This is a genomic window from Acinetobacter sp. ANC_7513 (genome assembly GCF_056779915.1).
In genome coordinates, this window is record NZ_JBWYIW010000003.1 from 173015 (window position 1) to 230685 (window position 57671).

General features: G+C 38.6%; 48 protein-coding genes and 1 pseudogene (2 of these 49 running past the window's edge). 23 read left to right on the forward strand and 26 right to left on the reverse strand.

Annotated elements, in window-relative coordinates; all coding sequences use genetic code 11:
* On the reverse strand, window positions 1-622 hold the 5' portion of the coding sequence (cysD, locus tag AC1M9B_RS05965; RefSeq protein WP_035266686.1) for a sulfate adenylyltransferase subunit CysD. Its footprint begins 293 nt before the window's first position; 622 of the gene's 915 nt are visible here — the first part of the coding sequence; it begins with the start codon at window positions 620-622; its stop codon lies beyond the left edge, outside the window.
* Between the two features lie 141 nt (window positions 623-763).
* Between cysD and AC1M9B_RS05970 the strand changes: the two genes are divergently transcribed.
* Together AC1M9B_RS05970 and AC1M9B_RS05975 are read left to right on the forward strand one after the other, a co-directional pair.
* Window positions 764-1207, forward strand: coding sequence for a GNAT family N-acetyltransferase (locus AC1M9B_RS05970; protein ID WP_179997707.1), 444 nt, complete (start codon window positions 764-766; stop codon window positions 1205-1207).
* Window positions 1208-1222: 15 nt separating this feature from the next.
* Complete coding sequence (locus AC1M9B_RS05975; RefSeq protein WP_092766877.1) at window positions 1223-1750, forward strand: hypothetical protein; 528 nt, start codon at window positions 1223-1225, stop codon at window positions 1748-1750.
* Between the two features lie 48 nt (window positions 1751-1798).
* Here AC1M9B_RS05975 and AC1M9B_RS05980 read toward each other — a convergent pair whose 3' ends face one another.
* Both AC1M9B_RS05980 and lysS read right to left on the reverse strand, forming a co-directional pair.
* Window positions 1799-3247: a capsule assembly Wzi family protein gene (locus AC1M9B_RS05980; protein WP_481608761.1), complete on the reverse strand. Its 1449-nt coding sequence runs from the start codon at window positions 3245-3247 to the stop codon at window positions 1799-1801.
* A gap of 301 nt (window positions 3248-3548) precedes the next feature.
* Window positions 3549-5078, reverse strand: a complete 1530-nt coding sequence (gene lysS / locus AC1M9B_RS05985; protein ID WP_481608762.1) for a lysine--tRNA ligase — start codon at window positions 5076-5078, stop codon at window positions 3549-3551.
* 249 nt (window positions 5079-5327) lie between these two features.
* Here lysS and AC1M9B_RS05990 point away from each other — a divergent pair, with 249 nt between their 5' ends.
* Complete coding sequence (locus AC1M9B_RS05990) at window positions 5328-5840, forward strand: YqiA/YcfP family alpha/beta fold hydrolase (RefSeq protein WP_179997703.1); 513 nt, start codon at window positions 5328-5330, stop codon at window positions 5838-5840.
* Window positions 5841-5871: 31 nt separating this feature from the next.
* Here AC1M9B_RS05990 and AC1M9B_RS05995 read toward each other — a convergent pair whose 3' ends face one another.
* Window positions 5872-6396, reverse strand: a complete 525-nt coding sequence (locus AC1M9B_RS05995; RefSeq protein WP_481608763.1) for an adenine phosphoribosyltransferase — start codon at window positions 6394-6396, stop codon at window positions 5872-5874.
* Window positions 6397-6888: 492 nt separating this feature from the next.
* On the opposite strand from AC1M9B_RS05995, the gene rubA reads away from it, so the two are divergent.
* From rubA to oxyR, 4 genes are all read left to right on the forward strand, one after another.
* Complete coding sequence (rubA, locus tag AC1M9B_RS06000) at window positions 6889-7053, forward strand: rubredoxin RubA (protein WP_000760495.1); 165 nt, start codon at window positions 6889-6891, stop codon at window positions 7051-7053.
* Between the two features lie 79 nt (window positions 7054-7132).
* Window positions 7133-8311, forward strand: a complete 1179-nt coding sequence (locus AC1M9B_RS06005; RefSeq protein ID WP_035266666.1) for an NAD(P)/FAD-dependent oxidoreductase — start codon at window positions 7133-7135, stop codon at window positions 8309-8311.
* A 61-nt stretch (window positions 8312-8372) separates the two neighbouring features.
* Entirely contained in the window at window positions 8373-9308 is a 936-nt protein-coding gene (locus tag AC1M9B_RS06010) for an alpha/beta fold hydrolase (RefSeq protein ID WP_092766881.1), read from the forward strand.
* A 16-nt stretch (window positions 9309-9324) separates the two neighbouring features.
* Window positions 9325-10230, forward strand: a complete 906-nt coding sequence (oxyR, locus tag AC1M9B_RS06015) for a LysR family transcriptional regulator OxyR (RefSeq protein WP_035266662.1) — start codon at window positions 9325-9327, stop codon at window positions 10228-10230.
* Window positions 10231-10281: 51 nt separating this feature from the next.
* Here oxyR and ppk1 read toward each other — a convergent pair whose 3' ends face one another.
* Both ppk1 and mtgA read right to left on the reverse strand, forming a co-directional pair.
* Entirely contained in the window at window positions 10282-12360 is a 2079-nt protein-coding gene (gene ppk1, locus AC1M9B_RS06020) for a polyphosphate kinase 1 (protein WP_035266707.1), read from the reverse strand.
* A gap of 124 nt (window positions 12361-12484) precedes the next feature.
* On the reverse strand, window positions 12485-13159 hold the full coding sequence (gene mtgA, locus AC1M9B_RS06025; protein WP_035266660.1) for a monofunctional biosynthetic peptidoglycan transglycosylase: 675 nt from the start codon (window positions 13157-13159) through the stop codon (window positions 12485-12487).
* Window positions 13160-13235: 76 nt separating this feature from the next.
* Here mtgA and AC1M9B_RS06030 point away from each other — a divergent pair, with 76 nt between their 5' ends.
* Window positions 13236-14048: a rhomboid family intramembrane serine protease gene (locus AC1M9B_RS06030; RefSeq protein WP_481608764.1), complete on the forward strand. Its 813-nt coding sequence runs from the start codon at window positions 13236-13238 to the stop codon at window positions 14046-14048.
* A 31-nt stretch (window positions 14049-14079) separates the two neighbouring features.
* Here the strand turns inward: AC1M9B_RS06030 and AC1M9B_RS06035 are convergent, their stop codons facing one another.
* Both AC1M9B_RS06035 and AC1M9B_RS06040 read right to left on the reverse strand, forming a co-directional pair.
* On the reverse strand, window positions 14080-16566 hold the full coding sequence (locus tag AC1M9B_RS06035; RefSeq protein ID WP_481608765.1) for an ABC transporter permease: 2487 nt from the start codon (window positions 16564-16566) through the stop codon (window positions 14080-14082).
* Complete coding sequence (locus tag AC1M9B_RS06040; protein WP_481597329.1) at window positions 16563-17276, reverse strand: ABC transporter ATP-binding protein; 714 nt, start codon at window positions 17274-17276, stop codon at window positions 16563-16565. Before AC1M9B_RS06040 ends, AC1M9B_RS06035 begins: the two co-directional genes overlap by 4 nt.
* A gap of 41 nt (window positions 17277-17317) precedes the next feature.
* Between AC1M9B_RS06040 and AC1M9B_RS06045 the strand changes: the two genes are divergently transcribed.
* Window positions 17318-17962 (forward strand): arylesterase, encoded by a 645-nt coding sequence (locus AC1M9B_RS06045; protein ID WP_481597298.1) that lies wholly within the window; start codon window positions 17318-17320, stop codon window positions 17960-17962.
* A gap of 76 nt (window positions 17963-18038) precedes the next feature.
* Here AC1M9B_RS06045 and AC1M9B_RS06050 read toward each other — a convergent pair whose 3' ends face one another.
* Entirely contained in the window at window positions 18039-18653 is a 615-nt protein-coding gene (locus AC1M9B_RS06050; protein ID WP_481597299.1) for a carbonic anhydrase, read from the reverse strand.
* A gap of 320 nt (window positions 18654-18973) precedes the next feature.
* Between AC1M9B_RS06050 and AC1M9B_RS06055 the strand changes: the two genes are divergently transcribed.
* Together AC1M9B_RS06055 and AC1M9B_RS06060 are read left to right on the forward strand one after the other, a co-directional pair.
* Window positions 18974-19984, forward strand: a complete 1011-nt coding sequence (locus AC1M9B_RS06055) for an alpha/beta fold hydrolase (RefSeq protein ID WP_481608766.1) — start codon at window positions 18974-18976, stop codon at window positions 19982-19984.
* Window positions 19985-20001: 17 nt separating this feature from the next.
* The gene (locus AC1M9B_RS06060) at window positions 20002-21003 is read left to right on the forward strand and encodes a hypothetical protein (RefSeq protein WP_481608767.1); all 1002 of its coding nucleotides are present in this window, start codon (window positions 20002-20004) and stop codon (window positions 21001-21003) included.
* A 28-nt stretch (window positions 21004-21031) separates the two neighbouring features.
* Here the strand turns inward: AC1M9B_RS06060 and AC1M9B_RS06065 are convergent, their stop codons facing one another.
* The 3 genes from AC1M9B_RS06065 to nfuA form a co-directional block, all read right to left on the reverse strand.
* On the reverse strand, window positions 21032-22303 hold the full coding sequence (locus AC1M9B_RS06065) for a class I SAM-dependent methyltransferase (protein ID WP_481608768.1): 1272 nt from the start codon (window positions 22301-22303) through the stop codon (window positions 21032-21034).
* 70 nt (window positions 22304-22373) lie between these two features.
* A complete protein-coding gene (locus AC1M9B_RS06070; RefSeq protein ID WP_481608769.1) occupies window positions 22374-24632 on the reverse strand; it encodes a TonB-dependent receptor domain-containing protein in 2259 nt (752 codons plus the stop codon).
* A gap of 223 nt (window positions 24633-24855) precedes the next feature.
* A complete protein-coding gene (gene nfuA / locus AC1M9B_RS06075) occupies window positions 24856-25494 on the reverse strand; it encodes a Fe-S biogenesis protein NfuA (protein WP_481608770.1) in 639 nt (212 codons plus the stop codon).
* Window positions 25495-25653: 159 nt separating this feature from the next.
* Between nfuA and AC1M9B_RS06080 the strand changes: the two genes are divergently transcribed.
* From AC1M9B_RS06080 to AC1M9B_RS06090, 3 genes are all read left to right on the forward strand, one after another.
* Entirely contained in the window at window positions 25654-26271 is a 618-nt protein-coding gene (locus tag AC1M9B_RS06080) for a rhomboid family intramembrane serine protease (RefSeq protein WP_035269610.1), read from the forward strand.
* Window positions 26272-26426: 155 nt separating this feature from the next.
* Window positions 26427-27380, forward strand: coding sequence for an ABC transporter substrate-binding protein (locus AC1M9B_RS06085; RefSeq protein ID WP_481608771.1), 954 nt, complete (start codon window positions 26427-26429; stop codon window positions 27378-27380).
* A 159-nt stretch (window positions 27381-27539) separates the two neighbouring features.
* Window positions 27540-29081: a hypothetical protein gene (locus AC1M9B_RS06090; RefSeq protein ID WP_481608772.1), complete on the forward strand. Its 1542-nt coding sequence runs from the start codon at window positions 27540-27542 to the stop codon at window positions 29079-29081.
* Window positions 29082-29155: 74 nt separating this feature from the next.
* Here the strand turns inward: AC1M9B_RS06090 and AC1M9B_RS06095 are convergent, their stop codons facing one another.
* Window positions 29156-30778, reverse strand: coding sequence for an inorganic phosphate transporter (locus AC1M9B_RS06095; RefSeq protein WP_092766893.1), 1623 nt, complete (start codon window positions 30776-30778; stop codon window positions 29156-29158).
* Window positions 30779-31236: 458 nt separating this feature from the next.
* Here AC1M9B_RS06095 and metH point away from each other — a divergent pair, with 458 nt between their 5' ends.
* A complete protein-coding gene (metH, locus tag AC1M9B_RS06100) occupies window positions 31237-34923 on the forward strand; it encodes a methionine synthase (protein WP_481608773.1) in 3687 nt (1228 codons plus the stop codon).
* A gap of 80 nt (window positions 34924-35003) precedes the next feature.
* On the opposite strand, the gene AC1M9B_RS06105 is transcribed toward metH, so the two are convergent.
* On the reverse strand, window positions 35004-38174 hold the full coding sequence (locus tag AC1M9B_RS06105; protein ID WP_481608774.1) for an N-6 DNA methylase: 3171 nt from the start codon (window positions 38172-38174) through the stop codon (window positions 35004-35006).
* Between the two features lie 206 nt (window positions 38175-38380).
* Between AC1M9B_RS06105 and dhaK the strand changes: the two are divergent.
* Window positions 38381-40113 (forward strand): annotated as a pseudogene (dhaK, locus tag AC1M9B_RS06110) (dihydroxyacetone kinase subunit DhaK).
* Window positions 40114-40185: 72 nt separating this feature from the next.
* Here the strand turns inward: dhaK and AC1M9B_RS06115 are convergent.
* The 8 genes from AC1M9B_RS06115 to pnuC form a co-directional block, all read right to left on the reverse strand.
* A complete protein-coding gene (locus tag AC1M9B_RS06115) occupies window positions 40186-40479 on the reverse strand; it encodes a cold shock domain-containing protein (protein WP_481586536.1) in 294 nt (97 codons plus the stop codon).
* Window positions 40480-40550: 71 nt separating this feature from the next.
* Window positions 40551-41810 (reverse strand): glutaminase, encoded by a 1260-nt coding sequence (locus tag AC1M9B_RS06120; protein WP_481608775.1) that lies wholly within the window; start codon window positions 41808-41810, stop codon window positions 40551-40553.
* 41 nt (window positions 41811-41851) lie between these two features.
* Window positions 41852-43072: a GGDEF domain-containing protein gene (locus AC1M9B_RS06125; RefSeq protein ID WP_481608776.1), complete on the reverse strand. Its 1221-nt coding sequence runs from the start codon at window positions 43070-43072 to the stop codon at window positions 41852-41854.
* A gap of 225 nt (window positions 43073-43297) precedes the next feature.
* Entirely contained in the window at window positions 43298-44458 is a 1161-nt protein-coding gene (locus AC1M9B_RS06130) for a GGDEF domain-containing protein (protein ID WP_481608777.1), read from the reverse strand.
* Between the two features lie 56 nt (window positions 44459-44514).
* Window positions 44515-45003, reverse strand: a complete 489-nt coding sequence (def, locus tag AC1M9B_RS06135) for a peptide deformylase (RefSeq protein WP_481608789.1) — start codon at window positions 45001-45003, stop codon at window positions 44515-44517.
* Window positions 45004-45154: 151 nt separating this feature from the next.
* Window positions 45155-46288, reverse strand: a complete 1134-nt coding sequence (locus tag AC1M9B_RS06140) for a GGDEF domain-containing protein (RefSeq protein ID WP_481608778.1) — start codon at window positions 46286-46288, stop codon at window positions 45155-45157.
* A gap of 357 nt (window positions 46289-46645) precedes the next feature.
* Window positions 46646-46912, reverse strand: coding sequence for a hypothetical protein (locus AC1M9B_RS06145; RefSeq protein WP_481588870.1), 267 nt, complete (start codon window positions 46910-46912; stop codon window positions 46646-46648).
* Window positions 46913-47013: 101 nt separating this feature from the next.
* Window positions 47014-47595, reverse strand: a complete 582-nt coding sequence (pnuC, locus tag AC1M9B_RS06150) for a nicotinamide riboside transporter PnuC (protein WP_481608779.1) — start codon at window positions 47593-47595, stop codon at window positions 47014-47016.
* A 173-nt stretch (window positions 47596-47768) separates the two neighbouring features.
* On the opposite strand from pnuC, the gene AC1M9B_RS06155 reads away from it, so the two are divergent.
* Window positions 47769-48560, forward strand: coding sequence for a crotonase/enoyl-CoA hydratase family protein (locus AC1M9B_RS06155; protein ID WP_481586541.1), 792 nt, complete (start codon window positions 47769-47771; stop codon window positions 48558-48560).
* Between the two features lie 22 nt (window positions 48561-48582).
* Window positions 48583-49482, forward strand: coding sequence for an alpha/beta hydrolase family protein (locus AC1M9B_RS06160; RefSeq protein ID WP_481608780.1), 900 nt, complete (start codon window positions 48583-48585; stop codon window positions 49480-49482).
* 8 nt (window positions 49483-49490) lie between these two features.
* Here AC1M9B_RS06160 and AC1M9B_RS06165 read toward each other — a convergent pair whose 3' ends face one another.
* The gene (locus AC1M9B_RS06165; RefSeq protein WP_180028001.1) at window positions 49491-49940 is read right to left on the reverse strand and encodes a hypothetical protein; all 450 of its coding nucleotides are present in this window, start codon (window positions 49938-49940) and stop codon (window positions 49491-49493) included.
* A 353-nt stretch (window positions 49941-50293) separates the two neighbouring features.
* Between AC1M9B_RS06165 and AC1M9B_RS06170 the strand changes: the two genes are divergently transcribed.
* The 3 genes from AC1M9B_RS06170 to AC1M9B_RS06180 all read left to right on the forward strand — a co-directional run bounded on the left by AC1M9B_RS06170 (window position 50294) and on the right by AC1M9B_RS06180 (window position 52819).
* On the forward strand, window positions 50294-50494 hold the full coding sequence (locus AC1M9B_RS06170; RefSeq protein ID WP_035269110.1) for a hypothetical protein: 201 nt from the start codon (window positions 50294-50296) through the stop codon (window positions 50492-50494).
* A 267-nt stretch (window positions 50495-50761) separates the two neighbouring features.
* Entirely contained in the window at window positions 50762-51826 is a 1065-nt protein-coding gene (locus AC1M9B_RS06175) for an aromatic ring-hydroxylating dioxygenase subunit alpha (RefSeq protein ID WP_481608781.1), read from the forward strand.
* A gap of 51 nt (window positions 51827-51877) precedes the next feature.
* Complete coding sequence (locus AC1M9B_RS06180) at window positions 51878-52819, forward strand: PDR/VanB family oxidoreductase (protein WP_481608782.1); 942 nt, start codon at window positions 51878-51880, stop codon at window positions 52817-52819.
* Window positions 52820-52869: 50 nt separating this feature from the next.
* Here the strand turns inward: AC1M9B_RS06180 and AC1M9B_RS06185 are convergent, their stop codons facing one another.
* The 3 genes from AC1M9B_RS06185 to mhpT all read right to left on the reverse strand — a co-directional run bounded on the left by AC1M9B_RS06185 (window position 52870) and on the right by mhpT (window position 55441).
* On the reverse strand, window positions 52870-53559 hold the full coding sequence (locus AC1M9B_RS06185; RefSeq protein ID WP_035269117.1) for a GntR family transcriptional regulator: 690 nt from the start codon (window positions 53557-53559) through the stop codon (window positions 52870-52872).
* Between the two features lie 126 nt (window positions 53560-53685).
* The gene (locus AC1M9B_RS06190; protein ID WP_092766907.1) at window positions 53686-54144 is read right to left on the reverse strand and encodes a MarR family winged helix-turn-helix transcriptional regulator; all 459 of its coding nucleotides are present in this window, start codon (window positions 54142-54144) and stop codon (window positions 53686-53688) included.
* A gap of 64 nt (window positions 54145-54208) precedes the next feature.
* Window positions 54209-55441 carry a 3-(3-hydroxy-phenyl)propionate transporter MhpT gene (gene mhpT, locus AC1M9B_RS06195; RefSeq protein ID WP_481608783.1) on the reverse strand — a complete coding sequence of 411 codons (1233 nt, stop codon included), beginning with the start codon at window positions 55439-55441 and terminating at the stop codon, window positions 54209-54211.
* A 271-nt stretch (window positions 55442-55712) separates the two neighbouring features.
* Between mhpT and AC1M9B_RS06200 the strand changes: the two genes are divergently transcribed.
* A complete protein-coding gene (locus AC1M9B_RS06200; RefSeq protein ID WP_035270071.1) occupies window positions 55713-56546 on the forward strand; it encodes a p-hydroxycinnamoyl CoA hydratase/lyase in 834 nt (277 codons plus the stop codon).
* A gap of 49 nt (window positions 56547-56595) precedes the next feature.
* A protein-coding gene (locus tag AC1M9B_RS06205; protein WP_481588861.1) for an aldehyde dehydrogenase crosses the window boundary here: on the forward strand, window positions 56596-57671 show its 5' portion. It continues 376 nt past the right edge of the window; 1076 of the gene's 1452 nt are visible here — the first part of the coding sequence; its start codon is at window positions 56596-56598; the stop codon falls past the right edge of the window.

Here is a 57671-nt window from a genome sequence, read left to right on the forward strand (position 1 = left end):
CAAGTGGAATACTTTCTAAGTAAATATATTGCCAAATATCAAGCTCAGTCCAGTTCGACAATGGGAACACACGGATACTTTCGCCTTTATTCACTTTACCATTGTAAAGATTCCAAAGTTCTGGACGTTGGTTTTTAGGATCCCAACGATGTTTATCATCACGGAATGAATACACACGTTCTTTGGCACGTGATTTTTCTTCATCACGGCGAGCACCACCAAATGCAGCATCGAACTTGTATTTATCTAATGCCTGTTTTAAACCCTGAGTTTTCATGATATCAGTATATTTCGAACTACCATGATCAAATGGGTTAATCCCAGCATCCTTACCTTCTTTATTTTGGTGGACGATAAGATCGAAACCGTGTTGCTTAGCCATATTGTCGCGGAAAGCAATCATGTCCTTAAATTTCCAACCTGTATCTACATGTAACAGTGGAAAAGGGAGTTTTGCAGGATAGAATGCTTTAAGCGCTAAATGCAGCATAACTGCCGAGTCCTTACCAATCGAATAAAGCATGACTGGATTTTCGAATTCTGCAGCAACTTCGCGAATGATATGAATACTCTCAGCTTCAAGCTGTTTAAGATGAGTAAGTCTTTCCTCATTTAATGACATGGACAACACCAGCTAGAATATGTGTACTTATGACACTTTTGAAAATTTATATTCATTATAGTGATTTAGACAACGGAGCTTTATCTCGTTTTTTTATATTAATATACTCAAATAGAATATAAGCAAAGAGACAATCTAATTATGATAACAATTACAGGCCTTTCTAATATAAAATACCAAGAATGGTTAGCCCTTTGGTCAGCTTACCTTGAATTCTACAAGACCGAATTGAATCCTCAACAAGCGGCTCTGACTTTCAAACGATTATCTGATGCGTCGCAAACCGATATGTTTGGCTACGCCATTATAAAAAATCAAAATGTCGTCGGAATTGTACATCTCATTTCTCACGCAAGCACTTGGACTAAACTCCCTTATTGTTATCTCCAAGATTTGTTTATTGATGCAAATTACAGGAATCAGGGCTTAGCCAGGAAATTAATAGAATTTAGCTATGATGAATGTAAAAATAATTATGATAGAGTGTACTGGCTAACCCATAAAAGCAATGATAACGCTAGACTTTTGTATAATCGTGTTGCAACCGAGACAGGATTCATTCAATATAAAAAATCTCTAAATTAGTTATTTTTATCTCCCATGCTTAGCCTTGAATCTCTTAAACAACATTTAGAGCGAGCTCAAATTGCTGGTCATATTTATCAGCATCATCAAATTCTAGTGTTACAAGAACCGTTTACTGAAAATGGTTCTGCTTTAAATATTTTTGTTCAGCACGAGTTAACTGCTGATCAAATTGGCTTACAGTTTGCTGTTGAACATACTGATCAAAAACTAAAGTTTTTGATTGGCGTTACACATAGCAATCAAGATCATAGAAGTGAAATTAGTATTGGTCATTTAAAAGGCAATCAAAAAGCTTTTAATTTGTGCTACGCCTTTTACAATTATCCAAAACATTTTTTTGTAGTTGAAACAGATTTATATGCGAACGCTGAGCAATTTAAAGACTGCTTAGAAAAGCAATTATTCATTCAGCCTGAGCTTAGTTTTTTAGACACAGCCACTAAAGTAAATCCAATGGGACAGAATTACCCATGGATGAAGGATTATATCGCGCAACTTAGCTTAGAAATGAAAGTTCGGATACAAACAAGTCTCATGTAAAAAAAGCCACCTTTTTAGGTGGCTTTTTCAAATACTAATCTAAGAATATTAACGTCCCAGTTTTTTGACATCTAAAGGTATTTCAATACCAACAGAAGCACCTGCATCATTACCATGACGATCTGAATCTGCAATCCAACCATTAATCTTTAATGGCAAATTCGGCTTCACAAAATGCGTCCAATTTAAATCTAATGCTTGGATATCATCTTCCTCAGAAAATGCAGCATTGGTATCTCGATTTGATTGATTTACTTTTGCAAATAATACGCGACCTGAAAGTCTATTCATGGCATCAAAACGAATATTTCCACCCAAAGAAATCATCTCACCATCTCCTCCAATCGCATGTGCAAGAGGATAGCCATGTTGATAATATCCATCTGTATAAACACTGTGATTATAAGATATTCCTTGGGCCTTCCCATTTGTAGTGGTGTCTACCCACTCAGCATAAACCTGATAAGGCATTTTTTTTAAAGATGAAGAATAATCCACCCCAGCCTGATACATTTTCTTAGCAGGTAAGCCACCTGCTTCATCTTCCCCCACGTATTGAGCATAGACGCCGATTGGCTGGTTCAATAAATAGCTTAGATTCAAACGCGCATCAAATCCAGCAATCTGGTTAGATGGATTAACAGTATCCCCGTAAACATTATCTTTACCAATCCAAGCATCCCAGAGAGTTCCTAAATCCTCAGGGCGACCTTCACCACCCCATTGAATAATGCGTGATGCACCGAACTCTAAATAAGGTAGTGGTTGTGCGGTCAAACGTAAACCAATAATTTTAGCATCAGGAACTGCTTTATAATCATCTAACTGGCCGCCAAAAGCTTGGTATTGCCAAGGCCCGATCCATGATAGCCATTTATGATCAAAAGCAGACTGTTCAGCACGCTGTAGAGTGAAACCATATACTGGTCGACTTGCATCTCCACGTATCAAACTACCATCGTGTCCAGGTCCCCAGTAGGTTGGAATCTGACCAGCAATGAGCCATTGATTCCAAAGTTTACCCGCAAGATATGAGCCTTCTAGGTTAACGTCTTGCCCATTGTCTATCTGAGTGTCTTTTTCACCTCTAACTTTGAGCTTCGCATCCCAATTTTGCCCCCCAAGATTTAACTCTGCACCAAGCGCATATTGTGCTTTTTGATGATCGGCAAAAGATTGTGGGATTTTCTTTTGATCACTCTCCGCGAAAGCATCCACTTTTAATGTTTCATTTTGCTGCTTAATCGCTCTTTCGACTTCCTGAATAACCTTTTGTTGTTCAATGGAGTTAATTTTAGCATTGTTGAGGGCACGTTGGACTTCATCACCACTTAGCGGCCATGTCGAGGTGCTTATTTGAATCACACCTTGTTGATTCAGCCAATTTAAATCATCTCTCAGGTTTTCATCGTTGAGGAGAATACCATTGGCAAACACCAGTGGACTAGAAAATAGTAAGCTCGATGATAGGATTTTTATAAGTCTATTCGGGTTCATCACAAATCAATTTAGGATTATATCTTATTGATTATTTGAATTTTTAATTTATAAATCCATTAACTTTACATTAAGTATTTAATTAGATACATTTAATAACATTGTATAAATATTTTGATAAACATACAGCTGGTTAAACAGATTAGCCTTAATGAGAATTTTCTATATTTTTTATCACCTTAATCAAATATTTTGTGATTAAAACCTCAAAATAAACTCACACTAAAAAACATTTAAATTTAATTTTATGTTAAGAAAAATTAAAAAAGCCCTTCAAAGAAGGGCTTTTTTAATTTCACTATTACGCATTTTTGTGACGCATATGTGGGAATAAGATCACATCGCGAATACTTGGCGCATTGGCAAATAGCATTACCAGACGATCAATACCAATCCCTTCACCTGCTGTAGGAGGTAAACCATATTCAAGCGCCTCAACGAAGTCGGCATCATAGTGCATTGCTTCATCATCACCCGCATCTTTTTCAGCTACCTGTGCTTGGAAACGCTCAGCCTGGTCAATTGGGTCATTTAACTCTGAGAAGCCATTTGCAAGCTCACGACCACCAATAAAGAATTCAAAACGGTCAGTAATGTGCGGGTTGTCATCGTTACGACGTGCCAATGGAGAGGTTTCCGCAGGATATTCAGTAATGAAGGTCGGTTGACGAAGTTTCGTTTCAACAGTTTCCTCAAATACAATCGTTTGAAGCTTACCTAGACCAAAACCTGGCTTCACTTGCTCTTTAAGTTCATTCTTAACAAACTCAGCTAAGAACTCGCGATCATTTACATTTTCAGGTGTAAATTGTGGGTTATGTTCAAGAATTGCATCAAACATTGAGATTTTCTTGAATGGACCCTTGAAGCTATACACTTCTTCGCCATAAGGTACATCTGTCGAACCTAAGATATCAATTGCTAGTTTTTCTAGCATTTGCTCTGTCAGTTCCATCAAGTCTTTGTAGTCTGCATAAGCTTGGTAGAATTCGATCATGGTGAATTCTGGGTTGTGACGTGTAGACACACCTTCATTACGGAAGTTACGGTTAATCTCAAACACACGTTCAAAACCACCTACAACCAAACGCTTTAAGTAAAGTTCTGGTGCAATACGTAAGAATAATGGCATGTCTAAGGCATTGTGATGCGTTTCAAATGGACGCGCAGAAGCACCACCTGGAATCACATGCATCATTGGCGTTTCAACTTCCATATAACGTTTTTCAGTCAAGAAGTTACGAATACCAGCAACTACTTTTGCTCGAATTTCAAAAGTCTTACGCGTTTCTTCGTTAACGATCAGATCAAGATAACGTTTACGGTATTTAACTTCTGTATCTGTTAGACCGTGGAACTTATCTGGAAGAGGACGGAGTGATTTAGTGAGGAGTTCAAAATGTTCAATATGCACATAAAGATCACCTTTGCCAGAACGTCCAATGTAACCTTCAACGGCAATAATATCACCTAGATCAAGACCTTTAATGGTGTCTAAAGTCTCTGCAGATAATTCTTTACGTGCAACATAAAGCTGAATACGGCCGGTCATGTCTTGGATCACCATGAACGAACCGCGGTTCAACATCACCCGCCCCGCAACTTTGACATAAACTTTTTCACTGTCTTCAATTTCTTCTTTTGATTTATCAGCAAACTGATCCTGAAGGTCTTGTGCATAATGTTCACGCTTAAACGTGTTTGGCCAAGGGCTAGTGCCCTGCTCTTGAGCCTTATCTTGAATCTGTTTTAACTTGGCATGACGCTGTGCGATTAAATCGTTTTCGGAAATGGCTTGTTCAGAAGTCGATTGAGCGTTTTGTTGCGTCATCTCTGCCTCGTAATTTTATTTAAAAAAGAAGTTGCATAGCATAGCAGAATTCAAAGTACTTGAGCATTAGAAAAAATAATCAGCCATTTGAAAAACGCTTAATTTCATCCACTAAAGTCTAGGTCTGAACATTTCTTAGACCAAAAGCTAAGTTGTACTTTGAATACAGCACTCTACAATCATCCTATAAATTGTGGAAAAGTATACTTTCAACAATCATAAAAAATAGAATGGATTTAATGATGACTTATGAACACTCAAGAGCCTAAAGTATTGTTTATGCATGGATTAGATTCTTCAAGAGAATCTACCAAGTTTCAGGCAATTCTTTCTAAAAATAAATATTGCATTAATGTTGATTATCGAAATTTAAAATACGCTGCTGTTGAACGTTTTTATATCGATATGATCGAGAAAATTAAACCAGACATTTTAGTAGGACATAGTCTAGGTGGTTACTGGGCATTAAAGATGTCAAATCGATTTCAACTTCCTGCTGTGATTGCAAATCCGAGCCTAATGCCATCTTTCGATCCAGATTATCCAGCGATTACAATTGAGGAGCTTCAATCCAAAACCTCATCTCAAATCGCTTATATCGAACTTGGTGATGAACTGATTGATATGCATAGTACCTCTGACTTATTAGAGCCATACATGTACGTTGAAAGTATTATTGGTGGCCGTCATCAACTGGAAAACCCTGATCGCCTGAATTACCTGATCGGATTAGTCAGCCACTCAAATCATCAATCACATTAAAAAAGCCTTGTGAATCACAAGGCTTTTCGACTTAAATTTGAGGTTTTGATTTATCGTCCAAAACTGACCAAATATTCATTCCTAAATCCGCGTGTAAGTCTGGTAAATCAAGGAAAATACTCGCCCCTAAAACAGTGTGCTGACATTTATCCATCAATTGCTTAACTGCTTTTAATGTACCACCTGTGGCCAATACATCATCAACAATAATCACTTTTTGAGCCTGTACATCCGCAGACATTTCTAAACGGTCCATGCCATACTCAAGGCTATAGCCCACACCAATTACTGGTGGTGGTAATTTTCCAGCTTTACGAACCAACAACAACCCCTTACCAGTACGTTGCGCCAACAAACTCGCCAAAACAAACCCACGTGCTTCAACCGCAACGAAACTCTCTACCTCTGCCAATTGCTCCGCAGGAATACTTTCGATTAAGGCGTCAGTTAAAGGTGCAATGCTCTGCATGAACAAAGGAGTTAAATCAAAGAAACAAATTCCTGGTTTTGGAAAATCTTGGACCGTACGAATGTGTGACCACAATGATGTAGACATAGGAGATAAAAATTAGACAAAAGAATGCGTGAATTTTAACGAATTATTGACAAAAAATATAGCAAACATGAGCTAAGAAAAAATACCAACCAATATAACTTATTGATTTTTAATAACCCATTTTTTAATTAAATAACAAGTATAAAACACAAACAGTATAAATTTTATATGAATAGCTGGTAAATCAATACGCGACAAAAGTCTGACAATTTTTTTTAAATCATAATACATATAATTTTGGCAAATATTTCAAAGATTTAATGCTCAGTCCTATCATGCATTAGCATAATTAGCATGCGTTTTGTCCTAATCTGCCATTCAGCTTCTCTTTTAGTCAGCTAAACTCCGTTATTTACTTTACTTTCCACCTCGAACTGCGTAAAAATTTGCTTGAATATGAACGATAAAAATTCATATCACTCGAGTCTAGGTGTGAGAAAGATTTTGGCTGACACCAATAAATGGAATTGTCAGTATTTTTTGGAGAATCAAATGAAAAAATATCAATGCATCGTTTGTGGATGGATTTATGACGAAGCAGAAGGCTGGCCACAAGATGGCATTGCTGCAGGCACTAAATGGGAAGATATTCCAGATGATTGGACTTGCCCAGATTGCGGCGTATCAAAAGCAGATTTTGAAATGATTGAAATCTAATACAGATTTCCTTTAAAGACCATTTTGATATGGTCTTTTTTCTTATTTACTAAAAAAATTATCAGTATTGGAGAGTACTATGCAACCGATCATCATTGTTGGCTCTGGCATGGCAGGTTACACATTAGCGCGAGAGTTTCGCAAACTGAATGCTGAACAAGCACTTGTTATGATTTGCTCAGATGATGCGGTGAACTATGCAAAACCAACTTTATCTAATGCACTTGTAGGTAAAAAAGCGCCAGAGCAAATTGCCTTAGGTGATGCTGAGAAAATGTCTGCGCAATTGAATATGCAAATTATTCATCATGCGACTGTAACTTCAATTTCTGCAGATCAACATCAATTGACCTACACAAAAGATGGACAAGCTGAAAACCTTATATACAGCAAATTAATATTAGCTGTAGGTGCTAACCCTATTCGTTTAGCCATTTCAGGTGATGGCGCTGATGATATTCATGTAGTTAACTCACTGATTGATTATCGTGAATTTCGCTCTAAGCTCGACCTTAAACAAGACAAGCGTGTTGTCATTTTAGGTGCAGGCCTCATTGGGTGTGAGTTTGCCAACGATTTACAGAACACTGGTCATCAAGCGACTGTGATTGATCTTGCCCCACAACCTTTGGGTCGCCTTCTACCAGAACACGTTGCACATGCTTTCCAGCAAAATCTTGAAGAAACAGGTATTCAGTTTGCATTAAGTACCACCGTAGATCGGGTAAGTAAAAACTCAGACGAAAGCTATACCGTAACGCTTGCAAATGGACAGAGCTTTACAGCTGACGTTGTTCTTTCTGCTGTTGGCCTGCAACCCAATACATCAGTTGCACAAGAAGCAGGAATCCATACCAGCCGTGGGATTGTGACTAACACTTTAATGGAAACCAATAAAACCGATATTTATGCATTAGGTGATTGTGCAGAAGTAAATGGTTTACTGCTTCCGTATGTCATGCCAATTATGCAACAAGCACGTGCTTTAGCTAAAACATTGTCTGGTGAAAATACACAAGTTCATTATCCAGCGATGCCAGTTGCAGTGAAAACTCCTGCTGCACCACTGACTGTATTACCTGTACCTCAAGGTGTAGAGGCAACTTGGGAAACTGAAGAGCTCGATGACGGAATGATTGCTAAAGCACTTGACCAAGAATCAACGCTTCGTGGATTTGTGCTACTTGGACCAACAGCAGCGAAGCAACGTTTAACATTGACCAAACTGGTCCCAGATTTAATTCCAGCTGCCGTTTAATTATTCAAAGATTTAGGGTATTTTCAAATGAAAGTACCCTTTTAGTTTGGACACAATAAAAATGAATAACGCACTAGAATATCAAGTTTCACCTTATGCTCCATTCATGCAAGAAAGTAAAGTGAGTCTAGGCAATGGGATCGACCTTCATATTGAAGTTGGAGGCAAGGCTGAACATCCTACGATTATTCTCATCATGGGACTGGGTGCGCAGATGCTTTTTTGGCCAGATTTTTTTTGCAAATCTTTAATAGACCAAGGTTTCAGAGTCATTCGTTTCGATAACCGAGATATTGGCCTCTCAACAAAAATTAAGCACAAGGGACCTCGCCTCAATACATTTAAACTTATGGGTCGATTTGCTTTTGGTCTAGGAAATCAAGGCTCTCCTTACAATTTATATGATATGGCTGAAGATGTAGCGTTACTCATTGAACGATTAGGTCTTGAAAAAGCGCATATTATTGGTGCATCAATGGGGGGAATGATCGCTCAGATATTGGCAGCAAAATATCCAGAAAAAGTGGATAAACTAGGATTATTATTTACCAGTAATAATCAGCCATTTCTTCCGCCGCCATTTCCAAAACAATTATTTAGTCTTATTGGTCGCCCTGCATCGAATGATGAAGATGGTATTGTAAATCATAGTATTAAAGTCATTCAGACGATTGGTTCACCTGGTTACGTCAATCAATTGGAAGTTATTCAAAACGCGCGTAAATTATATAAGCGTAGTTATCATCCAGCGGGTGTACTTCAACAGTTTTTAGCAATATTATGTACAGGCTCATTAGTTTCTATCGATAAGCAAATTCAAAAGCCAACACTGGTTGTACATGGCTCAAAGGATCGTCTACTCCCTTTTAGCCACGGCAAGGCAGTATCAAAAGCAATATCAGGCGCAAAGTTTGAATTAATCGAAGGAATGGGGCATGATATTCCTGCGCATTTCATCCCACAACTGAGTGGTTTGTTTGCAAAACATTTTAAATGATAAACACTAGGACACTATGGCTGCATTACCATCCCTAAGACAGCTGTCATATCTCGTGACTCTGTCTGAGACGTTGCATTTTACAGAAGCAGCACGTCGCTCATTCGTTACTCAGTCTACGCTTTCTGGCGGGATTATGGAGCTCGAGCGTTTATTGGGTGGCGTTCTCGTTGAACGTGATCGCCAAAATGTACGTTTAACCCCTCTCGGTGAGCAAGTGGTTGCACGAGCACGTGTCCTTCTTGCTGATGCTCAAGATCTCATGCGACTGAGCCGTGAGATGAGCGAACCACTTACTGGTGATCTTCATTTAGGAATTATTCCAACGATTGCACCATTTATTTTGTCGCAATTGTTAGAAGAAGTTCATAAAGAGCTGCCTAAAATTCAACTACATCTTCATGAAGCACAGAGTGAACATTTGGTTGAAAAGCTAGAACATGGCAATTTAGACATGATCATGTTAGCGCTCCCATTCGACACACGTGGCTTAAAAGTCGCTGAAGTTGCGAAAGAGAGTTTGTACTTAGTTGCAAACAAAGCTGACCACAAAACGGCGCAAGCTAAATCTCTAGAAGACCTTGATTTGACACACCTCATGTTGCTTGAAGAAGGTCATTGCTTAAGAGACCATACTTTAAGTGTATGCCCTATCGGTGAACGCAAGAATGATCATCGCCTTAAAGCGAGCTCATTACCAACCTTGGTTGAAATGGTGAGTTCTAATCTGGGCTTTACATTACTACCTCAGATTGCGGTAAATACACATATGCTGAAAAATAATGATCAATTGGTGATCCGACCAATTGAGAATGCCCCTTCACGCATTCTGTCATTAGTGACGCGTAAAAGTACGCCATTGCAAAGCGAATTTGATGTCCTTTTACAAATTCTACAGCGCATTACTGCTGATATTTGCTAATAAGTCATCACAAAAAAGGAGCCATTTGGCTCCTTTTTTTATAAAAATCATTTAAGATTTAAAGAGTTCAAGCAATTTATGTTGCGCATTATGAGGAGTCTCACCTTCATCGCATTGCGCACGTGACCAAGTTCCATCACCATTTAACAACCAAGCTTGTTGATTATCTTTCATATAATTCAATAAACCATGTTGATAAATGTGCTTTCTCAAAGTTGGATCCTCAACAGGGAAACAAACTTCAACACGATTAAATAAATTACGATCCATCCAGTCTGCGCTTGAACAATACAGTCGTGGTTGCCCTGCATTTCCAAAATAATACACACGTGTGTGCTCTAAGAATCGTCCAACGATAGAGCGCACACGGATATTCTCAGAAAGCCCTGGCAAACCTGGTCTTAAACAACAAATTGAACGTATGATTAAATCAATCTGCACACCAGCTTGTGATGCTTCATAAAGTTTATTAATCAGTTGCACTTCAGTCAGCGCATTCACTTTCACAATAATCTGAGCTGGCTTACCCGCTTTGGCGTGAGCAATCTCTTCATCAATATAACTAATTAACTGTGTATGCAACGTAAATGGCGCATGAAGTAATTTCTTCAATTTTGCCATTTTGCCCATTCCAGTCAACTCTTGGAATATACGATGCACATCTTCACAAAGCTCTTTGTCCGTTGTCATCAATCCGTAATCGGTATAGATCCGGGCATTGGTTGCATGATAATTCCCTGTACCTAAGTGCACATAACGAACCAATTTATTATTTTCACGGCGCACAACGAGAATCATTTTTGCATGTGTTTTATAGCCTACGATGCCATAAACCACCACAGCACCAGCCTCTTGCAAAACATTTGCTACCGCAATATTTGACTCTTCATCGAATCGCGCTCGAAGTTCAATGACAGCTGTGACTTCTTTACCATTACGTGCAGCTTCAGCCAACACTTGAACAATCTCAGAATCAGGCCCACTTCGATATAATGTTTGCTTAATCGCTAAAACTTGTGGATCTCGTGCTGCCTCACGTAATAAATTAATAACTGGAGCAAATGATTCGAATGGATGATGTAAAAGAATGTCCTGTTTCTTCATCGCAGAAAAAACATTTTCAGACTTCTTTAATACTTTAGGAATGACCGGCGTATGTGAGTCATATCTCAAATGCGGACGTTTAAAATTAGACACTAAACGTGCCAAGTTCACAGGTCCATCAACTTTATATAATTGTTCTTCATGCAAGTCGAATTCGTTGAGAAGGTAATCATAAATATGTTTTGGGCAATTTTCTGTCACTTCTAAACGGACAGCACGTCCAAATCGACGAGAGTTTAACTCCCCTTTTAATGCTTTTGCCAAATCTTCGACATCTTCATTAAGGGCTAAATCCGCATTTCGCGTCACACGGAATTGATAGCAACCTGTCGCAGTCATTCCTGGGAATAAATCAGAGACATGCTCATGAATAATCGCTGACAGCATCACGTGGTGTTCTTTACCATCGGTTAACTCGTCAGGTAAACGAACCACACGTGGTAAAGAACGTGGCGCAGGGACAACGGCTAAATCAATCTGTCGTCCAAAAGCATCTTTGCCTTCTAGCGTGACGATAAAGTTGAGTGATTTGTTGACTAAACGCGGGAATGGATGTGCTGGATCTAAACTAATTGGAGTAAGTACTGGCGCAACTTGTTCCTGAAAATATTTTTTAATCCATTGGGATTGAGCAGGTGTCAACTCTCCACGACGTAAGAAGCAGATATCTTCTTCACGTAATTTTGGAAAAATTTCATCATTCAAAATACGATATTGACGCTCTATTGCAGCATGCGCAGTCTGTGAAATTTTCTCAAGAACTTGCTTTGGTGTTAACCCATCTGGACTACGGCTTTCATTACCGAGCTCCAATTGCTCCATAACACCCGCAACACGAATTTCAAAGAATTCGTCCATATTTCTTGAAAAAATCAATAAGAAATTCATTCGCTCAAGCAATGGATGCAATGGATCAACCGCTTGTTCTAAAACACGAAGATGAAAATCTAAAATTGAAAGTTCACGATTGATATATCGTTCATTATAAGTATATTCAGTTGGAGTATTTGTCATCGCGGTATTCATACCACAAAACCTGCATGCTAAAGATCTGTCTTAAGTATGCTTCAAATTTATGACAATTTCATAAAAAATGCACATGATCACTGTGCATTTTTGATCTCACGAAAGTTTTTTAGACAATTACATTTCACGGAATTCTTGAAGCATTCATGTAACGCAAAATAATTCGCTGTTTATTTTTGAGTTTACGATCTTGACGGTGGTGTTGATAATAACGCGGATTCGGCAAGATCGCTGCCAAAAATGCGGCTTGCTCACGTGTTAGACTGCTTGCCGATTTTCCAAAATAATGACGTGCTGCAGCTTCCACACCAAAAATATGATCTCCAAATTCAATGGAGTTCATGTATACCTCAAGAATGCGTTGTTTTGACCACATACGCTCCATCATGACAGTAGCGACCGCCTCTTGTCCTTTACGTAAAAAAGAACGCTTATTAAATAAAAATAGATTTTTGGATAATTGTTGGGAAATGGTAGATCCACCCGCAACCACTTGTTCTTTTTCTTTATTTCTTTCCAAAGCATGTTTTATGCCGTCAAAATCAAAGCCATGATGTTGCATAAATTTAGCATCTTCAGCTGCAATAATCGCACGTTTCAGATGATCACTGATATTCTCATAATCACGCCATTGATGCTGAATAGGCTTCGAACTGTCGGTCCAGTATGTCCAACGCATGAGCATCGTTGTATCAACAGCATTGGTTCTCCACCATGCAAGACTTGAAAAAATCCATAGTTGAATTACAAGGATGATACTGACAATGACCAATAAAGTTCGAACAATAAATGCTTTCATGTCAGTGTGTTGCTCCTTTTGTTAGCGTAGTACATGCTTGACCTTAATCCATATCATTATCACAGAATACAATGACATGACTGAAATGCAACCACCCCAATTTCAAAGCCAATCACGTCTACCCTTAAGTCAGATTACGTTTTTAATCATTACACTAAATGTTGTACTTTTTATCTGGCAAATCTTTAGCGGGGTGGATATATCAAACCCAGCAACAATAGATGCTTTGCGCTGGGGTGCTGATTATGCACCGCTGACTTATTTAGAGGAACCCCTCCGAATCTTCAGCAGTACATTTTTTCATTTTGGTCTTATTCATTTAATGCTCAATATGTGGGCATTGTATATCTTTGGCAATGTCGCTGAGAAAACACTTGGACACGTTTATTTTTTAGGCTTGTATCTATTAGCAGGCATTATGGGAAGCTTGATCAGTGGACTGATTGATATTCGGAATAGTTACGAGTTATTGGAGCATGTCAACCATGATTTATTTCCACGTGTATCCGCAGGTGCATCAGGTGCCGTTATGGGTTTAGGTGGTGCTTTAACGCTCTTATCTCTTTTTCCCCCTTTACCACAACAACAATTTCTCTTTGATCGTAAATCGCTGCTGATCATCTTGGCATTAAATATTGGTATGGGATTCATGATCCCTGGAATAAATAATGCAGCGCATATTGGTGGAATGTTGATGGGTGCAGTCATGGCTTTATGTTGGTACATCGGTCAACGATTTAGACTAGGCTTCACCACTACCATCGTGGTACTTCCTCTAGGCATCTTCTTATGTTGGCTCATGTATCAATATAACTTAGGCTTAGTGAGCGGAATACAACCCATTTGGGCTGAAATGTTGCAGCAAATGAAAATGCAATTGGCGTATTAATTCCAATTGCATTTTTTAGACCTCATAAATTTTATGATTGATTGAGTTCGCGCAAGCTTTTTAATGGAGGAATCTCAGTTAAGTAGCTTAAACGATAACGACCAATCAGCGCACATAAAATCATCATGCTCATGGGTAGAATCACCCAGATTTCCCAATGCGGTTGTATAGCGAGATCCATTTTATAACTGGCGATCGCACTGATGACCTCAGCAAAAAAACACGATACTAAGCCAGCCATAAAGCCGCTAAATCCAATTTCTAAACTCAGCATATTTTTCAAATTGGATTTTGAGCTGCCAAATGATCTTAAAATCGCGACTTCTCGCTTTCGCTCATCCAGCAATAAATTAATGCAAGCAATCAACACCAAAAAACCTGAAACACTGACGAGAAGCGCAAGAATGGTAATAATTTGAACTAGAACAGATACTAAATTCTTAATTTCATCTAAAATTAAGGAAACATCGATAAATACAGTATTTGAGAACTGCTGAATCAGATTGACCAACTTGGATTTTTCATCTTGAGGTACAAAAAAACTTCCTAAATAACTTCCAGCATTTTCATCCATCGTATTCGGTGCAAAAATGAAGAAAAAATTTGGACTGAAGCTTTCCCACTCGACTGTTCTTAAATTTACAACATTGGCTTGAAGTTCGCCTTCTGGCAAGCTAAAACTGAGTTGATCACCCACTTTTATCCCTAACTCTTCAGCAAGATTTGCTTCAACAGAAACATCTCCCACCTGCTGCAATTGTGGCTGCCCACTGACAATGACATTATCTTCTGGATAGCCTTGAGCTTGAGTCAAATTCAACTCTCGTCTGAGTGAGTTATTTTGCGCTCTTAATGATTCCGAAAATGGCTGACCATTATGTTTAATTAGGCGTCCGCGGATATTCGGATACAAGGGTGTACTTGGCCAACCTTCTTTTTCGATCTGAGCTTTAAATTGCTCAACTTCAAATGGAGGAAGACCATAAATAAATTGATTTGGCGTACCTTCAGGTAACTGTTGCTGCCAACGATCTAATAGATCCGTCCTTAATACTACAAGAACTGTAATCAGGCTCAGACCTAATGCAAGTGCAGTAATTTGAAATGCTGTTTGATTAGGTACACGTACATAGGCTGACCATCTATTTTTCAAAGATTTGATCATCTTTAATAGCAACCAAACTATGCTGAACATACTTGCACACAATGCGAGGATCGTACCGATAACGAGCAATGAGAGCTGTATATTTTGAGTGAGCAAAATACAAAATAAAATAAGACTTACAGCTCCCGCTCCCAATAAGGTCAAGAGAGAACGCGTAGATTTAACATCCTCACGGATAACACGAATTGGAGGCGTATTTAAGAGCTGCATCAAACTTGGGACAATAAATCCAAACATCACAATGACACTGGTGAATATTGCAATCGGCAAAGGACCCAAAACCAAATCAAACAAGCTAAATTGGATGTCTAAATGCGGAATTAGTTGCAACATAAACTGCAATAAAATATAGCCTAGACCAATCCCTAACCCAGTACCGATGAACATCGCAATTGCGACGGCAATCATAAGCAATGCAATATAGTTCTTAAGAATTTGGAACTTTGCAGCCCCCATACATCTCATTAAAGCAACATGATCTTGATTTTGTTGAACGTACCGTTGACTGGTCAACGCAATTGCAATACCGCACAGTAAAATTGTAAGAATGTTTGCAAGCTGTAAAAAAGTATCTAGATTTTCAATTGGACGCATCAAGCGGGTATTCGCCTCATCCGCAGTTCTCAAGCGAATTGAGCTTTGGGTTTCCATTGCTTGCTGATCATCTGCATTTGGTTCAATCATTTTTTTAGGATAGAGCTGATCAAAATAAGCCGTAAACTCATTAAGTCTATTTGGCTCACCAGACATAAGCAGACGATATTCGATACGACTTCCAGGCTGAATCGCATTGGTTGCCGCAACATCAGATTGTGAAATGATCACTGTAGGTGAAAAGGCTGAAAATCCGAGTTCTTGGTTAGAATCCTTTTCAATGACTCCTGTGACTGTAAAACTCGCATCTGCGATTTGAACCCTCTCCCCTATTTTGACATTTAATAAATCTAAAGCACGTTGACTCAGCCATACCTCTTCTGACCGAATAGCAGTCTGATCAGGTTGAATAATGAGTTCACCACGTAGCGGAAAATTGGACTCAATCGCTTTGACATTCACCATGACAAATTGTTCATCAGTATGTGCCATTGAACCAAAAACCGTCACTTGGGACTGTTGTAGATTGAGTTGGTTCGCCTTCTGTTTAAATTTTTCATTGAGCGGATATTGATCACTCAACACTAGATCAGCAGCTTGAAGCTTAGCAGCCTGCAATGAAACAGCTTGTTGAATCTGATCATTACTGAACTTTAAAGCGGTTGTCGCACTAATCGCGAGACTCAATGCAAAAATGAGCAAATAAATCCCTGTGCTAGCAAAACTTTGCTTCAACAAAGGTTTGAATAGCGCACTCATACACGCGCTCCAGAAGCTGAAGCGCCTTGCACTTTTTCTAATTGACCATCGATCAATTCATAATGCGTCTCACATTTTTGTGCTAGCTTTTGATCATGGGTGACTAAAACCAATGTAGTGCCCAGCTCCCGATTCAAATCAAATAAAAGCTGTTCAATCTCCTGGGCTGTCGTCCCATCTAAATTTCCCGTTGGTTCATCCGCAAATACAATTTTGGGCTCAGCAATTAAAGCGCGTGCAATTGCTACGCGTTGTTGTTCTCCCCCAGACAGTACTTTAGGTGTTTGAGTACTTTGACGATCTAAACCCACTTTGTTCAACCAATAAAGGGCTTGTTGTTCTGCTTTGGCATAATCAAAATTCTTTTGAATTCTCAGCGGTAACATGACATTTTCAAGCGCAGATAAAGAAGGTAAAAGCTGAAAGGATTGAAATACAAAACCAATATTTTCAAGTCTAATTTGAGCGCGTTGCTCTTCGCTTAATTGCTCAACTGCTATACCATTAATCGACAATGTTCCTGAACTTGGCTGATCTAATGTCGCCAGAATTCCCAAGAGTGTAGATTTTCCAGAACCCGATCTGCCTGTGATTGCGACTTGCTCGCCAGGATAAATTTGTAGATTTAGTTTCTCAAAAATCGTCAACTTTTTTTGTTGGATCTGTATCGTTTGTGTCAATTGCTGTGCAGAAATTAACGCTTGTGGCATGATTGAAGAAGTTGAGTCATTACGAACCATAGAAAGCCTTTATGCAAATCAGTCAAAGTTTAAATATTGTTACGTTGAGAAAAACTGCCTTTTTATTTATCTGCAGTTGTCTGTTTCTTTTACCGATCAATAGCTTTGCAAAAACTATCCTTATTCTTGGTGATAGTTTAAGTGCTGGTTACGGCGTACCCACCGAGAAAGGTTGGGTCAATCTTTTGCAAAAACGTCTTGATCAACAGTATCCGAAACAACATCGAGTGGTCAATGCAAGTGTCAGTGGTGAAACAAGCAGTGGTGCATTAGCACGTTTGCCCAAATTGCTACAAACACACAAACCAGATATTGTCGTAATTGAATTGGGAGGTAATGACGGTTTACGAGGTCAACCTCCAAAAATGATTCAACAAAACCTAACTCGATTAGTTCAATTGAGCCAAAAATCTAATGCCAAAGTACTCATATTTGGCATGAAGATTCCTCCAAACTATGGCTCAGCGTATAGCAAAGCCTTTGAAAATAATTATAAAGTTGTGAGCCAGCAATTTAATGTGAAGTTGCTCCCTTTTTTTCTAGAAGGTGTTGCTGGAAATAATAAACTCATGCAAAAAGATCTGATTCATCCTAATGAACAAGCTCAACCTAAACTCTTAAATAATGCATATTCTTATATTAAAGGCGCTCTATAAAGTTATAGACATATAGATCCATAAATCCCAATCAATAAAAAAGCCAGCTTAAGCTGGCTTTTTTAAAATGCTGATATTAGAAGTCAAAGAATGTAACTTCACCTGTTTCAAGTGAGTATTCTGCACCTACAACTTTTAATTTACCTTGTGCAATCAAGTTTTCCAACACCGCAGAACCATGGCGCAACTGGTTAACTGAAGCAAAAACATTTGAGCGAACCGCGTGTACTGAAAGCTTTTTCAAATCATCTTTTAACTCAGTTTGCATTAAAATTTCGACTGATGGACGTACGCGATTGACAATAGACATCAAATTAACAGATGGCGGTTGTTGAGGATTACGTAATGCTTCAATCGTTGAGTCGATTGCGCCGCAATGTGTATGACCTAATACAATCACTAAAGGACAATTAAAACTTTCGGCTGCAAACTCCACACTTCCAACTTGAGATGGAGCTACGATATTGCCTGCTACACGAATAACAAATAAATCACCTAAGCCCTGATCAAAAACCATTTCAGCTGGAACACGTGAATCAGAACATCCTAATACAATCGCAAATGGCTCTTGAGTTTCAGCCATCTGAGCACGCTCTTGATGCGTCAATAATCGCTGATGCTTGGTTTGACCTTCAACAAAACGTTGATTACCAATTTTTAAACGTTCTAAAGCTTCTTGTGCAGTTAGCATCTTGTATCCATGGTTTATCAAGGTTTGAGGTAATTTTAATACTGTGCTTTTTGATTGTCACTGACAAAATTTAAACTCTGTTACAATTTTTGTTAATTGCTAAAAATATCTTCAATTTCTTCAAATCTGATGATTATGATCATTCCTTACTAAACACTTTAGCAGCTGATTCAGCGCTTAAATTTATGTTTATGAAGTAAAACTTATTTAAATCGAGAACCAATTATCACAAAAATAGGATTTATTTTTTTACTTTTAACTACTACTTTATAAAAGTCACTTGATTATAATGTCGCCCTGTTTTAAGGGATTTCACCTGCATGTTTGTTCATCTTCCTTTACCCATATTAAAGCATCAACATTTATTTTCCATTTTACTCGCGTTAATGCTCAGCCTCGGTATCTCATCTACCCGAGCAGATACTGTTGAATTTATCGACTATCAAAAAGTTTTAAATGAAGAACGTGCTTGGGCAGGACTATCCAATAAAACGATTCGCGTCGGAGATGTTGTGTGGTCTTATAGCGAAGGTGGTCCTGCTGATCGACCTGCCTTATTGCTCATTCATGGTATAGGCATGAATCGAGACAGTTGGAATCATGTCGCTCGGAATCTCACACAGCAATATCGCGTCATTATCGTTGACTTGCCTGGAAGTGGACAAACGCTAACACCGAAGGGATTTGACTTATCACTTCCTCATCTGACTGAACAGTTACGTCGTTTTGCAGAAGCATTACGCATTGAAAACCAGCTTAATCTAGCGGGTCACTCTGTCGGTGGATCAATCGGACTGATGTATGCTGCTAAATATCCTCAAGAAATGAAAAGTTTATTTCTGATCAGTGCCGGTGGATTATTCAGAAGTAACAAAACATTCTTCCTCAATAACCCAATTTATTTAAAGCAGCTTTTAATCTCACAACCTGGAGACTTGAATTATGTTTCTAGGAGAGTTATGCATAAAGCTCCCTTCGTACCCAGTTTAATCAAGAAACAACAAGAGCAAGCACTTATTCAACGCGCGGCGGATACATCTGAGTTGATTCATCAGCTTGTTAAACTCAATCAACAGTACACCGTTGAATCATTTGCTCAATTGTTAAAAAATATTGAGGTTGAAACATTGATTTTGTGGGGAAAACAAGATCAGATAGTAAATGTTGAAGTTGCACATGAATTAGGGACCGCCTTAAAAAAAGCACATCCCCCTATTCTATTAGATCAAATTGGTCATACACCTATCGTAGAAACACCTGATCTTGTGGTGCAACATTACTTAAGTTTTTTAAATAAGATGAATACCGTTAAAACGTCATCGTCAAATTAAGGATATTGAGAATTTTCATGGAAAAAAATCCTAAAATCGAACAGTTGATTGAGGCACATTTGGCATTTCTTGATCATGAATTTTCTCAAGATGACACCATTGAAAATGAATTTTTATATTTTTATCAATGGTTTCGAAAACAACCTTTAAAGCAAATTTGGTCTTTCGAGGCGATTAGTGCACTGCTTCAAAAACAAATTCTAAATACACCTACAACTGATTCTCTCGTTCAACAGATTGCGGAGCATATTCGATTTGCGTTGGTTCATCCGCTTAATGAAACGACTCAAATCGAAGATATTATCTCGGTTCACACCATTGATCGAATTGCACTTTATATTTCATCTAAAAGTGCTCACCGCCAAGCCCTGATTAAACGTATCGTGAACAATCCCGCATTTTCGAGTATGCTCACCGAGTTAATCCATCATTCTATTCAGGATTATATTGATAATTCAGTGATGAATAAAAAAGTACCCGGTGTCGGCCGCTTTATGAAAATGGGGAAATCAGTTCTTGAAAGTGTCACCGATTCCAATCTTGATGATACGGTCAAACATTATCTTCAAAAAAATATTATCAAGATCAGTCAAATTAGCGAACAAGTCATTAACCAACACTTTGATGACAATAAGCTATATCATTTCCAAGCCAATCTTTGGCACAAAATAAAGCAAGTCCCACTCTCTGCTGTTAAAAACTATTTTGAGATCAATGATCTACCAAATACTGTGGCAATGGGACATGATATTTGGGATCACCTCCGTCAAACTGAATATCTAAAGCAACAAGTACACGATGGTATTTACACGTGGTATTGTCATAATCAAGACCGCTCTTTCGATCTGATCTTGCAAGATATCAATATCAACGAAAGCCTTGTTCAAAATGAATTAAGTGCTCTGCTCTGCCCCGTAATTAAGCATATGATTTCTAGTGAACACCTTAAACAACGTGCACGTGTATATCTTGAAAAATTCTACTATTCTGAACCAGCACTAAGTATTCTCACATCTTAATTAGAAAACCGCTCCTTAGAGCGGTTTATTAGAAATATGTCGTCGGTATTTGAATCTCAATTTGATGCTCACTCAGCCATGAATTGAGACGTTCTATTTTACGTAGGTCCTTTGATTCTCTATGCTCGCTTATAGGATAGATATAATGGCAATTCATCAATAAAAATATACTCTCAACAAGTAGTTTTAAATTTTGCTGAAAACAAGGAAGGTGATGTAACTGTTGAAAAGTTTTAGAACCAGTTCTTAAACTTTCAATAATGGCACTGATCACCTCCTTCGGAGCTTGAATTGGGCCAATTGATGTTTTTAAATTAATATTATCCAATCGCTGATTGTTAAGAATAAGATCTAATCTAATCTTATGTAAAATTCCTAAATGGTCTTCAAAACGGTAATTCACTGATTTTTTTTGAAACAAATCCATACGTTGCTTTGAATCCCGAGCAATATCTTTTAGATACTCTTTTGTATTCGAAATATTCACATCTGATATCAACTGTTGCAAGTCGATTGGAATGCTAAGCGAATCTAAGTTTTCAGTTGGAACTGCACTCCCAATATATGATAGATCAGCTTCGATCTTTAAAATCTCATGTACATCTACACTATAAAGGGGTTGCCAATAATCAGTTAAAAGTTCGTGAGCGAGATAATTGGTATCATTTTTTAATGTATTCACAATTCCTTGTATTTTGTCATATCCAATAAAAGCGCCTCTCCGATTTAATTCACTCACTAGTGCTGTAGACAATTCAATACTTTGAGCAGATTGCTGAGACGTATTTTTATCAACCAAGTTAAAGATTTTTTGAATAGGCTGTAAAGTAGCGGATCCAGGAAAGCACATATAGTGTAAATAGAATAGTCCTTGGTCCTTTAAAGATTTATCTAGAATCTGCCTAATAAAATATTGATTGTGTTCAGAAACCCAAGAATACACTCCATGACAGACAATGAAATCAAACACTTCATTATTATTTTTGTTAAATTCTTCAAAGTCTATATTTAAGAATCTTATATTGCTTAACTGTAAGAATTGAGCAAGCTCTGTAGCTCGTTGTATGTGTTTGTCATTAAAATCCACTCCGACAAACTCAGCGTACGGATTTGCAATTGCTGCCACAATCAAGTTAAGACCACAACCACAACCTAACTCTAAATATCGAAAATTTTGAGATATATCTGGCGCTATATAACCTTGAAATTGGCTGATTGTACTCAACCAAATTGGCTGCATCTCTGGATAAAAAAACATAGGATAGATAGTGTCAACCACATAGCCATCGACGCGCTTCATTATTTTCCTTCTAAACTCGACTATTCAAAGCTTGGAGTGAGATTCTCGCTCTCACTCCAAGCACAAGACATTAAAACTTATAATTCAAGGCAAAGCTGTAACGTCGACCATCAAGCACCCAATCATTTCCATCTTTCAGTACATTTTTGTTTGCAACATTATATACACCAGTAGATAGCTGGAATTGGTCACTATACTTATACACAGCTCCAACATCTACAAATGTATAAGCTGGTGTTTTATCTCCATCGGTATCACCCACTGTTTTGCCACGATAATTCAATTGAGTCCATAAATACAATTGATCATTAAAGTCCCAATCTAAGCCTGCATTAAACATATGTTTAGGCAAATTATTCAATGGTTTACCTTCATACTGTCCAGATTTTTGCTCACTATCTGTGAATGTATAAGAGTGTCTATATTTTAAGTAATCTGTAATGTTGTAATCTGTGGTCAGTTCAAGCCCTCTAATTTCGGCCTTATCAATGTTATAGTTGAGTGTATAACCATTTGCGTTATATGGCAGATTAGGGTTGGACTGATAGAAAGCACTGCTATTAACGAAATCATTAATTTCAGATTGAGTGTAAGGCGGCTCACCGTCATTTTTTGGGGGAAGTCGACTACCATCTAAACGACCAGATCGAGTAATTTTATCGTTAAAGTCAGTTTGATAGACCATAAGACTTGCAGATAAACCCAATTCAGGATGAGTGAATGCAAAACCTGTTTCATACGTTAAACTGGTTTCTGGCTTTAAATTTGGGTTTGGCATAATTGCCCCGCCCATTGAGTTCAGCATGTAATCTGGAGAAGAATTACGTAAGCTCGGCGCTTTATAGCCTGAAATTACACCTCCTTTTAAAGTCACGTTGTCTGTAGCTTTATAAACTGCATATGCCTTTGGACTGAAATTATCACCAAAAAACTCATTTTCATCGAAACGACCACTTAAGGTTAGTGCTAACTTATCACTGACATTCCAAGTATCTTCTGCAAAAATAGACCATTGATATCGATCCATTTTAGTGACTTTACCAGCCATCGCTGCATTTTGGTTACTTGTACCATCCTCAAGATTTTCTTTTAAATATCGCCCGCCAATGGTCAGACTATGATCTTCGAAAAAGTACGTTCCTTGGGTATTGGCTGTGATAGTCTCAAATAAAATCCCCCCTGGATTTTGAACTTTACCCACAGTACGCCCTGTAATTGCATTATTTTTATCTTTATCATATTGCAAGTAAGAAGTGAGTTTTAGATTGTCGTACTCACCATCATGAGTAAGGCTAAAATTATTTTTTTCTAATTCTGAGTAAGTCCCTGTATTCGGTACGACATCTGAACGATAGATTAGCTCACCATCATCATTACGATTATTCGTATTATATGCTGGATAATAATTTCCATTAGATAGAACGAAATCTTTACCATCAATATCAACTTTAGGACCCGTTACTGAAACATACTGGGTATAACTTTTACCTGGGTTGTGTGTACGCTCTTGTTGAGTTCTTACATATTCAGCAGTGAGTGTGTTTTTTTCATCTGGTGTAAAAACAAACTTTGTACCTAGATTTGTTTTTTGAAAATCTGGTTCACTCTCACCTGTTTCGGCTGTATTTTTTTGTAATGAACTTTCTTCAATCGTTTGAAGACCAGCTGTAACTTGAACCGAAAGAAGCTTATCAATTAATGGTGCATTTACATACAAGCTGGTATTGGTTGCGTCGTTGTTAACGTCATTCGATTTACCAGCTTTGATATATTCTGTTCGAATACTTGCAGTCAAACGATCTTGATGCTTTTTAGTAATGATGTTAATTACACCACCCATTGCATCAGAACCATATAGAGAGGATGACGGGCCTCGAATCACTTCAATACGTTCAATCGATTCTATTGGCGGTAAGAAGTTTACTGATGCTCCTTGAACCCCCCCATTTGTTGTTAAAAGACTACCATCATTCATTGGACGTCCATCTACTAAAAATAGGGTATAAGCTGATCCCATACCCCGAATGGAGATCGTCTGGTTCGTTCCACCGCCTTGTACAAATACACCTGGAACATTTTTCAATGCATCAGTTACATCACTATAAGATTTTTTTTCTAATTCTTCGGCAGTAATCACTGAAATAGTAGCAGCAGCATCCGCTATATTTTGCTCATAACCACTCGCTGAAGTTACGACAATTGTTTTTAACTTAGTTGTATCTTGTTTTGCATTAGTATCTTGACCAATTTGCTCTTGTGCAAAACTTGAAACCGACATGGTGGTTAAGACAGCAAACGCTAACTTAGATTTTAAAAATGTCTTTTGCATTGTGTAATTACCAAAGAATGTGTGGAGAGATCTTGTTCGAATTGTGTCGCATTGTAACAAATGATAATCACTTTGCAATAGATTATGATAACTATTCTCATTTATAGTTTTGTTTTTTACATTTCAATTTTATTGATATTACTCATTTTGTTCAGTTTTCATAAAAAAAAGCCCCCTTTTAATGGGAGCTTTTCAAATCAACTTTTGTAAATTTAAAGGCAACTTATTTCATATAAGCGCCTTCTGATTGGCTGTGGTCTGTCTGGTCCACAACACGTTGTAACTCTGGGATATGCTGTTTTAGCGTAACTTCAACACCTTGTTTAAGTGTCACATCAATTGCTGAACACCCTTGACAGCCACCACCAAATTTCAAGACCGCTGTTAAACCATGCTCAGCATCTTCAACCACTTCAACCAATTCACAGCTTCCACCATGCCCTGCTAAACCAGGGTTAATTTCTGACTGTAATACATAGGTTATACGTTCTTCAATCGATGCATCTGGACCTACACGTGGCACTTTCGAGTTAGGTGCACGGAAAGTCAACTGACCACCAAAGCGATCTTTGTTGTAATCAATCACTGCATCCAATAAGTATGGGATTGATGGTGTATCAATATATGCAGCAAATTTTGGATATTCTTGTTTATAGTCGGTTGGAACGACTTCATCTGGTGCACTATACGCCATGCAGCATTCAGCACGTGGTGTACCCGGATGTTCTACGAAAACACGTACCGCGATACCAGGAGTATTTTGCTTCTCTAAAAGTTCAAACAAATACTCTTGCGCAGTTGGTGTAATTAATAAATTTGGAATTTCTTCAGCAACTGCAGTGCTGGTGTTCTCAGTCGACATAACAATTTTTCCTCAAGCTGAAGACTCTATTTTAACTGAAGATCGGGGATAATATTTAAAATTCAACTAAATTTGTCAGAATTATTATATTAATAACAATTAAATTTAAAAAAATGGCATGATGAATAGAATTAAAGCAATTTATTCAATCTTATCCATATGCTTGATTTACCTTTTAATCATACTGTCACCATCGTTTTAATTACGGTTGCCATTTCACTGGTTGCATTTTCCAATCAAAATATTATGAATCGTTTGATTTTTTGGCCTCCAGCCATGCAGAAAGGTCAATACGATCGATTTATCACGCATGGTTTTATACATGCAGATGGAACACATCTACTGTTCAATATGATCACACTCTTTTTCTTTGGAAGTGTAATTGAGAGTTTTTATCGACAATACTTATATGAACTCGGATTTGTTCTGTTCTATTTAGGCGGTTTAATCGCGGCAATTATTCCAAGCTATTTAAAACATAAAAATGATCACCGCTGGGCAAGTCTAGGTGCCTCTGGAGCAGTATCAGCAGTCTTGTTTGCTTATATTTTATTTCAACCATGGAAACTGATATTTGTCTTCTTTATTCCAGTTCCAGCCATTATTTTTGCCGTGCTTTATGTTGCTTATAGTATTTGGTCAGGTAAACGTGGAAACAGTAACATCAACCACAGTGCACATTTATGGGGCGCAGCCTACGGTGTCGTGGTTACGATATTGATTGAACCTCAAATTATTCCACATTTCTTCAGCAAGTTGCTTCAACTACCGCTCTAATTCTTTGATCATTGCGGGGGCTTAAAACACTCCGCATAAATACCCTTCAATTCAAAGTAGATACTAGTAAGAAGATAAAAACACAAATTCAACAATGATAATGATTATCATTTATATATTCGTGTTAAGCTTTTATCAAACCTCGAGGTATTGATATGACTTACATTAAACTTCCATTGGCACTCATTCTTTCATTCAGCGCCTTTGTTTCATATGCTCAACCTGTTCAATTCACTTATCAAGATCAAACTATTCAACTTCAAAATACGCCACAGAAGCTGGCTGTTTACGAACTATCCGCGTTGGATACACTGAATACTTTAGGTATTCAAGCATCAATCGTACCCGAAACTACTTTTGTTGGTGCTTTGAAAAAATTTAATGACAAACAATATGTAAAAGCTGGATCTTTATTTGAACCCAACCAAACCTTATTAAAAGAACAAAAGCCAGATCTCATCATTGTCGGCGGGCGTTCTGCTGCAAAATTAAATGAGGTCAAAAAAATTGCACCTGCAATCAACCTCTGGCCTGATACTCAAAACTTCAATCAAGACCTGAAAAATCGCACACTTTTTTTAGCAAAAATGTTTAATAAGGAACAACTCGCACAATCTAAATTAGATCATGTCTATGCCCTTCAAGCACAACTTAAACAACTCACTAAAGGCAAATCCGGCCTGATGCTTTTTGCCATCGGTAATAATTTTATACCGCATGCAAAGAATGAAAGATTTGGATTTACCTATGATATTTCTGGCTTAAAGTCAGTGGTGCCGCCTGCAGCACCTCAAGCCTCAAGTGCTCGACCTGCTCCAAACTCACCAGAAGCTCTTGCTACCGCGCAACGCAATTTAGAGCGTCTAGCACAAGCAATAAAACAAAATCCTGATTTCATCATTGTGTTAGACCGTGGTGCTGTAAACACGCAAAACTATGCTGCGAAACAACATATTCAATCACATCCATTACTCAAGAATAGTCAGGCAGTCAAAGAGAATCGTGTCATCTTTGTTGATGCCGATGCCTGGTATTTAACGGGCGCTGGCTTAGATAACACTGCATTTATGTTAGAAGAATTGATCAATGGTATAAAAAATACTAAATAATTGATTTTATTTATAAAGGAAGTCTTCGGCTTCCTTTTTTTAGAAATATCTCGTAATAATTCAATCAATATCTGGTAATTAATGCCACCTAGATCATTAATTTTGTCAGGATAATGTAGGCATCCGCGAATTTATTCATTTTTTTTTGAGATTTTTTGCATGTCTAATCAACCTGATGGTTTACAATTTTCCTCTAACACGTCCTCTAAACCCAGCAGTTCAAAATCAGGCCAACGCATCGTCAGTGCGGCATTACAACAGATTCAGCCAGAATACGCTGATGCAGTTATCAATGAAAAGAATTGGCGCAAATCCTATCCGATTCATTTTAAACGGTTGGTAGAATGTGGGCTCTCATCACCTGAAGCTGCGCTGCGCATCGCTCAAGATGGACTTCAACAAGCTTATGAAGAGTTTAGTTTTCAACGTGATCAACATACACACGCATTGAATGAAGTGATGAATCTTAAATCAAAAGATTTAAATACCTACACACTTCAAGGAAATTCTACTGCTGAGCCACAATGGTTTGTACCTTATCAGGGTAAAAATTTAGAAGGTCAAGCCCTACTCGACCAAATTCAACTTTGGTTAGACCGAGGTATTATAGAAGCATCACATGCTCAGGCACTACAAGCGTGTGTGCAGCATCCAGAGTGGTTTGACCTTTCGGATCGAACAATGGTGCTGTTTGGTGCAGCTTCTGAAGCAGGACCTTTACCTTGGCTGGCGAAATGGAAAGCCAATATCGTGGCGCTTGATTTAAATCATGAGCGAGTATGGACAAAGATTTTGAATACTGTTCTGCAAGGCAATGCGACCTTATACGCTCCAAGTGTCGAATCAATAGATTCATCTGCATCTATACGTGAAGCTGCAGAGCGTTTAGGCGTTAACTTATTAACAGATACCCCTGAGATTGCACATTGGCTCACCCAGTTTGATCAAGACTTAGATCTTGCCGCGATTGCGTATTTAGATGGCGAAAAGCACGTTCGTGTTTCTATGGCGATGGACGCCATTATGCAACATGTCAGCCAACAAAAATCCAATACCAGTTTAATGTATATGTGTACGCCCACTGACGTCTACGCTGTACCACAGGAAGTTATTCAAGGTGGATTAGATAAGTTTAAATCACGCTCTAAACTTGAAAATATTCTGTCCAAGAGTATTTCGACTGTCTCTCGTGATTATTTTTTCAAACAAAATGAAGAACGCTTATTCCAATGTCATGATAAACAGTATGGGATCTGCGACTGTCTTGTGGTTGAACAAGGTCCAAATTATGCGTTGGCAAAAAGGATTCAACAATGGCGCGCTACGTTAGCACGGTCACAAGGTCAACGTGTCAGCATTAATATTGCTCCATCGACCACTACACATTCGGTAACCAAAAACCCATTATTAAAAGCTGCTTTCAATGGTGCCAATTTGTTTGATGTTGAAGCATTTGAACCCGCGACGACCAATGCGATTATGGCTGCGTTGTGGATTCATGATTTGAGAAACCCACAGTCGGTTGCCAATCCTGACATCGCCCTCAATCATCCATTAGACTTAATCATGCATGGTGCTAATCATGGTGGATTATGGCGTGTAGCATATCTCGCACGCACCGCCCTACCATTTGCCGCATTATATGGTTTTGCTGAGGAAAAACTCCCCTTGAAAAAACTTTGGTCTAAATTCCAAAAATAAGCGTCATAAACAATTGATCATAAAAAAAGCGCTGATTGTTCAGCGCTTTTTTAGTCTTTAAGTATTGATTTCAATCAGGTGAACTGAAGGAACAACCAGAATAAACCACCTGACAAACAGATTGTTGCTGGCAGTGTGAAAATCCACGCTGATAAGATTGTGCGAACCATTTGGAAGTTTAAGCCCGACTTATTCGCAACCATCGTACCTGCTACAGCAGAGTTTAAAACGTGTGTTGTTGACACTGGCATACCAAAGCCATCAGCAGCAGCAATCGTTGACATTGCAACTAGCTCTGCAGACATCCCCTGACCATAAGTCATGTGTTGTTTACCAATACGCTCACCAACGGTAACAACAATACGTTTCCAGCCTACCATCGTCCCTAGACCTAATGCCAATGCAGTCGCAACTTTCACCCATGTTGGAATGTATTGAAGGAATGAATCTAAGTTATCACGGTAGTTGTCCACTGTTTTTTCTTGCGCTTCAGTCATGGCAGGTAAAGCTTCTGCTTTATCTAAACGCTTGAATGCAGTCGTGCTGAGGTACATATCATTACGGAATTCAGCCACTTGATCTTCAGGAACATCTTTAATGGATGTGTAGCTTCCTACTTTTTCACCTAAATGATCCGTCAAGCTTGCCAAAGCTGGCACAACTTCAGGTGTGATTTCTTTGGTTTGGATATATGACGTGATAATTTGACGTGCTTTTTCATCTGGAATATCTTGGTGATTTGGATAAATCAAATCAGCAGTTTCAGCAGATAACTGACCAAACGTTTGGATATGTTGTTGATCTAGACTCTTGTTTAAAGAGTATGCCAATGGCACGATCCCGATCAGAATCAACATAATCAGACCCATACCTTTTTGACCATCATTTGAGCCGTGTGCAAAACTTACACCGGTACACGTGAAAATCAAAATGGCACGAATAAGTGGCGGCGGCGGTTTATTCCCTTCTGGTGGTTGGAATAATTCCACTTGTTTCTTAAAGATTTTTTTAACCAATAAGAACAATACAGCCGCAAATGCAAAACCGATTAATGGTGAGAATAAAAGTGCTTTACCCACTTTCATCACCTGTTCCATGTCTACACCTGACGCACCATTACCTGCGTTTAAGATGTAGTTCATGATGCCCACACCTAAAATCGAACCGATCAGTGTATGAGAGCTAGAAGCAGGGATACCGAGGAACCATGTTCCTAAGTTCCATACGATTGCGGCAATCAACATGGCAAAGACCATGGCAAAACCAGCACCTGAACCGACGTTCATAATCAATTCAACAGGCAATAGCGCGATAATACCGTAGGCAACTGCACCACTTGCGACCATTACGCCAAGGAAGTTACAGAAGCCTGCCCACATTACAGCGACAGGTGCAGATAAAGCGTTGGTATAAATGACCGTTGCCACAGCATTGGCCGTGTCATGGAAACCGTTAACGAACTCGAAACCCAATGCGATAAACAATGCCGTGGCCAACATGATCACAGCATAAAGATTTAAAGCAGGCACATGAGATAAATCAGCAGCCAACTGAAAACCAATGTAAATCAAGGTTGAAACAATCAGTGTAAGGAACACTGGCATAAAGAATTTCGGCGTTGGCACGTGAACATTCGTCGACTGCATAGGCGTTGACGATTGTGCTGAATCTGAAACTGGAGTTTGATTAGAATTCATGCAAGCAGAGAAAGAGGATAAATATCCCCTCTATTGTTCAATTTAATTATTACAATTATATGACAAAGAGCTGTCATATAAGTCATCCAAATGACACTTATTTAAGAAAATTAAACTTTAAAAACTAATAATATTCAAAATTTAACAATAATAATCAGATAGTTAATACAAAAACCTCGTCTTTAATCTTTATTTCAATCGGTAATTAAATAGATGAAATAAAGATGACATCACTGTCACATTTGTTACAACGGCAGTTATTATTACATTAGATTATGACAACATGATGAAATATAGACAGTTTCAGTTTTGATAGGTTGATCATCGTAGTTGATGGATGAAATTCATCCTTAATTTTTTGGGAATAGGTTCATAAATTTTTATTTATCAGAAAAGTGGACGTAACTCTGCTAAAATATTGCACCATTATTTGTGCAGATTTTTGTGAGAGTCATTTGATGTCTACCCTCGCCACCTTAAAAGCGCTTCTTGCCAAACGTATCCTGATTATTGATGGTGCAATGGGTACCATGATCCAACGCCACAAATTGGAAGAAGCTGATTACCGTGGTGAACGTTTTGAGGATTGGGCCTACGACCTTAAGGGTAATAACGACTTATTGGTTCTAACTCAGCCACAGATTATTCAAGGCATTCATGAAGCTTATCTTGAAGCTGGTGCAGATATTATTGAAACCAACTCGTTCAATGGAACGCGTGTTTCAATGTCTGACTACCATATGGAAGATTTGGTTCCTGAGATTAACCGTGAAGCAGCTCGAATTGCCAAAGAAGCATGTAAAAAATACTCAACACCTGAAAAGCCACGTTTTGTCGCAGGCGTATTAGGACCAACGTCACGTACCACTTCAATTTCACCAAATGTAAATGATCCGGCATTCCGTAACATCACCTTTGATGAGTTAAAAGTTAACTACATTGAAGCGACTAAGGCATTGATTGAAGGTGGTGCAGACATCATCTTGATTGAAACGGTCTTCGATACCCTAAATGCCAAAGCTGCGATCTTTGCAGTGAAAGAAGTGTTTAAAGAAATTGGTTACGAACTGCCAATTATGATTTCGGGCACCATTACCGATGCATCTGGGCGTACACTCACAGGTCAAACCGCAGAAGCGTTCTGGAACTCAATGCGCCATGCAGAGCCTTTATCGATTGGCTTTAACTGTGCACTGGGTGCAGATGCGATGCGTCCACACGTCAAAACCGTGTCTGACGTTGCGGATACTTTTGTTTCAGCGCATCCAAACGCAGGCTTACCAAATGCCTTCGGTGGTTATGATGAAACTCCTGAAGAAACTGCAGCATTTATTAAAGAATTTGCTGAAAGTGGCTTAATTAACATTACGGGTGGTTGTTGTGGTACGACGCCGGATCATATTCGTGCGATTGCGCAAGCGGTTGAAGGTATTGCACCGCGTCAAATCCCTGAAATTGAACCTGCATGTCGTTTGAGTGGTTTAGAGCCATTCAACATCACCAAAGATTCATTATTCGTCAACGTCGGTGAACGTACCAACGTGACAGGTTCTAAAAAATTCCTTCGTTTAATTAAAGAAGGTAACTTCACCGAAGCTTTAGATGTGGCACGTCAACAAGTTGAAGCCGGTGCGCAAATCATCGACATCAACATGGATGAAGGGATGCTGGATTCGCAAGAAGCGATGGTGCATTTCCTGAATCTGATCGCGTCTGAGCCTGATATTTCACGTGTGCCAATCATGCTCGATTCTTCGAAATGGGAAATCATCGAAGCAGGTTTAAAATGCGTACAAGGTAAAGCGGTTGTAAACTCAATTTCCTTAAAAGAAGGTTATGACGAGTTTGTCGAACGTGCTCGCCTCTGCCGTCAGTACGGTGCGGCAGTCATTGTCATGGCGTTTGATGAAAATGGTCAAGCGGATACAGCTGAACGTAAAAAGGAAATCTGTAAGCGCTCTTACGATGTCTTAGTCAACGAAGTGGGTTTCCCATCTGAAGATATTATTTTTGACCCGAACGTGTTTGCGGTCGCAACAGGTATTGAAGAACACAATAACTACGGTGTGGACTTCATTGAAGCAACCGGTTGGATTAAACAAAACCTGCCAAATGCGATGGTGTCAGGCGGGATCTCAAACGTATCGTTCTCATTCCGTGGTAATGAGCCTGTTCGTGAAGCGATCCATGCGGTGTTCTTGTATCACGGCATTCAACAAGGCTTAACCATGGGTATCGTAAACGCAGGTCAGCTTGCAATTTATGATGATATCGATGCTGAGCTAAAAGAAGCTGTTGAAGATGTGGTACTGAACCGTAACCAAGGCGCAAGCGGTCAAGAAGCGACTGAAAAATTACTCGCTGTTGCGGAAAAATATCGTGGTCAAGCGGGTGCGCAAAAGGCTGAAGAAAACCTTGAATGGCGCAATGAACCTGTTGAAAAACGTCTTGAATACGCGTTAGTTAAAGGTATTACGACTTATATCGATGAAGATACTGAAGAAGCACGTTTAAAATCAGCTCGTCCACTTGATGTGATCGAAGGTCCACTCATGGCAGGGATGAACGTGGTGGGTGACCTGTTCGGTGCCGGCAAAATGTTCTTACCACAAGTGGTGAAATCTGCACGTGTGATGAAACAAGCCGTGGCTTGGTTGAACCCATTTATTGAAGCAGAAAAAACCCAAGGCGAAGCCAAAGGTAAAATCTTGCTTGCTACTGTTAAAGGCGACGTACACGACATCGGTAAAAACATCGTGGGTGTGGTACTTGGCTGTAACGGTTATGACATCGTTGACCTTGGCGTGATGGTACCGTGTGAGAAAATTCTACAAACTGCGATTGATGAGAAAGTTGATATCATCGGTTTGTCAGGTTTGATTACACCATCACTCGATGAAATGGTCTTTGTTGCGAAAGAAATGCAACGTAAAGGCTTTAACATTCCACTCATGATTGGTGGTGCAACAACATCGAAAGCGCATACTGCCGTGAAAATTGCGCCGCAATATCACAATGATGGCGTGTACTACACTGCTGATGCCTCTCGTGCAGTCGGTGTTGCAACGCAACTTTTATCTGCTGATATGAAGCCGCAATTGGCAGCGGATTATGCAGCGGATTATGAAAAAATCCGTACACGTCTAGCGAATAAGCAACCGAAAGCTGCAAAACTGTCTTATGCTGAATCCGTTGAAAATGGTTTCAAAATTGACTTTGACAAGCATGCACCTGTAAAACCAAACTTTATTGGTTCTGAAACATTCACCAACTATCCTTTAGAAACTTTGGTGGAATACTTCGACTGGACACCATTCTTTATTTCTTGGAGTTTGGCGGGTAAATACCCGAAAATCCTTGAAGATGAAGTTGTGGGTGAAGCTGCACGTGATTTGTTTGAACAAGCACAAGCGATGCTCAAAGACATCATCGAAAATAAACGTTTCGATGCGCGCGCTACTTTCAGTCTTTACCCTGCCAACCGTGTTGCAGCAGACACTGTTGCGGTAACTGATGAAAATGGCAATGTGACGCATACCTTTGAGCATATTCGTCAGCAGTCTGACAAAGTGACAGGCAAAGCGAATTTCTCACTGGCTGACTTTGTAGCGCCGAAAGACGTGGCGCAAGATTATTTGGGTGGTTTCACTGTATCGATCTTTGGTGCGGAAGAACTTTCGCAAGAATACAAAGCCAAAGGTGATGACTATAACGCGATTATGGTTCAAGCCTTGGGTGACCGTTTTGCAGAAGCATTTGCTGAACACTTACACCAACGTATTCGTAAAGAGTTCTGGGGCTACCAAGCCGATGAACAGCTTTCGAATGATGAATTGATCAAAGAGAAGTATGTGGGTATTCGTCCTGCACCGGGCTACCCTGCTTGTCCTGAACATTCTGAAAAAGTGCCGTTGTTTGATTGGTTAGGTACGACTGATAAGATCGGAACTTACTTAACCAGTAGCTTTGCAATGTGGCCACCTTCATCAGTGAGCGGTTTCTACTATGCAAACCCTAAAACTGAATACTTTAACGTGGGTAAAATCTCTGGCGATCAGTTGGAAGATTATGCGAAGCGTAAAGGTTGGACCTTGGATGAGGCGAAACGTTGGTTAGCACCGAATTTGGATGATTCTATCGTGTAAGAATCCTCTAGTTTAGAGAATAAAAAATCCCCTCACTTGAGGGGATTTTTTATATTTAAAGTTTTAAGTCAATTAAATAATTAAACATTAATAATACCTAGTTCAACGAAAACTGTGCGTAACTTATCAATATACTCACTCATTTCCATACGCGATACTTCATATTTTGCCTGCACATTTTCACAGAGTTCAACAGCTTTTTGCTGTAAATCAAGCGTAGGAATTGGAATAAATTTAGCTTTTAAATATTTAAAATGACGTTCATATTTACGACGATTATCAATATCCACCACATGTAAAATGAAATAGAAATATTTTAAATTAAGTTCTTCTGGATCGACCTGTAATAACTGCGTACCATCAGCGCCACGTGCAAAATCAAAGTCAATATATTTAAAACTGCACGTATGATCACCAAAAATCACAGCTGGCTGATGAATGAGCGTACTTTCATCATTGGTATATCCCGATGTTAATTTATCCTTTTCTTGAGTCACAACTGGATACAAACCTTCAGCCAAAATTTGATTCGCAGGAATTTGTTTAACTTTTGATGGAGCTTCTTTGTTTTTCAACAATACATCGCCCACCAAGCGCATTGGATGCGATGAACTTAACTGAATCACTTCCTGCTGATTCATATTCAAGCTCTTAGTACGAATAAAGTCTTTACTATTAAAATCTAACATGTCGTGTAAATTACGATATGATAAATAATTTTGTAATTCTTCGGGAATATCGAGTTGTTTCCCTTCAAAACTTTGACGAATGAAATAACTGATTTTTTGCTGATTATCACGGTCTAAAGGATCAAATAATGGCGTTTGAATATTATTAACCGAATCACCTCCGCTATATTTAATCCCTTCTGTACCACGACGCCCCACCCATTCATAACCTAAAAATTTCTTATAATCTTTATGCTCATCTGGGCCTTTTACCACCAAGACAGGCTGTGCCATGCCATCTGCTGATTGTTGTTGTGACAAAATAAAGTAATACACACGCTCCTGCTCTTTACTGCGCACATATTTCATGAATGCAGCTTGCTCATCTGCCTCAGACTTGGCTTTTGACGCAGGCATTTCCTTCTGATATTGCTGGAACAGCGGATGATTCAACAATTCTGGATGATATTGATTCAGTAATACTGATTCATAGAGTGCCAGGTCAATGTCAATCAATGCACAATAATCAGCAATATAATGTAGATCTTGATAGAGACTGCCAGACTGATGCTTCTCATATTCCCAATTACTAAAGAAATTTTCTATACGATATTGATAATGCTGCGCAGGCTCAGGCAACGGTGTTTTACGTTTTAAGAACAGAATGACGGTTTCCTGCCCCGTTTGCCCAAAGGTTCCTCGACGTAATTCTACGATGCTAATAAAGTCAAAATACTTTAATAAAATTTCGCGTGTACCACGACTTAAACCATCTTTAGTTAAGACTGTATCAGGTACAATCACCCCCATCACGCCATTTTTATTCAATAGATGTTTGGCACGTTCTAAAAAGAAGCACTGAATACTATCCGTATTGATTTTTGCATCTTGACTTAAAATAAATTGTTCACGATCAGACCCATCTAACATGGACAAAAAGCCTTCCACAGCGAAAGGTGGGTTAGCAATCAATACATCAAAGCTTTCATTTTGAATATCAGGCTGTTGTATCAGCGCATCGCCATCAATAATCTGAATATCATTATGGCCATACATAAAAGAAGCAACTTTAGATACTTTGGCTAGACGATCTTCTTTTTCAATCCCGTAAGTTTGCGCATAATAGGCTTGAGGATGATCGATGCCTTTGATGGACTTCACCAATTTCGCAGCTTGAGCAGCATACTCATTTAAGAAATGTCCCGAACCACATGCATAATCAATAACTTTTAATGGCTCAGGGCGTTTAAGCATCGATTCCAACGGCAATGCATTAACAATAAATTTACAAATTGGGATTGGGGTAAAAAATTGCCCTTCACTTTGTTTAATGCCGTTATCAAGGAAGTACTCAAACATATCACCTAAGAATTGATTTTCTTCGGTAGATGTCAAACGTAAACCTTGCCACATTTGAATGATTTCAATCAGAATTTTGGCATTTTTTTCAAATTTTTCTTTGTTGGAAACTTTAATAAACTCGAAATCTAAGCCTTTATAAAATTTAAGTTGTTGGAAAAGTTCTTTAATACGTTGCTCGGTGGCATTCGGTTTTTGTTTAATCCAAACAAATGCTTCATCGATATCTTGTTGAGCCACATAAATAATGTCTTGCTTTAAAAAATCATGCATGCCAATTTTATAAAGCTTTTGCAGACGATCGACCAAATCAAAATAACTGTCATATGCCATGCCTTTCCAATAGAAATGCAAATCTTCTGGATTTTGGGTTTCATCAACAATTTTACATAAAAACAAATTCACTAAGACTTCAAAGGCATTTTCACGGCGTGACACATTATGTTTCCTCAAAATAGTACGAAACTCGTGATACTTACCTTTAATGTTCATGCTATTAATTGGCTGCGTATCAATCGCTAAGGTATATTTGTCTTTACCAATTTGATACGCCTGAATATTATCTTCAAAAATACCTTTTTCAGTCGCTTCAAGTTGATAAGTATCTTTCCAGACTTTAAAACGCTCTTTAACGTTTTTAGCATTGCTGTAATTCAATGAATCAGGCGAATTTTTTAAAATAATTGGATTATCTTTAACTGAAATAATGCGCTGTTGGTCATCAATTTTTTGGTCTGCTTCATTCCATTGCGATGCATATAAACACACAAATTCAACGGATTTTTCTTGCTCGACATAACTAAAAAGCTGCCCACCATCTTCAAGCGTATCTTTCCAAGCTTTATTAAATTCACGATCAAAGGTTTTACATTCAATGATCAAAAATGGTTGATTTTGATGATTTTTGACCAAAATATCCGCACGCCCACCACTTGCACCGTGTCCTAGTTTCCATTTTGGTTCAAGCTCAATATGTTCAGGTTTATAACCTTTTTCCAGTAAACGATGTACACATTCAAACACCACAAAATTTTCATTGCTCGAAAAATTACAAGTTTGACGTTCATTAATTTTTAAGCCCGAATTTTCAGGATAAATAATTTCTTTTTTATCAAAATCAATTTTTAATGAATAATCACTATCTACAAATTTTTTACTAAAAACTTCTTTTTCTTGTTCAAAATTTAAATAGATTAATACATCTTTTAAATGGTTTAAATTCATGTAACACAACCAAAATTCATAGACTTAACTAATTCTAATTCTAGCATCAATTACTCAACGCATTTTTTAAAAATAAATCCTTGTAGCCATGCACTTCATACAAAGCCCAAAATGCACTCACTTACATTTTAAATCTGTAAGCAAAGGTACTCAGCGTTATCATATTTCACTATCATATCTGCTTGTAAATACACTTAGGTTTCCTAATGAAAAAACTAATGAACGGTGCTGAAAACCTCGTTGTGGAAATGTGCAAAGGCTTTTTCCTTGCCCATCCAGAACTTTAATTCACCGAGTCACACAAAATCATTTCAATAGAAAACAAAAACATAATAACGTAGCGCTCATCAGTGGCGGTGGTAGCGGTTACGAACCTGCACATGCAGGCTTTGTCGGTAAAGGTATGTTAGACGCAGCCGTATGCGGAGACGTATTTGCATCTCCATCGCAAATTCAGGTCTATAAAGCATTACAACATGTCGCAACTGACAAGGGCGTGTTAATGATCATCAAAAACTATTCTGGCGATATGATGAATTTCCAGAATGGTGCAGTCTTAGCCATGGAAGATGGCATCAAAGTCGACTTTGTGAAAGTTGCAGATGATATTGCGGTTAAAGATAGTTTATATACAGTCGGTCGCCGTGGTGTCGCAGGCACAATCTTTGTTCATAAGATTGCAGGCGCAGCAGCATCTAAAGGCTTAGAATTAGGTGAAGTTAAAACAGTCGCTCAAAAAGCGGCTGACAATGTCATCAGTTTAGGTTTTGCCTATAGCTCATGTACTGTTCCTGCTAAAGGCACACCAACCTTCACCCTTGCCGATGATGAAATGGAATACGGCGTGGGTATTCATGGTGAACCGGGCATCCGTCGTGAAAAAATCTTGCCAGCGAAAGAACTGGCACAACGTATGGTCGATGACCTGTTTTTAGATCGTCCAGACATGAAAGAAGTTGCAGTATTGATCAATGGCTTTGGTTCTACCCCAATGCAAGAACTGTATCTGTTTAATCATGATGTATGTGAACACCTTGCACATAAGGGCATCAAAATTTACCGCACCTTTGTCGGCAACTATATGACCAGTATCGACATGAATGGCGCATCCATTTCATTACTTGAATTGGGTGATGAACTCAAAACATACTTAGATGCAGAAGCCAACACCCCTGCCTTTAAACTTGATGGTTCACCTGCTTTAGCCATTGAGTTTGCGACAAAAGATACGGCTACCCAACATCAAGGCAATAGCGAAGTTGAAACTGCAGCAGAACATGCTGAAATTCAAAATGAGCAATTCACCATTAAAAATATGCGCTATGTGGTCGATGTCATGGCAGCATGTATCATCAAAAATGAAGTGCCATTCTGTGAACTTGATGCGCATGCCGGTGATGGTGACTTTGGTATGAGCGTAGCCAAAGGCTTTAAACAACTCAAGAAAGAATGGCAAAGCTTGATCCAAGCACAGCAGATGGATGAATTCTTGCTCAATAGCTCCCTGATCATCATGGAACATTGTGGCGGTGCATCAGGTCCCATCTGGGGTTCTGCATTCCGTGCCGCAAGTAAAGCCATTCAAGGTAAAACCACGTTAAGCGTGGCGGATTTTGCCGATATGCTGCAAGCCGCAGTAAAAGGTATTCAAACCACAGGCGAACGTTCATTTGGACGTGGCGCTGTTGTCGGTGATAAAACGTTGATCGATGCTTTAGTGCCATGCGCAGATTCATGGTCAAACAACACCGACAAAAGCTTTAAGGAAAACTTTATCTCAGGTGCTCAAGCTGCTGTTCAAGGCGCAGAATCGACCAAAGAGATTGTTGCACGTATGGGTCGTGCAGGTACTGTCGGGGATCGTAGCTTAGGCTATCCTGATGCAGGTGCATATGGTTTAGGTGTGATTTTTACCGATATTGCCGATCATCTAAAATAACATCTAAACATGACATGAATGATTGATCTGTTCTACAAAAAAGCCCTGATGATTCAGGGCTTTTTTTGCTTTTTATTTTTTAAAACTTGATAATAATGCGCTGGTAATCGCCTGATTATGTGATGCCACACGAGACTTCTTCGCTTTCGCTGACTGGTCAGCTACACGTTGAATTTTGACTGCTTTTAATTTACCTTGATTTTCAACAACCTGAAATTTGACTCGGTCATTACGTTTTGGCTCACCTTCATCTGCAGGAAAGTCAGAAATGTGGAAAAAAATATCCTCACCTGCACCACCAATAAAACCAAAACCTTTATCGGCATGATAAATTTTAATTTTGCCTTGCTGGACTTCAGACTTCATAACATTCCCAAAAAAACGGTATACAATTTTCAATATTATACACGCATCTTAAAGTGCATCATCTTTGCTGATCACTTTAAATAATCATGCAAGTGCTGTTGGACAATGACGCGTTTGTGTCCTTTACTTTGTTGTTCCGATAACAATGATTCCGCATCTAAGACCACTACTCTGTGACCATCATCCTGTAGACGTTTCACACCTTCAAATAACATTCGAGCACCGACATCATGGATTAAGGTCAGATGTGTAAGATCAAGCACTACTTTATTTTTACCTACAGGCTCATTCTGTAATTCACGCAAGAACATTTCAGTCTCTGTAAATTGCAAGACACCACGTAGCTCATACACCACCATGCCATCATCATACTCACGGCGACTTTGGATAATGGTTTGTGCTGAAGGGGTTCCCTCCATTAAATGTAATCCCATATCACTTGATAGACGTTCAAAGATTTCCACACCTCGAACACTGTTGCCATGGCTGTCTAATTTAGGCGAAAAAACCGCAATTCCAACCTGACCTGGTAAGACACCAATGATCCCCCCTGCCACACCACTTTTGGCAGGAATACCAACGGTGGTCAACCAATCTCCAGCTGCATCGTACATACCACACGTCATCATGACGCTAAGTACCTGACGACATACCTGACGATCTAAAATACATTTCCCCGTAACAGGATCTTTTCCACCATTCGCTAATACACTGCCCATTCGCGCTAAATCTTTCACGGTGACTTTAATCGCACACTGTTGAATATAACCATGAACAATATGCTCTGGGTCTTCTTCTAGCACGCCGACGGTACGCAACATATATCCAATCGAAAGATTACGAAATGCTGTTTTCAGCTCAGATTGATAGACTTGCTCATCAAAGGTTAATTCACGCCCACACAGTGCACTCAAGAAACGTCGTAAATGTTCTGCACGTGAAACAGTCTTTTTATGAGGTAATAAAGAATGTGTCGTAATCGCACCCGAGTTAATCATTGGGTTCTTGGGAATCGATCGTTCTTTTTCTAATGAGATTTGATTAAATGCTTCCCCCGAAGGCTCAACACCAACTTTTTCTAATACCTGAGCCAAACCATGTTCTTGAATCGCTAACGCATAAGCAAATGGTTTAGACATTGATTGAATCGTGAACTCAACTTCATCATCCCCTGAGGAATAAATCGTACCATCAATGGTTGAAAGTGCTAAAGCGATACGATTTGGATTGGCAGCTGCCAGTTCTGGAATATAGTCAGCCAATGCTCCTTCGGTATTCGCATGACATTGGTCCAATACATGGGCAAGATAATCAGGTACAGGTGTCTTCATTTTTATTCTCTTGGTGATCAATGGAGACCCAAAATAAGATCTCAAATGTTAAATTCAGTTGTCGATATCGTGTCACATCTGACTTGATTACGGCCATTCTGCTTTGCAAGATATAGTGCTTTATCCGCTGCACTATAAATCCTTTGCTTTACTTCGTCTGTGTATAGATGTGGTAAATTTTGTGACATCGCCACGCCAAAGCTTGCGGTCACTTGAATAAAAGTCGCTGGGCTAATCTCAATTTTTTCACTTTCGATCGTTCGACGGCAGCGTTCTGCGATGATTAATGCTTCGTCGATATCACCATATGTAAGTACTAGAACAAACTCTTCACCACCGAGTCGTCCCACTATATCCTCTTCTCGTGTTTGCTGTTTTAAAATGAGAGCAATACGTTTAAGTACAAGATCACCAACATCATGACCATAATTGTCATTAATCTGCTTGAAGAAATCGAGATCTAAGATGATGAAAGCAAAGCTGCGATTTTGTTGAATTAACTTACTAATAAACTGATTGATGTAACGACGGTTATAGAGGTTGGTTAACGCATCTTTCTGACTTAGTACTTCAATCTTACGCTCACGTCGTCTCCACTGCGACAAGATCAACTCAAAAAATACTGCTGAGCACAACAGTATGGGTAAATATAGTACCGCCATACTTTTCAGCCAAAAAGGATTGGCATACAAATTAGATTGATTCAGTGCATCACTAAACAATGGTGCATAAGTCAGTTGACCATTGGCCGTCAGTACTGCCAACCACAAGATAATACAAGCAATAATAAAAGAGACGCTATAGATGATGCGCTGTTCATATAACACAAAACCAATTAATACAATATTGACTGTTCCCGCCATCACCGCAGGACTATAAATCCCAACCGTGTATCCTGAAAAAATGACAATCAATCCATAAAATAAGGGAATTAAATAGCCCAAAATTCGGCGAGCAGTAGCATTTTTTCGAAGCATTAAAGCAATTATCAGAAAACACGTGGTGAAAATGACTTGTAAACATGTGGTCCATGTCCGATGTGGATAATATTCTGGATCTAACCAAATTTGATATTCTGAATGGAAAGTTAGGTAGTACCACAACCAATGACCGATGAGCATCAACAGCCCAAATATAAGTAACAGAATCCCTTTATTAAAGTTGGACCAGTTAATAATAGAACGATCAGATTCTAACAAGACATATTTGATAGCTTGCAATAAACTGCGCTGTTGTTGTACTTCATACTCTCGAGTCATCATCTAATTGTATTATCGAATATTCATATTTATTTTTATTAAAATTTGGATGTATTCAGCGATCATGTCAATGCGCTTTAAGCATTAAAAAGACTGCTTTATCATTCAGATCAATTTATGGTATGAATTTGATGATCACTGACCAAAACAAAAGCATTGCTATAAAAAAAACCTAAGCGTATGTTTCTCTATAGTTAGTAGTACCAAAACCGAAATTTAATCATTCAACTAAGCTGGCTGATATAACTGTACCTGATTTCGTCCGCTTTCTTTGGCAATATATAAAGCGTGATCTGCACAATGCGTAATGACGTCTTGATCAGATAACTCATGGGATAGTGCAATACCAAAGCTTGCCGTCACATTTAACGAGGTTCCATCATCCAGCACAATCGGCTGCTGTGCAATCGCGTTACGGCAACGTTCTGCGATATCAACCGCTTGATCACGACTGAGATTGTCCAGAATTAATATAAATTCTTCACCGCCATAACGTCCAACCGTATCACCAATACGAACATGATATTCCAAACGCGTCGCCACCTGTTTCAGGACTTCATCTCCTGCTGCATGACCATATTGATCATTAATTTGTTTAAAATGATCCAAATCCAATAAGATCACAGCATAATCAGCACGATCCTGCTGAAAATGTGATAACACTTCATTGATCTGACGACGGTTATAAACGTTCGTCAGCGCATCAAATTTACTGCTGGTTTCGAATTGTTTTTCACGACTGCGCCATTGAGTGAGTAAAATCTCAAAGAATAAAACACTCATAAGTAAAATAGGCACGTAGAGCTGTACCATGCTCATGACCCAAAAATTATTTTGGTAAACGATACTTTTATTCAACTCATCACTAAACATAGGTGCATAACGAATTCGATCGATATGCGTCAAGTAACACGTTAATAACGTGTATATCGTAATTGGAATTGCAATCCCATAAATAATTTTACGGCTATAAAATACCAACCCGACCAATACAATACTGATGAACCCTGCCATCGTTGCAGGGCTATAAATTCCAATCGAATACCCTGAATAAATCATGGTCATTCCAAAGAAACTAGGAGCAAAGTAAGCAATGAAGGTTTGAAACTTAGCAATATGCTGAAACTTAAAACAACTCCAAAATAGGACAAGATAAATCACGGAGGTCACCAACAATTGGGTAACACGTAATTCAAAATAGTCAGGATTTAACCACTGTGCTTTTTCAGGGGTATAAAAAGCCACAATTAACCAGCGAGCGACCTCAAGTTGGCTTAGAATTCCAAAAAAGAGGATAAGCCGTCCCTTTTTAAAATCACTCCAATTGATCAGCATATTTTGAGGATCAAGGATGTACGTATTGGCCATACGATACAATCGCTTAATCATATGTTGAATCTTCCTGATTAACTTCATTCTGTCCTTTTATCTTTTATATTGTCTTTTTAAGCAGCGTGAACTCGCTCTACAAACAAGATCCCATCAAGATGGTCAATTTCGTGTTGAATGATTCGTGCAGGGAATCCTGAAAAAGTCTCAGTAATTTCCTGTCCTTGCATATTACGATAACGGACACGGATTGATGAAGCTCGAGCTACTTCCGCACGTCGATTCTCTACACTTAAACATCCCTCTTCTCCTAAAACAACATGATCAGAACGCTCCAATATTTCAGGATTAATCATGTAAATAGACTCCATCTCAGGCGCATCGGGATACCGTATATTGGGTTTTGAAGCGACGATAATAATCCTTTTAGAGACATAAACTTGTGGTGCAGCAATACCGACACCATTGCGCTGTTGCATCGTAAAATTCATTGCTTCAACCAGATGCGTTAACCAGCTACTACTAAACTCAAGTTCACTTACCGGCGATGCAACCAATTCAAGGATCACTTCACCTTTTTGAGCAACGGGTAGTATCGTCATAATACGTTCATCTCAATTATGATAAGAATTTGATCTTCATAATTTTTTAAATTTTAAATCAAATATTTGATTAATAGTCAACCAATCTTAAAGCATTTCAAGATGAAGTAAAACTGATTTAAATGACGAATTTGTGACCTGATAATTTTACGGCTCAAGTTTCACTTTTTTGTATGACATCAGCATCCTGAAGTTCGTAGTAGTGTCTAACCTGATTACGACCACGTTTTTTTGCTAGATATAATGCTTGATCTGCATGACGAATCACCGCTTCTTTATTTAAATTAAATTCAGAAATGGCTATACCAAAGCTTGCTGTCACTCTGATCGTCGTACGTTCATCGATATAAAAGAGCTCATTTTCAATTTCTTTGCGACACCGCTCTGCGACCTCCATCGCAGCTCTGAGGTTTTTATTCTGCAACAGCATCACAAACTCTTCACCACCAAATCGCCCGACAATATCTGTATCACGTATATTTTGACGTAGTACATTGGCAACACGCTTTAAGACGTTGTCTCCGATATCATGACCATAGTTATCATTAATACTCTTGAAATGATCAAGATCTAACAGAATGAGAGCAAATTTTCGTTCTTGTAATTGAATTTCATTGAGTTCTAAACCTATTTTTCGACGGTTATAAATCCCCGTAAGCGGGTCCATTTGACTCATTAAATTAATTTGTTTTTCTCGATTTCTCCATTGCGTCAACAAAATCTCAAACAATACAAAAGTCGCAAAAAAAATAGGCACGTAAAAATAAAGTTGTGAATAAACCCAGAATTCATTAAATACCATGACTGAATAATTGAGCTGATCACTAAAGACCGGTGCGTAGGTCATATAACCCAATGCACTACTGACAATTGCAATGAGCATATATACAGTGACTGGTAAAAAAAGCAGATATACAATCTTGCGTTCAAATAAAACCAGACCAACTGTTAAAATACTGATAAATCCCGCAACGGTAGCAGGACTACTGATACCAACCGAATAGCCACCATAAATAAAGCTTACGGAAAATACCAAAATAATAAAGTAAGGTAAATATTGTCTCACCCATTCTTTATGACGCCATATGACACAAGGAATAATCAGTAAGAACTGTAATACACAGCACAGCAACATCCGTGATAGGTGAAAATAATAATAATCAGGATTGAGCCAATGATGTAATGCAGGATGATGAAATGAAAATAAATACCATGAAATCCAGGTGATATGTGCAAGTCCGCCCAATACCATGACCAGAATACATTTATTTAAGGTACTCCAATTCATCAACACACTTTGATTCATAAATGAATGAAGTGTATAGGGGCGAAAAATTCGATTGAATAGTCTTAACATAATGAACTAACTCAATTGAAACAGCTCATCAAAACAAACTATATTTTCATTTAACTGTGTAATCATTAAATCTATTTCACCCCTACAAAATATAGTGAATAAAATCACATATTTTTTATTATAATTGCACTTATTATCACAATCTAACCTTAAGATTAGGATTTATCAAGGTTTTTTTACCATTTATTCTATTTTTTTTTAAAGCTTTTTTTGCTTAAATCCAGCTAACGATACGCTCAAGTATTTTAATTTGACTCAGCTAAAAATTGCTAAGCACACTCCTAACTCTTAGAGATCGAGTTCTCGATAAATTACTTTAATTTCTTGTGCAATGTGAATACTGACTTGATGATGCAAATATTGAATCAAAATATCAAATTGCTCTGCACCATCGTCTAATCCAGTACAAAAATATTCAGTATGAGGAGGAAGCGTTTTTAACCACTGACATTGATAAAAATCGGCAACGGATTCAAAATTAAGATAACGGTGAGGGTGCTGTTGTAATGATTTTACAAATTGCAGAAATCGAGCTTCCCAAAAGTGGATAATCATACATTTAAAGTCTACTGGTTAAATTCAATTTCATTGTTACATCGATCTGCTTAATTTTGCAGATCGAATCATTCAAATCAATGTCCAAGGATGTAAATTTTTCAGAGTGAGTAGACGGTTTGCTGTTGAACTTGATATTTTTTCTTCCACTGAAGATAACCTAAGAATGCTAAAACAGTAAATGCGCCATAAAGACCAGCCGTCAAATATAGATCTTTATACATAAACATCATGACATAGATGATATCCACCGCGATCCAAGCAGGCCAAATTTCCAAATATCGTTTAGACGTCCAATATGTAATGAGCAGACTTAAACTTGCCAATTGAGCATCTAAATAAGGAATGGAAGCATCCGTAAAATAATCCAGACCTAAACCAAAAATAAGCCCTGCACACATCGTAAAATACACATGTTTGATAATTCTCAACCTTTGAATACGATTGATTGCAAGTTGCTCTTGCTGTTTAAACTGAGCTTTCCATATCCACCAACCATACACTCCTAAACCGATAAACACGCATTGCAATATCGTTTCACCATAGAGTTGATAGTCATAAAATAACTTTGCATATAAGCCATAAGCCACGAGATTCACAGGCCAACACCAAATATTACGACGAATCGTGAGGGTTACACCCAATACACTCATCAATACTGAAATAATTTCTAAAAGGCTCATACACTACTTAAAATGATCGTGGTTTATTCAATACGTCTATCCTAACGTATATTGAATGGCACCATACATGATTCTTAACGAACACGACTTAGCGCTGTTCAATTTGAACTGCACAGTTTTGACCTAACCATTAAACTCCTCTAAAAATAGAATATCCTCAATGGAAAATAATAATGATGAATACAACTCAAATGACCAGAATAACCATTGAAATTCGTAATCATCTGATGCTGATTGGTTTAAACCGTGCTGCGAAGCGCAATGCATTCGACAGTCATATGATTGATGAACTTTCACAAGCACTTACCACCTATGAAGACCAGTCCGATTTACGCTGTGCTGTGATTTATGCACATGGAGAGCACTTCACGGCAGGATTAGATCTGGTTGAGCTTCAGCCGCGTATGTCAGATGGTATATTTTCGGAAGATATGAATCTGATTAACCCATGGGGCACGACTGGTCGTAAACGAAAAAAACCAGTCGTTGTCGCTGTGAAGGGGTATTGTTTTACTGCTGGAATAGAATTGATGTTGAATGCCGATATCTGTATTGCCCATCAAAATACCCAATTTACTCAACTTGAAGTGCAACGTGGCATCCTCCCCTTTGGCGGAGCAACTTCACGCTTCGTTAAAACTGCAGGTTGGTCTAATGCAATGCGCTACTTATTGACGGGGGATTTTTTTGATGCTGCAACTGCATATCGACTTCATTTAATTACCGAAGTAACAGAACAAGATCCGCTTGACCGTGCTATTGAACTCGCCGAATCCATCGCTTCAGCTGCTCCACTCGCTGTTCAAGCCACATTGACGGCTGCTCATGAAGCGATTTCACATGATGAACAGTACGCTTTTAATCAGTTAAAGACTCATCTTCTTCCACTAATACAATCTGAAGATGCAGTCGAAGGTATGCGAGCAATGAGCGAAAAACGTCAACCTCGCTTTAAAGGTCAATAGTTCAATATCGGGTAATAAAGACATGCAAGCCATTCCAAATGTGAACCAGATGCCAAGAAGCATCAATACAACTCAAGTTCAGTTTCCTGCCTTAGATAACTATATGCTCACCGGCACTCGCTACCTATCATCTGGTGTGAAGACTGTTGCACGTATTATTGTGGCTTCAGCGACAGCGGTTCCCCAACCTTTTTATCGCAGATTTGCAGAGTATGCTGCAGAACGTGGTTTTGAAGTGCTAACCTTTGATTATCGTGGTGTGGGGGCATCATCTCCAGCGCAACTCAAAGGTTTTAAAATGAGTTATTTGGATTGGGGGAAACTTGATCTCGCTGGCGCCATTGAATACTTTTCCAGCGATACTCTCCCCTTGTTTATAACTGCGCATTCTTACGGTGGTCAAGCCTTGGGACTTACCCCTAATCATCATCGAGTCAGTGCCATGTGTTGCTACGGTACAGGTGCAGGTTGGGCAGGATATATGCCGTTCAAAGAAAGATTCAAAGTATCCGTGATGTGGAGTATTGTGTTTCCACCCATTGTCGCAGTCACAGGTTATTTACCTTGGAGTAAATTCAATATGGGCTCTGATCTGCCTTTAGGGGTATATCAACAGTGGCGTCGTTGGTGCAAAAATCCGTTATATTTTTTCGCTGACCCCGAGCAACAAGATTTAAAAGCACAATATGCAAGTGTTAAAACCAAAATTTATGCTGTTTCAGCATTAGATGATGATTGGGCTCTCCCAAATTCGAGGCAAGCCTTTATGCAACATTATCGTTCTGCTGATATGCGCTACATTGATATCACAGCCAAACAGTATCAAATGCCTGCAATTGGACACATGGGATATTTCAAAAAAGGCGCAGAAAAAATTTGGGATGACATGCTCCAAAATTATCTCAATTTAGTTAATGATTAAATTCTAAATTACTGAATAAATTCAGATTGATGCTCTACCCCTTGTGCGTCAGTATGTCGATACATGATGCCATATTGACTCACATAGTATTCAAGGGATTGATTACGATATTCCCATAAAATCGACCACTCACCTAAATCAAATTGATTGATCTGACATAAAGTTCGTGATGGCATCTTGTTCAAAAACTCATATTGAATTTGCTGAGCAAACTTGATATCACGATGATTTACACGTTTCTCAAACAGTAATTTTGCAACCTCATCAAACATACGAATATCTTCGACAGAATCCGTATCATACACCAAGCGCGCCGGCTGGCTGAGATCAGTAGGCTTGAGGAGTTTTGTTAAATCAAAGTGCCTCTGCGTATTCCCCATAATCAATTTAGGTTGTAATAATAGTCGCCATACGGCATAGCAACTGACCAAAGCAAAACACACCACGATTAGCATCATATTTTTTACTCATTCCGATGATTATTCATTGAATCGTTCATTACAGAAATGATTATTTCTTTATTTTTATTGTTAATTTTCTTGGTGTTATTAAGTTTTAACTTTTAAAATATTAACTTAAAAACCAGTAGAGGGATGGCACGAAACGTAACAACTCATTTCAAAATCCACATGTTATGTAAACCGTGTAAATCTAGGTAATTTTATTCAATTAATATGACTTAAAAGTACGTTGAAAGATTCTCATTAAAATAGGGTTTAAAATCTTAGTGTTCTAAATCATTACGACATGTTTTGTCGTTTAACTTGATACGCATCTACACTATTCTTTTCTCAAATTTTATAATTTAACCATGAACTATTCCCGTAAACGCAAACCCATTACCAGTGCATGGCCAGTTGAGCATGATTGCTTCCTCATTGAAAACAGTCATCTTCAACTCGAAGCATTGCAACAGACGCTTCCTTATTCTGCTCAAGAAATTCAAGATCGCCAAGAAATCTTGGGGCTCACGAGACGTCGTCGTCAAATGAAAAAATTAGGTCAATTTTAATTTTCTAATCAAGCTAAAAATTAAATCCCAATAATCGATCAAGTTTAAGCATTTTTTGTTTAATAAATTAACCCTCGTGCCCTCTCTGACAATGAATCAATTTCGCCATATTCTTGGATGGTGATTTGCCATCATTTTTGCTCAAAAATAATTATTATTTAAATGCCCTCTCAAAAATGGATCCAAAATATTTATTCTTAAAGATTATTATTGACTTTCTATCTAAAAAATAGAATTATTGGATCCAATTGATAAGGAGATCAACTCATGTTTGTAAAAAATGCTTGGTATGTGGCGGCACGACCTGAAGAAGTACAAGATAAGCCTCTAGGAAGACAAATTTGCGGTGAAAAAATGGTTTTTTATCGTGGAAAAGAAAACCAAATACATGCCGTTGAAGATTTTTGCCCACATCGCGGTGCACCTTTGTCATTAGGCTTTGTTGAAGATGGTCAACTGGTCTGTGGTTATCATGGGTTAGTGATGGGATGTGACGGCAAAACGGTTTCAATGCCTGGGCAACGTGTACGTGGCTTTCCTTGCAATAAAAGCTATCGCGCAATTGAAAAATTTGGCTTTATTTGGGTATGGCCAGGAGACCAATCGCTTGCAAGTGAAGATCAACTCCCAACTTTAGAGTGGGCTGAAAATCCAGAATGGGCCTATGGTGGTGGACTATTCCACATCAACTGTGATTACCGCTTGATGATTGATAACTTAATGGATCTCACCCATGAAACATATGTTCATGCAAACAGCATTGGTCAAAAAGAAATTGATGAAGCTGCACCAACCACTCGTGTTGATGGTGACCACGTTGTGACTGAACGTCATATGGAAAACATTTATGCACCTCCATTTTGGCAAATGGCTCTAAAAGGTAATAATCTCGCTGCAGATGTTCTAGTAGACCGTTGGCAAATTTGTCACTTTCATGCACCTAGCAATGTTCATATTGAAGTTGGTGTTGCTCACGCAGGACATGGTGGTTACAACGCACCGGAAAATAAAAAAGTGTCTTCAATCGTTGTAGATTTTATTACCCCTGAAACGGAAACGTCTCACTGGTATTTCTGGGGAATGGCTCGACACTTCCAACCCGACAACATCGAATTAACTAACCAAATTCGTGAGGGACAGGGCAAAATTTTCTCGGAAGATTTAGATATGCTTGAACAACAGCAAAAGAATTTATTGAGACATCCTGATCGTAAATTGCTGATGCTGAATATTGATGCAGGCGGTGTTCAATCTCGAAAAGTAATAGACCGCTTGATCAGCTTAGAGCAAACGAATGATGAGCAGAAAATTACAACTTTGAATGTTGTTTAAAGTAAACCCACATTTTATCAGTTTTTCATTTTACCAAGGAGCGATACTCACATGGATGTGACTATTCAGAAGATTTATCGTCATAATGAACACATTTTATCTTTCGAACTGGTAAACACCCATGGTGAATTATTACCAGCTTTTCAAGCCGGTGCACATATTGATGTGCACTTAGGTAATCAATTAATTAGACAGTATTCTTTGGCAAATTGTAGTTCAGAGCAGCACCGTTACGTCATTGGTGTCCTGAATGATCCTTTATCACGTGGTGGTTCTAAATTTATTCATGAACAACTTCGTGAGGGTCAGCAGCTCAAGATTAGTGAACCACGAAATTTGTTTGCCTTGGTTCCTGAGACAGAATATGCATATTTGTGTGCAGGTGGAATCGGTATCACTCCTATCTTAGCAATGGCTAAAGAGCTTAAACGCAATAATCAGCCCTTCCAATTACTGTATTTTGTGAAAACGAGAGCTTCTATTGCATTCCAACAAGATTTAGAGGCTCTAGGAGATTCCGTCCACATCCATATTGATGATGAACCTGAAACACATATTCTTTTGAATACAGTCTTTGCCTCTCCTCATATCGATCATCATATTTATGTATGTGGCCCAGATGGTTTTATGAACTATGTGATCCATACCGCAGATACGCTCTCTTGGCCTAGTCATCAAGTACATAAAGAGCATTTCAGCGCACAAGCTATTGATACCAGTCAAGATGGCAGTTTTGAAATTGAGATTTTAAAAACAGGGCAACGTATTCATGTCGCAGCTGATCAATCTGCAGCACAAGCTTTAGAACATGCTGGAATCTGTATCCCTTTATCTTGTGAACAAGGTATTTGTGGCACTTGCTTAGTAAATGTAGTTGAAGGTGAAATTGATCACAGAGATATGTATTTAACTGAAGAGGAACAAGCTGCAAATGATCAATTCACACCTTGTTGCTCAAGAGCCAAATCTCAACGAATTATCATTGATGTTTAATTTGGATCGATAGATTTTCAAGTGTAGCCCTTCATTAATTGAAGGGTTTTTTATATAGACCCATCTGTATGAAATATTGAACGCATAGTCTCCCCTAAAGTAACCACATGACTATGCTCACGCATTAAACTTTCAGCGCGTGCTGAGTCTTGTTGCTTTAATGCATTGAATATTGAGCAGTGTTGGATATGCGCATATTGCAAACGACGAATTTCAGACAGCGCATTATTTTTATCATAAGTCAGTGCTTGTGCAGATGCCATAGGTAACTGATTGTTTTTACTGAGTGCTTGCACAATTGCGACATTATCCGAGCCTTGAATAATAGTATTGTGAAAAATAGTGTTGTAATGATGGTAGGTTTCTAAATCATCGCTTGTTAATTCTGGTTTATTGAATATGGAATCAATTTGCGTAATACAATTCAAAAGTGTTTGATGTTGATCTAACGTCATGCCTTTTTCAGCAAGCGTTTTTGCAGCAAGACCTTCTAAAACGCCACGTACATGCAACGCATCATGAACTAATTTGGATGAAATTTCTCGAACAGTATAGCCTCGAGTTGGATTTTTAACGAGTAAGCCTTCTTGCTCTAAAAGCCGAAAAGCCATTCGAATAGGTTGACGCGATACACCTAGCATTTCAGCAGTCGGAATTTCAGCCAAACGAGAACCTCCTGCAATCTCCCCAGAAATAATCATTTTTCGAAGTTCAATTAACACTTGCTGCCCTGAAGACATATAACTACTCAATTTTTTTGATCATGATTGATCCTAACGAGTCAGATTTGGAATATCAATCTCTGTTGACTTAAAGGACTCTTTTAGGCCGGAAATTCACTATTCTATTTTTGATAACTGAGGTGATTATGAGTTCGTATCATCAATATTTATTTTTTGAAGATTGGTTGCCATTAACTCTAGATTGTTTCGAATTAAATAAGCTAAATGGATATCTACCCCATCTAACATTTTTTGTTCTATCTCATTAACAATGTTTCGACATTGTTCGAGTTTTTCAAATCCTTTAGGCGTTACATTAATTAAAATTCTTCGTCCATGTGAGGGATCTGAAGCTCTACTGATCCAATCCTGGTTTTGTAAATCTTGTAGAATTTTATTGGTAGATTGCGGTTTAATAAATGAACGTTCTGCAAGTTTTGCATTAGATAGATTGCCTTTCGCAGCAATAACTGACAATGCTGTAAACTGAGATAAGGTGATATCTAAGTCTTTTAAACGTTCAGTTAAAAGCTTACTCACAATACGATCAACCCTTGCAATTATATAGCTCAGTGTCGGAATCGAATGATTAACTTCTGACATTTTATATTCCTTAATAGATGAACAAAAGTATGACTACTGTCGTAATCATACTTTTAACATATGTTTAACGTGTAGTTATATTTAGAACAGCATCAGACTGCTCTGCTCGTGGCTTGCGTACAAGCATTAATGCCGCAACAGCTGCAAATAAAATCAGTGGAATACTTGCACCAATGACCATTGCTGAACTAGAACCTAACGACAGTAGCATGCCAGCAAATAGTGGCCCTGCAAAAGATCCTATACGCCCTATTGCGACTGCAGCGCCTACACCCGTGCCACGCATTTCTGTTGGATAGAACATCGCTGCCAATCCATAGAGCGCTGATTGGCCACCTACAATAAATAGACCACAACCCACAGCAGACAATACAAGTAAAGCAACAGTTGGAGATATTGCAAGACAGCACAGTGATAACAAGATGCCAATATATATAAATTTAATTACAGTACTCATGCGAATCTTATCAAGTAAAGTTCCCATGAGAATCGACCCGAAGATACCACCGATGTTGTAACCAATTTGAACATAGTTCGCTTCTGTTTTTCCTAAACCTTGTGCACCCATCAATAGTGGCAACCAGTTGAGTAAAAAATATAAAACAACTAACGTAAAGAAAAAACTGATCCAAATTTGAATCGTGGAAAAACGCCGTTCTTTTGCAAACAACACTTCAAAGAATGGAGTAGAAGTTTTATTCTTCGTCGCTATTAAATAGTCTTTAGACTCTGGCAAATACTTCATTAGCAAAGGAATTAAAAGAATTGGAGCGAAGCCACCAATGTAGAAGATATGTCTCCATTGCGCATCACCAGCTAAACCCATTGCCACGAATGATGTCAACATTCCACCAAATGGAATACCGCTATACATAATACTGACTGCAATGCCTTTATGTTTCTCTGACACTGCCTCAGATGCCATGGTGATCATCATTGGTAAAGCACCACCCATCCCTAACCCAGTTAAGAAACGAATGATTAAAAGCAGTGTGTAATCAGAAGCATATGCCGTTAGAACTGACATCACTCCAAAAATTAAAATACTGGTCAATAGAACTGCCTTACGCCCAATTTTATCAGCGTAACGACCTCCTAATAATGCACCAGGTAAAGTACCCAAGATTGCCGCGCTAAACGCCCATGCCATTTGAGTATTATCTAAGCCAAACTCTGCTCGCATCCGTGGTGCTGCTACGCCCATTGATTGAAGATCGAAACCTTCAAATACAGCGATAGCGAAACACAGTACGAGTGTAAGCGTAGCTTTAGTCTTACTACTTACACTTTGTTCCATTTTTTATTGTCCCTTTTAGAGCTTTTAAAATACTTTTAAAAAAATACACATCCTATGTATTGCCTCCGTCCAGGCAACTCAAAAAATATCACCTAAACTTATAAAATAATCAATATTTTTTTTTAAATAAAATTAATTTAAAATATTATTTTCTTATATATCAATTTATTATAAAAATTTTATAAAAAATTCAAAAAAACACTTGTATGTAAGTTTAACTGATATTATCTTAATTTCATCAGGACATAAAACAAACACTAAGGAGCTTATCATGTCTTATCAAAATCGCTGGTCCACTGTAGATGTAAAAGTTGAAGCTGGCATTGCTTGGGTCACTTTAAATCGCCCAGAAAAGAAAAATGCGATGAGTCCAACCTTAAATAAAGAAATGATTGATGTACTTGAAACGCTTGAACTCGATCCAGAAGCAGGTGTTTTGGTACTCACTGGTGCTGGGGATTCTTGGACAGCAGGTATGGACTTGAAAGAGTACTTCCGTGAGGTTGACAGCCAGCCAGAAATTTTCCAAGAACGAATTCGTCGTGATGCATCACGTTGGCAATGGCATTTACTTCGTTTTTATTCAAAACCAACGATTGCAATGGTAAACGGCTGGTGCTTCGGTGGTGGATTCTCACCACTAGTCGCATGTGATCTAGCCATTGCAGCAGATGAAGCTACATTTGGCTTGTCTGAAGTGAATTGGGGAATTCCTCCAGGTAACTTAGTGAGCAAAGCTATGGCTGATACAGTTGGTCATCGTGCTTCTATGTACTACATCATGACAGGCAAAACCTTCTCTGGTGTTGAAGCTGCAAATATGGGCTTAGTAAACAAGAGCGTTCCACTTGCACAATTACGTGCAGAAGTAACTGAATTGGCAAATAATTTGCTTGAAAAGAATCCAGTTGTACTGCGTACTGCGAAGAATGGTTTTAAACGCTGTCGTGAGCTGACTTGGGAGCAAAACGAAGATTACTTATACGCCAAACTGGATCAATGCAACTACCGTGATGATGAAGGTGGTCGTGCACAAGGTATGAAGCAATTCTTGGATGACAAAACAATCAAACCAGGTCTTCAAACTTATAAACGTCCTGCTTAAGCAGAATCTACTTTTTTCGTCATGATGGACATGTAAGGAAACATTCACCATGCAAAACGTACAGTTACTTATTCACGGCCAATCTGTTGCAGCAAGTTCAGGACAAACTTTTGAAAGAATCAGTCCAATTAATGGCTCAATCGCATCAACGAGTGCAGCAGCGACTTTAAGCGATGTTGATCGTGCAATTGAGTCAGCGCATGAAGCATTCAAAACTTGGTCTGCTCTATCACCAACAGACCGACGTTTAAAATTGCTTAAAGCTGCAGATTTGATGGATCAAAAAACTGAACAGTTTATTCAAACTGCAATACATGAAATAGGTTCAACTGCGACGTGGTATGGCTTTAATGTCCATCTTGCTGCCAATATGCTGAGAGAAGCGGCAGCCATGACTACACAAATTGATGGAAATATTATTCCATCAGATGTTCCTGGCAATATCGCTATGGGTGTTCGCGTTCCATGTGGTGTCATCGTTGGTATGGCGCCGTGGAATGCTCCTGTTATCTTAGCCACTCGTGCCTTAGCGATGCCTCTGGCTTGTGGGAATACAGTCGTACTTAAAGCATCTGAAGCTTGCCCTGCAACACATCGATTAATTGGGGAAGTACTTCATGAAGCAGGTATTGGCGATGGTGTTGTCAATGTCATTACTCATGCTCCGCAAGATGCTCCACAGATTGTAGAGCGTTTAATCAGTCATCCATTGACTAAAAGAATTAATTTTACAGGTTCAACGCATGTAGGACGAATAATTGCACAAACTGCAGCGAAATACCTCAAACCAGTGTTGCTGGAACTTGGTGGCAAAGCACCGGTCATTGTATTGGAGCAAGCGGACCTGGACGAAGCCGTTAATGCCATCAGTTTCGGCGCTTTTTTCAATCAGGGACAGATCTGTATGTCGACAGAGCGTGTTCTTGTGGATGAAAAAATTGCAGACCAATTCATCGAAAAATTGATCAATAAAGTTCAGAATATCAGAGCAGGAAATCCACTTGAGAGTCAAGAACCCCTGGGCGTTCTAGAAAGTTTAAAAGCTGCAACAAGAATCAAAAATTTAATTGAAGATGCACGTGAAAAAGGTGCATATTTACCACTAGGTTTAAGCATTGATGGTGC

Excerpts from the sequence above, each read along its gene's own strand:
- AC1M9B_RS06190 (WP_092766907.1), bottom strand. The coding sequence starts at position 54,144 with ATGTCAGAAGTTAATCATTCGATTCCGACACTGAGCTATATAATTGCA.
- AC1M9B_RS06115 (WP_481586536.1), bottom strand. The coding sequence starts at position 40,479 with ATGAAGTCTGAAGTCCAGCAAGGCAAAATTAAAATTTATCATGCCGAT.
- AC1M9B_RS06070 (WP_481608769.1), bottom strand. The coding sequence starts at position 24,632 with ATGCAAAAGACATTTTTAAAATCTAAGTTAGCGTTTGCTGTCTTAACC.
- lysS (WP_481608762.1), bottom strand. The coding sequence starts at position 5,078 with ATGACGCAACAAAACGCTCAATCGACTTCTGAACAAGCCATTTCCGAA.
- AC1M9B_RS06030 (WP_481608764.1), top strand. The coding sequence starts at position 13,236 with ATGACTGAAATGCAACCACCCCAATTTCAAAGCCAATCACGTCTACCC.
- AC1M9B_RS06045 (WP_481597298.1), top strand. The coding sequence starts at position 17,318 with ATGCAAATCAGTCAAAGTTTAAATATTGTTACGTTGAGAAAAACTGCC.
- AC1M9B_RS06125 (WP_481608776.1), bottom strand. The coding sequence starts at position 43,072 with ATGATGACTCGAGAGTATGAAGTACAACAACAGCGCAGTTTATTGCAA.
- AC1M9B_RS05975 (WP_092766877.1), top strand. The coding sequence starts at position 1,223 with ATGCTTAGCCTTGAATCTCTTAAACAACATTTAGAGCGAGCTCAAATT.
- AC1M9B_RS06085 (WP_481608771.1), top strand. The coding sequence starts at position 26,427 with ATGACTTACATTAAACTTCCATTGGCACTCATTCTTTCATTCAGCGCC.
- nfuA (WP_481608770.1), bottom strand. The coding sequence starts at position 25,494 with ATGTCGACTGAGAACACCAGCACTGCAGTTGCTGAAGAAATTCCAAAT.
- AC1M9B_RS06095 (WP_092766893.1), bottom strand. The coding sequence starts at position 30,778 with ATGAATTCTAATCAAACTCCAGTTTCAGATTCAGCACAATCGTCAACG.
- AC1M9B_RS06175 (WP_481608781.1), top strand. The coding sequence starts at position 50,762 with ATGTTTGTAAAAAATGCTTGGTATGTGGCGGCACGACCTGAAGAAGTA.
- AC1M9B_RS06010 (WP_092766881.1), top strand. The coding sequence starts at position 8,373 with ATGAATAACGCACTAGAATATCAAGTTTCACCTTATGCTCCATTCATG.
- AC1M9B_RS06080 (WP_035269610.1), top strand. The coding sequence starts at position 25,654 with ATGCTTGATTTACCTTTTAATCATACTGTCACCATCGTTTTAATTACG.
- AC1M9B_RS06065 (WP_481608768.1), bottom strand. The coding sequence starts at position 22,303 with ATGAAGCGCGTCGATGGCTATGTGGTTGACACTATCTATCCTATGTTT.
- AC1M9B_RS05970 (WP_179997707.1), top strand. The coding sequence starts at position 764 with ATGATAACAATTACAGGCCTTTCTAATATAAAATACCAAGAATGGTTA.
- mhpT (WP_481608783.1), bottom strand. The coding sequence starts at position 55,441 with ATGGAACAAAGTGTAAGTAGTAAGACTAAAGCTACGCTTACACTCGTA.
- AC1M9B_RS06130 (WP_481608777.1), bottom strand. The coding sequence starts at position 44,458 with ATGATTAAGCGATTGTATCGTATGGCCAATACGTACATCCTTGATCCT.
- AC1M9B_RS06040 (WP_481597329.1), bottom strand. The coding sequence starts at position 17,276 with ATGCCACAAGCGTTAATTTCTGCACAGCAATTGACACAAACGATACAG.
- AC1M9B_RS05995 (WP_481608763.1), bottom strand. The coding sequence starts at position 6,396 with ATGTCTACATCATTGTGGTCACACATTCGTACGGTCCAAGATTTTCCA.
- AC1M9B_RS05980 (WP_481608761.1), bottom strand. The coding sequence starts at position 3,247 with ATGAACCCGAATAGACTTATAAAAATCCTATCATCGAGCTTACTATTT.
- AC1M9B_RS06170 (WP_035269110.1), top strand. The coding sequence starts at position 50,294 with ATGAACTATTCCCGTAAACGCAAACCCATTACCAGTGCATGGCCAGTT.
- AC1M9B_RS06140 (WP_481608778.1), bottom strand. The coding sequence starts at position 46,288 with ATGAATTGGAGTACCTTAAATAAATGTATTCTGGTCATGGTATTGGGC.
- AC1M9B_RS06180 (WP_481608782.1), top strand. The coding sequence starts at position 51,878 with ATGGATGTGACTATTCAGAAGATTTATCGTCATAATGAACACATTTTA.
- AC1M9B_RS06165 (WP_180028001.1), bottom strand. The coding sequence starts at position 49,940 with ATGATGCTAATCGTGGTGTGTTTTGCTTTGGTCAGTTGCTATGCCGTA.
- AC1M9B_RS06160 (WP_481608780.1), top strand. The coding sequence starts at position 48,583 with ATGCAAGCCATTCCAAATGTGAACCAGATGCCAAGAAGCATCAATACA.
- AC1M9B_RS06145 (WP_481588870.1), bottom strand. The coding sequence starts at position 46,912 with ATGATTATCCACTTTTGGGAAGCTCGATTTCTGCAATTTGTAAAATCA.
- AC1M9B_RS06185 (WP_035269117.1), bottom strand. The coding sequence starts at position 53,559 with ATGTCTTCAGGGCAGCAAGTGTTAATTGAACTTCGAAAAATGATTATT.
- oxyR (WP_035266662.1), top strand. The coding sequence starts at position 9,325 with ATGGCTGCATTACCATCCCTAAGACAGCTGTCATATCTCGTGACTCTG.
- metH (WP_481608773.1), top strand. The coding sequence starts at position 31,237 with ATGTCTACCCTCGCCACCTTAAAAGCGCTTCTTGCCAAACGTATCCTG.
- rubA (WP_000760495.1), top strand. The coding sequence starts at position 6,889 with ATGAAAAAATATCAATGCATCGTTTGTGGATGGATTTATGACGAAGCA.
- AC1M9B_RS06035 (WP_481608765.1), bottom strand. The coding sequence starts at position 16,566 with ATGAGTGCGCTATTCAAACCTTTGTTGAAGCAAAGTTTTGCTAGCACA.
- AC1M9B_RS06005 (WP_035266666.1), top strand. The coding sequence starts at position 7,133 with ATGCAACCGATCATCATTGTTGGCTCTGGCATGGCAGGTTACACATTA.
- AC1M9B_RS06050 (WP_481597299.1), bottom strand. The coding sequence starts at position 18,653 with ATGCTAACTGCACAAGAAGCTTTAGAACGTTTAAAAATTGGTAATCAA.
- AC1M9B_RS05990 (WP_179997703.1), top strand. The coding sequence starts at position 5,328 with ATGAACACTCAAGAGCCTAAAGTATTGTTTATGCATGGATTAGATTCT.
- AC1M9B_RS06200 (WP_035270071.1), top strand. The coding sequence starts at position 55,713 with ATGTCTTATCAAAATCGCTGGTCCACTGTAGATGTAAAAGTTGAAGCT.
- AC1M9B_RS06155 (WP_481586541.1), top strand. The coding sequence starts at position 47,769 with ATGATGAATACAACTCAAATGACCAGAATAACCATTGAAATTCGTAAT.
- AC1M9B_RS06105 (WP_481608774.1), bottom strand. The coding sequence starts at position 38,174 with ATGAATTTAAACCATTTAAAAGATGTATTAATCTATTTAAATTTTGAA.
- pnuC (WP_481608779.1), bottom strand. The coding sequence starts at position 47,595 with ATGAGCCTTTTAGAAATTATTTCAGTATTGATGAGTGTATTGGGTGTA.
- mtgA (WP_035266660.1), bottom strand. The coding sequence starts at position 13,159 with ATGAAAGCATTTATTGTTCGAACTTTATTGGTCATTGTCAGTATCATC.
- AC1M9B_RS06120 (WP_481608775.1), bottom strand. The coding sequence starts at position 41,810 with ATGAAGACACCTGTACCTGATTATCTTGCCCATGTATTGGACCAATGT.
- AC1M9B_RS06090 (WP_481608772.1), top strand. The coding sequence starts at position 27,540 with ATGTCTAATCAACCTGATGGTTTACAATTTTCCTCTAACACGTCCTCT.
- AC1M9B_RS06055 (WP_481608766.1), top strand. The coding sequence starts at position 18,974 with ATGTTTGTTCATCTTCCTTTACCCATATTAAAGCATCAACATTTATTT.
- ppk1 (WP_035266707.1), bottom strand. The coding sequence starts at position 12,360 with ATGAATACCGCGATGACAAATACTCCAACTGAATATACTTATAATGAA.
- AC1M9B_RS06060 (WP_481608767.1), top strand. The coding sequence starts at position 20,002 with ATGGAAAAAAATCCTAAAATCGAACAGTTGATTGAGGCACATTTGGCA.